Source organism: Microbispora sitophila (genome assembly GCF_014892245.1).
GTDB lineage: Bacteria > Actinomycetota > Actinomycetes > Streptosporangiales > Streptosporangiaceae > Microbispora > Microbispora siamensis.
This window is the reverse complement of the sequence record NZ_JADBGC010000025.1, coordinates 55,939-113,609: the sequence shown is the minus strand read 5'-3', so window position 1 is coordinate 113,609 and position 57,671 is coordinate 55,939. Positions and strand designations below refer to the sequence as shown.

At 71.3% G+C, this 57,671-nt stretch carries 50 protein-coding genes (2 of these 50 only partly in view); 19 read left to right on the top strand and 31 right to left on the bottom strand.

From position 1 onward, the window contains the following. Positions 1 to 14: the beginning of an ABC transporter substrate-binding protein gene (locus IL992_RS35815; protein WP_193207739.1), read on the bottom strand. Its footprint begins 1,057 nt before the window's first position; the window shows 14 of its 1,071 coding nt (coding positions 1-14); it begins with the start codon at positions 12 to 14; its stop codon lies beyond the left edge, outside the window. 182 nt (positions 15 to 196) lie between these two features. Continuing rightward, on the bottom strand, positions 197 to 2,746 hold the full coding sequence (locus IL992_RS35810) for a PA14 domain-containing protein (protein WP_319019041.1): 2,550 nt from the start codon (positions 2,744 to 2,746) through the stop codon (positions 197 to 199). A 339-nt stretch (positions 2,747 to 3,085) separates the two neighbouring features. On the opposite strand from IL992_RS35810, the gene IL992_RS35805 reads away from it, so the two are divergent. From IL992_RS35805 to IL992_RS35790, 4 genes are all read left to right on the top strand, one after another. Next, complete coding sequence (locus IL992_RS35805; RefSeq protein WP_221891346.1) at positions 3,086 to 3,886, top strand: DeoR/GlpR family DNA-binding transcription regulator; 801 nt, start codon at positions 3,086 to 3,088, stop codon at positions 3,884 to 3,886. Between the two features lie 66 nt (positions 3,887 to 3,952). Continuing rightward, positions 3,953 to 5,446, top strand: coding sequence for a sugar ABC transporter ATP-binding protein (locus tag IL992_RS35800; protein WP_319019040.1), 1,494 nt, complete (start codon positions 3,953 to 3,955; stop codon positions 5,444 to 5,446). 255 nt (positions 5,447 to 5,701) lie between these two features. Then, complete coding sequence (locus IL992_RS35795; RefSeq protein WP_226874389.1) at positions 5,702 to 5,992, top strand: effector-associated constant component EACC1; 291 nt, start codon at positions 5,702 to 5,704, stop codon at positions 5,990 to 5,992. 3 nt (positions 5,993 to 5,995) lie between these two features. Then, positions 5,996 to 7,870, top strand: a complete 1,875-nt coding sequence (locus IL992_RS35790; RefSeq protein ID WP_193207736.1) for a caspase family protein — start codon at positions 5,996 to 5,998, stop codon at positions 7,868 to 7,870. Between the two features lie 115 nt (positions 7,871 to 7,985). Here the strand turns inward: IL992_RS35790 and IL992_RS35785 are convergent, their stop codons facing one another. The 3 genes from IL992_RS35785 to IL992_RS35775 are packed head-to-tail and all read right to left on the bottom strand — an operon-like array spanning position 7,986 to position 11,129. Then, positions 7,986 to 9,143, bottom strand: coding sequence for a sulfotransferase family protein (locus tag IL992_RS35785; protein WP_193207735.1), 1,158 nt, complete (start codon positions 9,141 to 9,143; stop codon positions 7,986 to 7,988). A 19-nt stretch (positions 9,144 to 9,162) separates the two neighbouring features. Further along, on the bottom strand, positions 9,163 to 9,939 hold the full coding sequence (locus IL992_RS35780; protein WP_193207734.1) for an SDR family oxidoreductase: 777 nt from the start codon (positions 9,937 to 9,939) through the stop codon (positions 9,163 to 9,165). Next, a complete protein-coding gene (locus IL992_RS35775; protein ID WP_193207733.1) occupies positions 9,939 to 11,129 on the bottom strand; it encodes a hypothetical protein in 1,191 nt (396 codons plus the stop codon). The genes IL992_RS35780 and IL992_RS35775 overlap by 1 nt, the downstream gene beginning before the upstream one ends. 88 nt (positions 11,130 to 11,217) lie before the next feature. Between IL992_RS35775 and IL992_RS35770 the strand changes: the two genes are divergently transcribed. Beyond that, positions 11,218 to 12,165, top strand: a complete 948-nt coding sequence (locus tag IL992_RS35770) for an IclR family transcriptional regulator (protein ID WP_193207732.1) — start codon at positions 11,218 to 11,220, stop codon at positions 12,163 to 12,165. On the opposite strand, the gene IL992_RS35765 is transcribed toward IL992_RS35770, so the two are convergent. The 3 genes from IL992_RS35765 to IL992_RS35755 form a co-directional block, all read right to left on the bottom strand. Continuing rightward, complete coding sequence (locus IL992_RS35765; protein ID WP_193207731.1) at positions 12,137 to 12,610, bottom strand: nuclear transport factor 2 family protein; 474 nt, start codon at positions 12,608 to 12,610, stop codon at positions 12,137 to 12,139. The two genes, IL992_RS35770 and IL992_RS35765, sit on opposite strands and share 29 nt — an antisense overlap. 152 nt (positions 12,611 to 12,762) lie before the next feature. Beyond that, positions 12,763 to 13,638: a TIGR03619 family F420-dependent LLM class oxidoreductase gene (locus IL992_RS35760; RefSeq protein ID WP_193207730.1), complete on the bottom strand. Its 876-nt coding sequence runs from the start codon at positions 13,636 to 13,638 to the stop codon at positions 12,763 to 12,765. A 56-nt stretch (positions 13,639 to 13,694) separates the two neighbouring features. Next, positions 13,695 to 13,970 (bottom strand): hypothetical protein, encoded by a 276-nt coding sequence (locus IL992_RS35755; protein ID WP_193207729.1) that lies wholly within the window; start codon positions 13,968 to 13,970, stop codon positions 13,695 to 13,697. Positions 13,971 to 14,085: 115 nt separating this feature from the next. Here IL992_RS35755 and IL992_RS35750 point away from each other — a divergent pair, with 115 nt between their 5' ends. From IL992_RS35750 to IL992_RS35740, 3 genes are all read left to right on the top strand, one after another. Continuing rightward, positions 14,086 to 14,397, top strand: coding sequence for a PadR family transcriptional regulator (locus IL992_RS35750; protein WP_193207776.1), 312 nt, complete (start codon positions 14,086 to 14,088; stop codon positions 14,395 to 14,397). Beyond that, positions 14,394 to 14,924 carry a hypothetical protein gene (locus tag IL992_RS35745; RefSeq protein ID WP_193207728.1) on the top strand — a complete coding sequence of 177 codons (531 nt, stop codon included), beginning with the start codon at positions 14,394 to 14,396 and terminating at the stop codon, positions 14,922 to 14,924. Before IL992_RS35750 ends, IL992_RS35745 begins: the two co-directional genes overlap by 4 nt. A gap of 268 nt (positions 14,925 to 15,192) precedes the next feature. Then, complete coding sequence (locus IL992_RS35740; RefSeq protein WP_319019039.1) at positions 15,193 to 16,005, top strand: SAM-dependent methyltransferase; 813 nt, start codon at positions 15,193 to 15,195, stop codon at positions 16,003 to 16,005. 97 nt (positions 16,006 to 16,102) lie between these two features. On the opposite strand, the gene IL992_RS35735 is transcribed toward IL992_RS35740, so the two are convergent. Continuing rightward, a complete protein-coding gene (locus IL992_RS35735) occupies positions 16,103 to 17,320 on the bottom strand; it encodes an ROK family transcriptional regulator (RefSeq protein WP_193207726.1) in 1,218 nt (405 codons plus the stop codon). A gap of 154 nt (positions 17,321 to 17,474) precedes the next feature. Next, positions 17,475 to 18,557, bottom strand: a complete 1,083-nt coding sequence (locus tag IL992_RS35730; RefSeq protein ID WP_193207725.1) for a hypothetical protein — start codon at positions 18,555 to 18,557, stop codon at positions 17,475 to 17,477. A 445-nt stretch (positions 18,558 to 19,002) separates the two neighbouring features. On the opposite strand from IL992_RS35730, the gene IL992_RS35725 reads away from it, so the two are divergent. Further along, positions 19,003 to 19,305, top strand: a complete 303-nt coding sequence (locus IL992_RS35725; protein WP_193207724.1) for a hypothetical protein — start codon at positions 19,003 to 19,005, stop codon at positions 19,303 to 19,305. Positions 19,306 to 19,497: 192 nt separating this feature from the next. Here IL992_RS35725 and IL992_RS35720 read toward each other — a convergent pair whose 3' ends face one another. Continuing rightward, positions 19,498 to 19,830, bottom strand: a complete 333-nt coding sequence (locus IL992_RS35720) for a hypothetical protein (protein WP_193207723.1) — start codon at positions 19,828 to 19,830, stop codon at positions 19,498 to 19,500. A 317-nt stretch (positions 19,831 to 20,147) separates the two neighbouring features. Beyond that, on the bottom strand, positions 20,148 to 20,561 hold the full coding sequence (locus tag IL992_RS35715) for a YchJ family protein (RefSeq protein ID WP_319019038.1): 414 nt from the start codon (positions 20,559 to 20,561) through the stop codon (positions 20,148 to 20,150). A 482-nt stretch (positions 20,562 to 21,043) separates the two neighbouring features. On the opposite strand from IL992_RS35715, the gene IL992_RS35710 reads away from it, so the two are divergent. After that, positions 21,044 to 25,405 (top strand): carbohydrate binding domain-containing protein, encoded by a 4,362-nt coding sequence (locus IL992_RS35710; protein WP_193207722.1) that lies wholly within the window; start codon positions 21,044 to 21,046, stop codon positions 25,403 to 25,405. Between the two features lie 86 nt (positions 25,406 to 25,491). Here the strand turns inward: IL992_RS35710 and IL992_RS35705 are convergent, their stop codons facing one another. Beyond that, positions 25,492 to 26,499, bottom strand: coding sequence for a LacI family DNA-binding transcriptional regulator (locus IL992_RS35705; RefSeq protein WP_193207721.1), 1,008 nt, complete (start codon positions 26,497 to 26,499; stop codon positions 25,492 to 25,494). A gap of 168 nt (positions 26,500 to 26,667) precedes the next feature. Here IL992_RS35705 and IL992_RS35700 point away from each other — a divergent pair, with 168 nt between their 5' ends. The 4 genes from IL992_RS35700 to IL992_RS35685 are packed head-to-tail and all read left to right on the top strand — an operon-like array spanning position 26,668 to position 32,212. Next, positions 26,668 to 27,939 carry a sugar ABC transporter substrate-binding protein gene (locus IL992_RS35700; protein ID WP_193207720.1) on the top strand — a complete coding sequence of 424 codons (1,272 nt, stop codon included), beginning with the start codon at positions 26,668 to 26,670 and terminating at the stop codon, positions 27,937 to 27,939. Beyond that, positions 27,936 to 29,579: an ABC transporter permease subunit gene (locus tag IL992_RS35695; protein ID WP_193207719.1), complete on the top strand. Its 1,644-nt coding sequence runs from the start codon at positions 27,936 to 27,938 to the stop codon at positions 29,577 to 29,579. The genes IL992_RS35700 and IL992_RS35695 overlap by 4 nt, the downstream gene beginning before the upstream one ends. Continuing rightward, positions 29,579 to 30,412: a sugar ABC transporter permease gene (locus IL992_RS35690; protein WP_193207718.1), complete on the top strand. Its 834-nt coding sequence runs from the start codon at positions 29,579 to 29,581 to the stop codon at positions 30,410 to 30,412. Before IL992_RS35695 ends, IL992_RS35690 begins: the two co-directional genes overlap by 1 nt. Before the next feature lie 3 nt (positions 30,413 to 30,415). After that, positions 30,416 to 32,212: an alpha-amylase family glycosyl hydrolase gene (locus IL992_RS35685; RefSeq protein ID WP_193207717.1), complete on the top strand. Its 1,797-nt coding sequence runs from the start codon at positions 30,416 to 30,418 to the stop codon at positions 32,210 to 32,212. 170 nt (positions 32,213 to 32,382) lie between these two features. Here IL992_RS35685 and IL992_RS35680 read toward each other — a convergent pair whose 3' ends face one another. The 14 genes from IL992_RS35680 to IL992_RS35620 all read right to left on the bottom strand — a co-directional run bounded on the left by IL992_RS35680 (position 32,383) and on the right by IL992_RS35620 (position 47,676). Next, positions 32,383 to 32,865: a hypothetical protein gene (locus tag IL992_RS35680; protein WP_193207716.1), complete on the bottom strand. Its 483-nt coding sequence runs from the start codon at positions 32,863 to 32,865 to the stop codon at positions 32,383 to 32,385. Between the two features lie 318 nt (positions 32,866 to 33,183). Beyond that, complete coding sequence (locus tag IL992_RS35675) at positions 33,184 to 33,654, bottom strand: lamin tail domain-containing protein (protein ID WP_193207715.1); 471 nt, start codon at positions 33,652 to 33,654, stop codon at positions 33,184 to 33,186. Positions 33,655 to 33,778: 124 nt separating this feature from the next. Further along, complete coding sequence (locus tag IL992_RS35670; RefSeq protein WP_226874355.1) at positions 33,779 to 34,972, bottom strand: YVTN family beta-propeller repeat protein; 1,194 nt, start codon at positions 34,970 to 34,972, stop codon at positions 33,779 to 33,781. Positions 34,973 to 35,319: 347 nt separating this feature from the next. Beyond that, positions 35,320 to 39,027: an nSTAND1 domain-containing NTPase gene (locus IL992_RS35665; protein ID WP_193207714.1), complete on the bottom strand. Its 3,708-nt coding sequence runs from the start codon at positions 39,025 to 39,027 to the stop codon at positions 35,320 to 35,322. Positions 39,028 to 39,384: 357 nt separating this feature from the next. Then, entirely contained in the window at positions 39,385 to 39,702 is a 318-nt protein-coding gene (locus IL992_RS35660) for a hypothetical protein (RefSeq protein ID WP_193207713.1), read from the bottom strand. Between the two features lie 341 nt (positions 39,703 to 40,043). Beyond that, the gene (locus tag IL992_RS35655) at positions 40,044 to 40,436 is read right to left on the bottom strand and encodes a hypothetical protein (protein WP_193207712.1); all 393 of its coding nucleotides are present in this window, start codon (positions 40,434 to 40,436) and stop codon (positions 40,044 to 40,046) included. A gap of 421 nt (positions 40,437 to 40,857) precedes the next feature. Then, the gene (locus tag IL992_RS47955; protein ID WP_264295159.1) at positions 40,858 to 40,980 is read right to left on the bottom strand and encodes a hypothetical protein; all 123 of its coding nucleotides are present in this window, start codon (positions 40,978 to 40,980) and stop codon (positions 40,858 to 40,860) included. Positions 40,981 to 41,140: 160 nt separating this feature from the next. Continuing rightward, entirely contained in the window at positions 41,141 to 42,082 is a 942-nt protein-coding gene (locus IL992_RS35650; protein WP_193207711.1) for a ribokinase, read from the bottom strand. Positions 42,083 to 42,123: 41 nt separating this feature from the next. Beyond that, a complete protein-coding gene (locus tag IL992_RS35645; RefSeq protein WP_193207710.1) occupies positions 42,124 to 43,065 on the bottom strand; it encodes a nucleoside hydrolase in 942 nt (313 codons plus the stop codon). Position 43,066: 1 nt separating this feature from the next. Further along, entirely contained in the window at positions 43,067 to 43,816 is a 750-nt protein-coding gene (locus tag IL992_RS35640; RefSeq protein WP_079314840.1) for a glutamine amidotransferase, read from the bottom strand. A gap of 29 nt (positions 43,817 to 43,845) precedes the next feature. Beyond that, entirely contained in the window at positions 43,846 to 44,904 is a 1,059-nt protein-coding gene (locus tag IL992_RS35635) for a phosphotriesterase family protein (protein ID WP_193207709.1), read from the bottom strand. Beyond that, positions 44,901 to 45,902 (bottom strand): ABC transporter permease, encoded by a 1,002-nt coding sequence (locus tag IL992_RS35630; RefSeq protein WP_193207708.1) that lies wholly within the window; start codon positions 45,900 to 45,902, stop codon positions 44,901 to 44,903. The genes IL992_RS35635 and IL992_RS35630 overlap by 4 nt, the downstream gene beginning before the upstream one ends. Continuing rightward, positions 45,899 to 46,678: an ATP-binding cassette domain-containing protein gene (locus IL992_RS35625; RefSeq protein ID WP_226874354.1), complete on the bottom strand. Its 780-nt coding sequence runs from the start codon at positions 46,676 to 46,678 to the stop codon at positions 45,899 to 45,901. Before IL992_RS35625 ends, IL992_RS35630 begins: the two co-directional genes overlap by 4 nt. A 17-nt stretch (positions 46,679 to 46,695) precedes the next feature. Then, positions 46,696 to 47,676, bottom strand: coding sequence for a substrate-binding domain-containing protein (locus IL992_RS35620; protein WP_193207707.1), 981 nt, complete (start codon positions 47,674 to 47,676; stop codon positions 46,696 to 46,698). 206 nt (positions 47,677 to 47,882) lie between these two features. On the opposite strand from IL992_RS35620, the gene IL992_RS35615 reads away from it, so the two are divergent. The 5 genes from IL992_RS35615 (at position 47,883) to IL992_RS35595 (ending at position 54,463) form a co-directional block, all read left to right on the top strand. Continuing rightward, the gene (locus tag IL992_RS35615) at positions 47,883 to 48,899 is read left to right on the top strand and encodes a LacI family DNA-binding transcriptional regulator (RefSeq protein WP_193207706.1); all 1,017 of its coding nucleotides are present in this window, start codon (positions 47,883 to 47,885) and stop codon (positions 48,897 to 48,899) included. A gap of 18 nt (positions 48,900 to 48,917) precedes the next feature. After that, positions 48,918 to 50,006 (top strand): M20 family metallopeptidase, encoded by a 1,089-nt coding sequence (locus IL992_RS35610; protein WP_193207705.1) that lies wholly within the window; start codon positions 48,918 to 48,920, stop codon positions 50,004 to 50,006. Between the two features lie 99 nt (positions 50,007 to 50,105). Then, positions 50,106 to 51,287: a cytochrome P450 gene (locus IL992_RS35605; protein ID WP_226874375.1), complete on the top strand. Its 1,182-nt coding sequence runs from the start codon at positions 50,106 to 50,108 to the stop codon at positions 51,285 to 51,287. 507 nt (positions 51,288 to 51,794) lie between these two features. Further along, complete coding sequence (locus tag IL992_RS35600; RefSeq protein ID WP_193207704.1) at positions 51,795 to 52,919, top strand: cellulose-binding domain-containing protein; 1,125 nt, start codon at positions 51,795 to 51,797, stop codon at positions 52,917 to 52,919. A gap of 254 nt (positions 52,920 to 53,173) precedes the next feature. Then, the gene (locus tag IL992_RS35595; RefSeq protein WP_226874352.1) at positions 53,174 to 54,463 is read left to right on the top strand and encodes a cellulose-binding domain-containing protein; all 1,290 of its coding nucleotides are present in this window, start codon (positions 53,174 to 53,176) and stop codon (positions 54,461 to 54,463) included. A gap of 369 nt (positions 54,464 to 54,832) precedes the next feature. Here the strand turns inward: IL992_RS35595 and IL992_RS35590 are convergent, their stop codons facing one another. The 4 genes in view from IL992_RS35590 to IL992_RS35575 are tightly spaced (at most 24 nt apart) and all read right to left on the bottom strand, a layout consistent with a single transcriptional unit that may run on beyond the window. Next, positions 54,833 to 55,720, bottom strand: coding sequence for an N-acetylglucosamine kinase (locus tag IL992_RS35590; RefSeq protein WP_193207702.1), 888 nt, complete (start codon positions 55,718 to 55,720; stop codon positions 54,833 to 54,835). After that, a complete protein-coding gene (locus tag IL992_RS35585; RefSeq protein WP_193207701.1) occupies positions 55,717 to 56,718 on the bottom strand; it encodes an SIS domain-containing protein in 1,002 nt (333 codons plus the stop codon). The genes IL992_RS35590 and IL992_RS35585 overlap by 4 nt, the downstream gene beginning before the upstream one ends. Before the next feature lie 24 nt (positions 56,719 to 56,742). Then, positions 56,743 to 57,588, bottom strand: coding sequence for a carbohydrate ABC transporter permease (locus IL992_RS35580; protein WP_204049487.1), 846 nt, complete (start codon positions 57,586 to 57,588; stop codon positions 56,743 to 56,745). Then, positions 57,585 to 57,671, bottom strand: partial view of a carbohydrate ABC transporter permease gene (locus IL992_RS35575; RefSeq protein WP_319019037.1) — the final stretch only. Its footprint extends 819 nt past the window's final position; the window shows 87 of its 906 coding nt (coding positions 820-906); its start codon lies off the right edge, out of view — the gene reads right to left on this strand; its stop codon occupies positions 57,585 to 57,587. The genes IL992_RS35580 and IL992_RS35575 overlap by 4 nt, the downstream gene beginning before the upstream one ends.

The following is a 57,671-nucleotide window of genomic DNA, read 5'->3' as shown; positions in this document are numbered from 1 at the left end:
GGATAGGACTTCATGGTGATCCTTCTTCCGATCGGGGGGTACCGCGGCGCGTCCGGCGAACCGGAGGACGACGCGCCGCCGGTGGTGGGGGGTGGCGGCCCGGACGTGCCGTCCGGGCCGCGGCGGCGCCGAGCGGGTCGGCGGTCAGGCATGGCCGCGGGAGGCCTCACTCAGGCGCGGGCATCAAGAACAGGAATCACGCACAGGCCGGGAGGATCTCTCCGGTGAGCGCCGTGTTGGCGTCGTGGAGGCGCTTGACGTCCGGCTTGGTCACGGCCCTGTCGTAGGTCATCAGGCCGTTGATCTCGGTCTCCACGTCGGTCGTCTGGGTGTAGACGGCCGCGCTCAGGCCGTTGCAGGCGTGCAGCTTGCGCAGGGCTTCGTCCATCTCCAGGAAGCGCTTGGTCAGCGCCTCGCCGTCGGCCTCGACCGCGTAGCCCCAGCCGCCGCCGGTCCAGGTGTGGCCGACCACCGGAAGGGCGAGCCCGCCGTACTCGCCGAGCACCGACGCCCGGAAGAAGCCGGGCTTACCGGGGCTGCCGGGTCCGGGGTAGATGTGGTAGTCCATCACGTCGCCGTTGCCGCCGTCCTGGGCGCCGCAGCAGTTGATGCCGCTCATGTTGTCCACGAGCCGGGAGGGGTCCAGGCTCTTCACGTAGTCGGCGATCCTGGAGATGTCGTACTGGCCCCAGCTCTCGTTGAACGGCACCCACATCACGATCGACGGGCTGCTGCGGTGCTCGTCGACGATCTCCTTCAGCTCGCTCTCGAACTGCGTCTTGTCGGCCGCGCTCGCCGCGCCGAACATCGACGGCATGTCCTGCCAGACGAGCAGGCCGAGCTTGTCGGCGTACGCGTACCAGCGGTCCGGTTCCACCTTCATGTGCTTGCGCACCATGTTGAAGCCGAGCGCCTTGGTCTGCTCCAGGTCGTACCGCAGCGCCTCGTCGGTCGGCGCGGTGTAGATGCCGTCCGGCCAGTAGCCCTGGTCGAGCGGGCCGAACTGGAAGACCGGCTCGCCGTTGAGCAGGACCCGGGTCGTGCCGTTCACCCGGCCGACCGAGATGGAGCGCATGCCGAAGTAGCTCTCCACCTTGTCGCCGCCCTTGAGCTCGACCGTGAGGTCGTACAGGTACGGGTCCTCGGGCGTCCAGAGGTGGGGGTCCGGGATCGGCACCGCCAGTTCCTTGCCGGTCGGGCCGGAGACCTTGCCGATGACGCGCTTGCCGGCGCGGGCGGTGACGACGGCGGTGGCGTCGCCGCTCGCCCTGACCTTCACCCGCAGGGACTGCCCGAGCACCTCGGGGGTCGTGTCCACGGCCTCGATGTGGGTCTTGTCGACGGGCTCCATCCAGACCGTCTGCCAGATGCCGGAGGCGGGGGTGTACCAGATGCTGCCCGGGTTGAGCCGCTGCTTGCCGATGGGCTGGCGGCCGTTGTCGGTCGGGTCGGTCACGCCGACGACCAGCTCCTGCGGGCCCTTGCGGGTGAGCGCGTCGGTCACGTCCACGGTGATCCTGTCGTAGCCGCCCTTGTGGGTGCCGACCTGCTTGCCGTTGACGTAGACGACCGACTCGTAGTCCACGGCGTCGAGGTGGAGCAGGACGCGGTCCTTCTTCCAGGAGGCCGGCACCTCGAAGGTGCGGCGATACCACATGCGGTCCTCGTGGCGGCCGATGCCGGACAGGCTCGACTCCACGGGGTAGGGCACGACGATCCGCTCGCCGAGGTCGCGGCCGAAGGGCGGCGCCTCACCGTCCTTGGCGGCGGCGAACTGCCAGGTGCCGTTGAGGTTCTGCCAGCGGTCGCGGACGAGCTGCGGGCGGGGGTACTCGGGCAGCGGGTTGTTCGCGTCCACGTCGCCGGACCAGCGGGTCTTCAGCACGTACGTGGAGCCGTTGGACACCGGGACCCAGGTGAACGCCTCGATCGCGGTGCCGTCCGCCTTGGCGAGGCCGCCCTTGCCGTCGTAGGAGGCCCGGATGTCGGCGGCGAGACGGGGGATGGGGAAGCCGAGCTTCAGCTTGACCTTCGTGGTCCCGTCGAGGGCGGCCGACGCGACCTGCCACTTCGTGCCGGCCACCGTCAGGCCGAAGTGCTCGGCGGCGCCTGCGGGAAGCGCCGCGAGCGTGGTGTCGCCGAAGTCGAGGGTGGCGGTGTCGCCCGCCGCGTCGACGGCGGCGCTGTCGGGCCCCGGCGGGTCGAAGCCCTCGGGCAGGTAGAACGCCTCCGCCGGCACGGCCTGCTTGGGCTGGCTGGCGCTCTGCCAGCGCAGGTGGAGGTTGGCGCCGCCGAAGTGCTCGAAATACTCGACCTTGATGTCGTACTTCTGGCCGGCCTGCAGGGTGATCGGGGTGCCGGTCTGCTCCTTATCCCAGTCGTCCACCCAGTGGTCGATGACGAGCGTGTTGTTCACCCAGAGCCGGAAGCCGTTGTCCCCGATGATCGAGAAGGTGTACGCCTCGGAGTACGCGGGCTGGATGCGGCCCGTCCACCGCACGGTGACGTCGTCCTCCCGGCCGGTCAGTGAGGTGAAGACCGGGTTGAGGTCGGGCAGCTCGAGATCCGGGTCGATCACGGTGGCCTTGAGCTGGGCGAAGTCGAACTTCCCTGCCGCCGAGGACAGGTAGTAGTCGCCGCGCAGGCCGTGCCGCTCGGCGCCGGCGGCGGTCGCGGGGACCTGCCCCGCGACCTGCCAGACGGCGCCGAGAACGGCGGCCAGCAGTAAGAGGATGGGCTTTCTCACAGGGATCCTTTCCTGCGGGCAGGGCCGGGCGGACGCGCCGTACGGCGTGGCCGCGTCCGGCCGGCGCGGCGGTGCGCTTCGCGGCGCGCCGGCGACCACCTGCCATGACGTGGGGGGAGGGTCGAGATCGGGCCCGCGGACGCCGGGCACGCGGGGAACGCACCTTCCGAACGGGACCGATCAGATTCGGACAGGATCGAGTCGGTTATCGCCCTCAAATAAGCACCGCGAGCGGCATCCGGTCAAGGGATTGGATCAGATTCGTTCATTTCCGGTCAGCCCTGCGGGGGTTTGGCTGGTCGACTATGATCGGAACCGGTCACAGCGGAGGGTGGGGGCGTGGTCGACACGGACAGCGACGGGCGCCGGCCCGTGTTCGCGGCCGAGCGCCGCCAGCGCATTCTGGAGTTGGTGCGGGCCAACGGCGCCGTCTCGCTGCGCGAGCTCGCCCAGGCGGTGCAGTCGTCGGAGGTCACCGTTCGCCGCGACCTGCGCGCGCTGGAGTCGGAGGGCCTGCTCAACCGGCACCACGGCGGCGCCACCCTCCCCGGCGACCTGAACAGGGAGGCCAGCTACGTCCAGAAGGTGACGCTCTCCTCCGCGGAGAAGTCCGCCATCGCGGACCTGGCCGCGTCGCTGGTCGAGGACGGGGACGCGATCGTCATCGGCCCGGGGACCACCACCCAGGAGTTCGCCCGCAGGCTAAGCAGGCACACCGAGCTCGCCGTGGTCACCAACTCGCTGCTCGTCGCCCAGGCGCTCGCCAACTCCCCGCGCATCGAGGTGATGCTGACGGGCGGCACGCTGCGCGGGCCGATCCTGGCCCTCGTCGGCAGCGCGGCCGAGCGGTCACTCGCCGGGCTGCGCGTGCGCCGGGCCTTCATCTCCGGGAACGGGCTCACCGCCGACCGCGGCCTGTCGACCCCGAACATGCAGGTCGCCTGTGTCGACCAGGCCCTGGCCGCCGCAGCGGAGGAGGTCGTCGTGCTGGCCGACCACACCAAGATCGGCATCGACGCGATGGTGCAGACCGTGTCCGCCGAGCAGATCGACCATCTGGTCACCGACGACGCCGCCCCGCGTGACGTGCTCGACGAGCTGGGCGGCAAGGGCGTCCGCCTGCACGTTGCTCAGATTTGATCGAATGTGACGGCCCCGTTACGGGTTTGTTTCCTGCCGGGCTCACCATTCGAGGCGGAGGCAACCGTGCTGCAGGCCGCAGGTATTTGCAAGAGCTTTCAAGGCGCGCCCGCGCTCGACCACGTCACCCTGGCCCTGCGGGCCGGGGAGGTCCACGCGCTCGTCGGCGGCAACGGCGCGGGCAAGTCCACCCTGGTCAAGGTGCTCTCGGGGGTGTGCAGGCCGGACGCCGGCCGGTTGCGCCACCTCGGGGAGGAGATCTCCCTCTCCTCCCCCGCCGAGGCGGCCCGCCTCGGGATCGCCACGATCCACCAGGATGCCGGGCTCGTCCCCACGATGAGCATCGCCGCCAACCTGTTCCTCGGCCGGGAGCCGCGCGGGCGCTTCGGCCTGATCGACTTCGCGACCATGCACGCGCGGGCCGCCGAGCTGCTGTCCTCCTACGGCCTGCGCGCCGACCCGCGCCGACCGCTCGGCTCGCTCGGCGACGGCGCGCGTCAGCTCGTCGCCCTGGCCAGGGCCGCGTCCGCGGACGCGCGGCTGGTCGTGATGGACGAGCCCGCCTCCGCGCTGGAGCGCGACGAGCTGGACGTCCTGTTCGGCGCGATCGCCCGGCTTCGCGACGAGGGCCGGGCGGTGCTGTACGTCACCCACCGGCTCGACGAGCTCTACGAGATCTGCGACCGGGTGACCGTGCTGCGTGAGGGCCGGGTGGTGCACACGGGACCGCTCGCCGGCCTCGACCGCCGCAGGCTGGTCTCGCTCCTGCTCGGCCGGCCCTTCCACGCCGCGGGGGCGGACGCCGTCACCGGCGAGCCCGCCGGGCCGCCCGCTGACGAGCCCCTGCTCGAAGCCCGGGGGCTGACCCGCCGCCACGTGCTCCGCGACGTCTCCCTCGCCCTGCGTACGGGAGAGGTGGTCGGCCTCGGCGGGCTGCGGGGCGCGGGGCGCAGCGAGACCGCGAAGGCGATCGCGGGCGCGCTGCGCGTGGACGCGGGCCAGGTGACGATCGCGGGCGCGCCCGCGGGCAAATGGTCGATCAGGAACGCGATCCGCGCCGGAGTCGGGCTCGTGCCGGAGAACCGCCGGGTGGAGGGCATCGTGCCGACCCTGTCGGTCCGCGACAACATCGCGCTGGCCGCGCTCCCTCGCCTGTCCCGCGCGGGGATCGTCTCCGACGCGCACCTGGACCGGATCGTCGCCACGTTCATGCGGCGGCTGGGCATCCAGGCCGTCTCGCCCCGGCAGGCGGCCGGGGAGCTGTCCGGCGGCAACCAGCAGAAGGTGCTGCTGGCCCGCTGGCTGGCGATGCACCCGAAGGTGCTGCTGCTGGACGAGCCCAGCCGGGGCGTCGACATCGCGACCAAGCTGGCCATGCGGTCGCTCCTCGACGACCTGGCGGTGGACGGGCTGGCGATCCTGCTGATCTCCTCCGACGTGTCGGAGCTGGTGGAGAACTGCGACAGTGTGGTGGTCCTGCGGGACGGCGCGGTCGTCGGCGAGCTCGCCGGGCCCGAGGTCAGCGAGGACCGCATCATGGGAGCCCTCGCCGCCGGCTGACCCCCCGCCGCCGAAGCGGTGGCCGCCGAGTGTTGTGACGGGGCGTGCTGTAACGGCGCGTGTTGTAAGGGCATCGGGGGCGGCCGACGATAGCAGGGCGACACACGGGCTCCGGCCGCGCGGCGCGGGCGAGGGGGCGGGGATGAGCGGAAGTCCGGAGGCCGGCGGCGTGATCGGCATGCGCGTGGAGCTGTTGCCGGACGCGGACGTGGACGCCGACCTGCACGACCGCTCACCCGGAGGCTCCGCCGGGAGCTGAGCGAGGCCGGCGTCGAGTCGATCCGGACGGCGCCCGGCGTCCCGGCTCCCGAGGGGGCGAAAAGCCCCGACCCGGTCACCGTGGGCGCGCTCCTGGTGGCCTTCAGCGCCTCCGGCGGCGTGTTCACCTCGCTGGTCGGCGTGCTGCAGAACTGGCTCGACCGGCAGTCGGCGCGGCACCGGATCGTGGTCACCGTCGACGGCGACTCCCTCGAACTCGAACGGGCCACGGCCGCCGAGCGGCGCGAGCTGATCGGCGCCTTCATCCGGCGGCACTCGGGCGGATAGCGCATGGGCCGCCGGCTGGCGCTGCTGATCGCCACCTACCTGTACGACGATGCGGGTCTGCGTCGCCTGACGGCTCCGGCCCACGACGCCGAGACGCTCGCCGCCGTACTCCGGGATCCGGAGATCGGCGGCTTCGAGGTCACCACGCTGGTGAACGAGCCGAACCACCGGGTCGGAGAGGCCATCGCCGACCTGTACCGCGACCGGCGCGGCGACGACCTGACGTTGCTGTACTTCACGGGTCACGGCCTCAAGGACGACGACGGCCGGCTCTACCTGACCACGCGCGACACCCGGCGGGACAGTCTGATCTTCACCGCCATATCCGGCGAGCAGATCGACTACGCGATGGAGGCATGCGCGTCACGCCGGAAGGTCCTCATCCTCGACTGTTGTTACAGCGGGGCCTACCCGGCCGGACGGCTGGCCAAGGCCGGTGACGACGTGCACGCGCTGGACCAGTTCCGGGGGCGCGGCCGCACCGTCCTCACCGCCACCGACGCCACCCAGTACGCCTTCGAGGGCGACCGGGTGCACGGGGAGGCTCCGCGATCGGTGTTCACCCGCCACCTGGTGGAGGGGCTGCGCACCGGCCGGGCCGACCTGGACGGCGACGGCGACATCACGCTCGACGAACTGTACGGCTACGTCTACGACCGCGTCGTGGCCGAGATGCCGCAGCAACGGCCCAAGCGGCAGGACAACGTCGAAGGCCGCACCGTCATCGCCCGGAACGTGAACTGGTCGCTGCCTGCGCACATCGTCCACGCCCTCACGAGCCCCATGGCCGGGGACCGGCTGAACGCCGTGGACACGCTCGACCATCTCCACCGGATCGGCAACGACCTGGTCAGGGCCCGGGCGCGCGAGGCGCTCCTGCGGTTGGCCGACGACGACAGCCGCATGGTCTCCGCGGCCGCCACCGCCAGGCTGCGCGCCCTCGGCGCCGAACCGCCCGCATCACCGGAACCGCCCGAGCCCGCCGAACCGCCGGAGCGACCCGAAGCGGCCGAACCGGCCGGTGCGCGCGCCCTCGGCCCCGAACCGCCCGAACCGCCGGAACCGCCGGCACCATCAGAGTCGCCAGAAACGGAGACCGGAGCTCCCGCTGCGACGACGGCGGCGCTTGCGACGGCACCGGCCTCGTCGGGGGCGGACGCGCTCACCCCGCCGGAGGCCTCCGGGCCGCCGCCTGTGCCCCCTCGCGTCCCTGCCGCCGGAGAGCACGCGGCCGCGACCGGTCGTCAGACGGTTTCTCCGGCGGCCGAGAGACTCTCCGTACAGTCCCCGCCGCCGGGCGAGCCGTCCGGACCAGTGACGGCAGGCCGGCCGGCGCTCGCCGTCGCCGGATCCGCGGCGGCGGCCGTCCTGACCACGATGTTCGGCGTGGCCGCGCTGGTCGGCGCGATCACCTATGGGAACAGGAACTTCTCCCCCACGTACGACACGTCCATGAGCATCGCGGCGGGGAGCTGGTTCCTGTCGCTGGCGGCGCTCGCGGTCGCCTTCTGGGGATTCGTTCCGACAGGCACCGGCCTGGGCCGAGCCGACCCGAGCCGCGCCGACCCGAGCCGCGCCGACCCGAGCCTGGGTCGGCGACTGTCGTTCCTGCTCGGCGTCGCCGGGCCGCTCGTCGCCGCGGTCGCCGGGGCGCCCCTCGCGGCGCGTACCGGACTGTTCGGAGACGCCTGGATACTCCTGTTCCTCCTGCTCGGCGTTCCGCTCTTCGCCCTGACGGCCTGGCGGATCTCGATGTGGCCCACCTGGGCGGCGGCGACGGTGGGGACCCTGCCCGTGATCTGGCTGGTCGAGCTCCTCACCCGGGGCGCCCTGCTGGGCCTGCCGGAGCTGGGCCTTGTCTCGCCCAGCCCGAGCTGACGTCGGCGGGCGGGGCCGCCGCCCCGGCCCGCCAGGTCGAGCAGCGCGGCCGCGAGCAGCTTGTCCCGCACCCGGAACGAGGGCGCGCCCCTGGGCGTGGCGCTCGCCGGGACGATCACCGGCGCCCGGCGGGACAGCCGGCGAACCGCTCGTCGATCTCCCCGGCGCTCAGGCCGAAGTCGGACAGCGTGTACGTGTGGGCCGGCCGGCTCTCGCCCGTACGGCTGTCGTCGTACAGGCGGGCCATCGCCGCACGGGCGGCGGCGCCGAGCGGCAGCCCGAAGTGGGCGTAGACGGCCTCGACCGTGCCGAGCGGGTCGCGGACGAACTCGTCGTAGCGCACGTCGAAGAACCGCGCCGGGTCGTGCCGGGCGCGAGCGGCGTGGAAGCGGTCGAGGCCCCGGCTCCACAGGTCGAGCTGGTCCCGCCCGATCACCGCGCCTATGAAGGCCTCCGACCACCCGGCGGTCGCCTGCGCGGCGAGGCTGCACATCGACGCCATTGCGGTGACCGGGTCGCGATGGGTCTGGACGACCAGCGCGCCGGGGTAGACCTCCATGATCGCGTCCAGGGCGAACAGGTGACTGGGGTTCTTCAGCACCCACCGCCGGCCGGGGTCGCCCAGTCCGACGAGCTGGAGGATCCGCCGGTGCCGCCGGTAGGCGGGCGTCCAGTCCTGCGCCGCCAGCCAGGCCGAGTACGCGGGCAGGTGGGCCAGGCACTCGAAGGAGACCGATCGCATCGACTGCTGGAGCAGCCGCCAGCACTCCTCGACCATGTCCGCCGACATGTAGTGCACGCCCATGAACTCCGGATGGCGCACGTGGTGCCGCTCGTACGCGGCCTGCGCGGCCCGATACTCCGGGTCGCCCGCCCAGGTCTCGCGCGGCGGCCTCGGCCGGGGCGAGTCGGTCAGCCACAGCTCCAGCCCCTGGTTGGCGGGGTCGGCGGTCAGCAGCCGGTGCAGGGCGGTGGTGCCGGTGCGCGGCAGGCCGGTGACGAAGATCGGCCGCTCGACCGGCACGGCCGCGTGCTCCGGGTGCCGCCGCCACGCCTCCTCGCACCGCAGCCGGGCGGTCAGCGCGCCGCGCAGCATCGCGCGGGCCGCCCGGGCGCCCTGCGGGGTGAGCGCCGCGTCCCGGGCGTACGACTCGAGCAGCACGCCGAGGCCGTCGAGGTAAGGGTCGTCCCCGAAATCGGTCAGCCCGGTGGCGCCGCTCGCCCAGGCGTGCAGGTCCTCGATCGTCCCGACGCCGTCGCGTCCCGTGCTCATCCGATCGCCTCCGCACGTGTCAGTGGTGCCATTCGCCGCAGTTGACGTCGAGACACTGGCCGGTGATCGCCCGCGCGAGCGGGGACAGCAGGAACACCGCGGCGTCGGCGATCTCGTCGGGCTCGGGCAGCCTGCGCAGGTCGAGCGTGGCGGCGGTCTCGTCGTACACCTGCCGCGCGGGGACGCCGCGCCGCCGGGCCAGTGCCTCGAAGTAGCGCTTGAGGTTGTCCGCCCAGATGTAGCCGGGTGCCACGCTGTTGACCCGCACGCCGCGCGGCCCGAGCTCGGTGGCCAGGCTCTGGGCGAGGGCGAGCAGGCTCGCCTTGGCCATCTTGTAGACCCCGAAGGTGCGCCGCGAGTGCCGCAGCACCGCCGAGTTGATCATTACGACCGAGCCCGCCTGCTCGGCGAGCGCCGGCGCGAAGAGCTGGGTGAGCCGCAACGCGGCGAGCACGTTGGTCTCGAAGGCGGCGCGCACCGCGCCGAGGTCCACGTCGACGAGGTCCGTCATCGGCGGCATCGCGAAGGCGTTGTTGACCAGGCCGTCGACCCGGCCGCAGGTCTCCAGCGCCGTCGCGACCAGCCGCCGCCGCGACGCCTCGTCGGTGACGTCGGCCTGCACGGGCACGGCGCGGCGGCCGAGCCGCGCGACCTCCTCCGCCACCGCGGCGAGCCGCTCCTCGCCGCGGGCGGCCAGCACCACGTCGGCCCCGGCCGCCGCGCACCGCAGCGCCAGGCCGCGCCCCAGCCCCGGCCCGACCCCCGAGATCACGACGACCCGGTCCTTCAGCGGCATCAGCCCAGCATCCTTCGGGCGACGGCGGCCTGCCGGGCGGCGATCCGGGCCGCCCACTCCCCCGGGCTCACCCGCTGCCGGTCGTGGTAGGGCAGCCGGGACGGCAGGTCCTCGAACCGCATCACCTCCACCTCCGGGCCGTCCCCGGGTCCGAGTGGGCGGGTCAGCCGCTGCCAGCGGATCTGCAGGTAGCCGCGGCGGTGCCCGGTGCGTTCGAGCCAGTTGGCGAGCCCGGGGTCGCGCTCGCCGATCACGTAGCGGATCTTCCCGTCGGGGTCGTGGCGGGCCTGGTCGGCGGTGAGGCTGGTCTGGTGGTTGATGTAGTCCAGCGACACGTACCACATGCTGCCGAGCTGGAACCCCTGGTAGGGCGCGACGTCGCGGCCCGCCGCGGGCACGGTGACGACCATGACCTGGTCGTCGTCGAGGTCGTAGTGGCCGACGGACGAATACTGCGTCGCGAGGCCGCCGGGCGTGGGCCGTGGCTCGGTCATCGTGTTGACCGGCAGCGTGAGGTAGTGCCGCTCCGGGAACGCCAGGAACGTCCGCAGCCGCCCCAGCAGCATCTTCGCGGCCACCTCGTAGCGCCTGGCCATCCTGTCCACGGCCGGGGGCGGGGGCGCCGACCCGAGTGTGTCGGCGCGGTGGACGCGGATCTCGCCGGGCCGCTCGGCCTCCCAGTCGGAGAAGACCTCCCGCACGATCAGCATCGCCGCGCCCGTTCCCAGCGTGAAGCGGTTCGGGCCCGGCGTGGAGCGGGCCACCGTGCCGGGCGGGCCGAAGCGCAGCTCGTACGACCCGTCCGGGGAGATCTCGATGTCGCGGTCGTCGAAGGCGGTGAGGCTGCCGGGCGACCGCGCGGGCGAGTAGTCGCCGTCGAGCACCTGGAAGCTCAGGTCGGCCGTGGTGCCGCGGCGGCCGGTGACCACGTATTCCGCGTCGTCCCGGATGTAGGCGTGGAAGTAGAGCGTGTCGGGGTTGTCCAGGCCGAGCTTGGCGTACGGCCCTGTGGAGGCCGCGAAGAAGGGGAAGTCGCGGTCGTAGGCCCACGTCATGTGCAACGCCGCCTTGATGCCGCCCGCCAGGTAGTCGAGGCCCTCGGCCAGGTCCTGCTCGGACCGCACGTGGGGCGCGGAGCGGATGATCTCCTCGGCCTCGGCGATCGCCCGGGCGAACGGTTCCGTGGCCATCGGACTCCCTCGGGTTCACGGTACAAATATGTACCGAAGCGGTAGTCTTTCCCCACCGCGAGAGTAGAACTCGTTCTAGGGGTGGTCAATGGCAGTGACGCGGCGCTCTCCGCCCGCCCGGCGGGTGGTCGCCGTGCTCGACCATCTGGTCGCGGCGGGCGGGCGCGGGCTCGGCCTGTCCGCGCTCGCCCGCGAGCTGGGCATCAGCAAGCCCACGTGCCTGGGCATCCTCACCGAACTGGTCGCCGCCGGCTATCTCGTGCGCGACCCCGCCACACTGACGTACGGCCTCGGTCCCGCGCTGATCGCTGCGGGGAGGGCGGCGCGGCGCGGTTTCCTGGCCGGCGACGTGGCCCGGCGCCACCTGGAGCCGCTGGCCGAGCGGTATCACGCCACCTGCACCGCCTCGGCCGTCGTCGGCGACGAGATCATGGTGCTCGACGCGGTCGTCCCACCCGGCGATCCGCCGGTGAGGGTGGGCGAACGCTACCCGTTCGCGCCGCCCGTCGGGCTGATGTACGTGCTGTGGGGACCCGACCGGGAGCTGGAGCGCTGGCTGGCCAGGGAGCCGACGCTGCCGGTGCGGATGGACCGCGAGCACCTGCGCGCGGTCGTCGGGCAGTGCCGGGCGGCGGGGTATCTCGTGGAGAGCCTCACCCCGGCCGGGATGCGGCTGCACTCCCTCATGGCCGGGGTGGCGGCGTACGAGCTGCCGCGGGAGGTGCGCGCCCTGGTCGGCGAGATGGTGTCGAGCCTGGGCGAGCGCGTCTACCTCGGCGCGGACCTGAACCCGCGGAAGAGGCACCCCGTCAACCTCGTCGCCGCGCCCGCGTACGGCCCCGGCGGCGAACAGGAACTCGTTCTCACCCTGCACGTCGGCGCCTCCGTCACCGGCGCCGAGATCGCCCGGCGCGGCGCCGCCCTGGTGGCCGCGGCCGACGCCGTCACCGCGGAGCTCGGCGGCACGGTCCCGGACAGAACGGCGGCGCGTCCCGGCTCCGGTAAGGTCAGGACGCGGCCCAGCGGTTCGCGGTGAACCGCAGGCTGGGCAGGTCGTCGAGGGACACGGTGTACTCGTACGTCCGGCGGTAGCCGGTGCCGCTGATCCGCCAGCCCCCGTCGGAGCAGCGCCGGTAGGTGTCCTCGTAGTAGGCGGATCCGCGGATCATCAGGCGGTGGCGTGGGATGAGCACGGTGTCGTCGAGGCACCAGGTGCCCCTCGCGTCGTCGCCGTCGATCTCGATCTCGGGGTGACCGGCGAGGTGCGTCGTGATCACCTCCGGCCCCAGGCTCGCGCGCATGTAGCCGACGATGGCCTCGCGCCCGTCGAACCGCAGCGGGTCGCCGGCGACCGGATTGTCGTAGGCCGCCACGGCGTCGCCGGTCAGCGTGTCGGCGAAGTCGTCCCAGCGCTTGAGGTCCAGGCACCGCAGGTAGCGGTACTTGGTCTGGCGGATCTCCTCCAGGGCGATCAGATCCATGCGCCCCAGCATGCGCGAACCCGGGGCCGCTGACAAGAACGCGTTCTACCTACGCCTCGGCCGCCTCGAAGGGCCGGCCTCATGACGAGGGCGGACACCCGCTCGCGGTGACGGGCAGCCGCGCCGGTCCACTCTCCGGGAGATTCGGGAGGCTAACCGACCTTGGCGATCACCGCCTCGGCGAAGCGCTCCAGGTGCTCGATCTTCCGGCTGAGCGGCTCGGTGTCCGGCCCCTTCACGTACGGCCTGCGGAAGCCGACGATCACGTCGGTGACGCCCTTGTCGGCCAGCCGCTTCACGCCGTCCACGCGGTAGGCGTCGGGGGAGATCACGTGGATTTCGAAGGGCCGGTCGGCGGTGCCCTCCTCGGCGCGCAGCGCGGCGAGCCTGGCGAGCAGCGCGTCCAGTTCTGCGGGGTCTCCCCCGCCGTGCATCCAGCCGTCCCCGAGCCTGGCGGCTCGGCGCAGCGCCCCCTCGCTGTGCCCGCCGACCAGGATCGGGACCGGCTCGGCCGGGACCGGGGACATCTTGACCGGCGGCAGGTCGTAGAACTCACCGTGGTATTCGAAGTAGCCGCCGCGTGTCAGGCCGCGGACGATCTCGATGGCCTCGTCCATCCGCCTGCCCCGCCGCGCCCACGGCACGCCCGTCACGGTGTAGTCCTCCGGCCAGGGGCTCAGCCCGACGCCGAGGCCGAGGCGGCCGCCGGTGAGCCAGGCGACGGAGGCGGCCTGCTTGGCCACCAGCACCGGGGGACGCACCGTGAGCTTGAGGACGAACGGCGTGAACCGGATCGTCGACGTCACCGCCCCCATCGCCGCGATGAGGACGAACGTCTCGATGAAGCTCTTGTCCTCCAGGAACTCCCGGTCTCCGTCCGCGGTGTACGGATACCTCGCGTCCGACTCCCGGGGGTAGACCAGGGAGTCGGCCACGCTCATGCTCGCGTATCCCGCCGCCTCCGCGGCCCGGGCGAGCGGCAGGTAGTACGACGGGTCGGTCATGGCCTCGGCGTAGGTGAAACGCATACCCCGGAGCGTACGAGAACGCGTTCTATTTTTGAATGCCCCCGCTCGGCCTTTCCTCACCGTCCGGCGCGGCGGCGGACCAGCACGACGAAATCGGCCGCGGCGACGATCGCGAGCACGGTCGCGACGACGGCCGGCACGACCAGCCCGGCCGCGTACCCCGTGATGGCGATGAAGCCGCAGACGACCAGCCCGAAGGCGGCCAGCACCATCCGCAGGCCGCGGGCGCTGCGCGGCGGTTCGGGCGTCGGGGAGAACACCGACCAGAACCGGTCGCGCGGCGACGAGGAGCCGGGCGGAGGTCCGGTCCGCCCGTGCTGGCGCTTCTCCATTCCGTCACCTCCCTCCCATATCGAGCCCTACCCACTCGGGCCCGTACCAGGTGCGGTCCCGGCGGAAGCCCTGGACCATATATCGGCGCTCGATATATGGTCCCCCGTGACCAAGATGACGGAAGCGACGTACTTCATCCTCGCCGCGCTCCTACAGGCCCCTCTTCACGGCTACGGAATCATCAAACGCGCGGGTGAGCAGTCGGCCGGACGGGTGAAGATCGCCGTCGGCACCCTGTACGGGGCGCTCGACCGGCTCGTGGAGGCGGGCCTGGTGGCGGTCGACAGGGAAGAGGTCGTCGACGGCCGGCCGAGACGGTACTACCGGGTCACCGACGACGGCGTCGCCGCGGTCCGCGAGGAGGCCGTGAGGCTCCAGCAGGCCGCCAGGGTCGTCACGGCACAGATCGGGGTGGTGGGCGCATGAGCGCCGAGCACGCGCTCGAACGGCGCTACCGCCGCCTGCTCCGGGCCTACCCGAAGGTCTATCGAGAGTGGCACGGTGAGGAACTCATCGGCACCCTGATGGCGGCGTCCGGCCCTCATACGCGGCGTCCGCCGCTCCGGGAGGTGCTCGCTCTCATCTCCGGCGGTTTCGCCGCCCGTGCGCGGAACGCCAGGGCCAGGGGCGTGCCCTGGTGGGCGGACGGCCTGCAGCTGGGCGTGCTCGCCGTCGCGACGGCCACGTTCGCCATGAAGATCGAGATGCTGCCGCACCTCGTCCGGCCGATCTGGACCCTCGGCGCGATCGCGCTGCTGGTGGCGATCATCCGCGGATGGGCACGGGTCGCACTCGCCCTGTCGCTGATCGCGGCGCTCGAGTCCAGCCGCTTCCTGGTCTTCCACGGCGACGCGTTCACGATGGCCGGCTTCGGCCCCGCGTACGTCGAGGTGTCGAGCATGGCGCCCTTCTGGGTGATCGTCGCCGGCCTGACCGTACTCGCGGTGCGCTGACCTACCGTGCCGAGAACCTCTCCATGCACGGCAGGAAGGGCCTCGCGTACCGGGGCCTGCTCACCGTGCTCGTGATCTCGTCGTTCGTCGCGGCCAGGCGGACCACGGAGAAGGTCTGATCCCGCCGGCTCAGGAGGCCGTGGCCGGACACCGAGGGGACATCCGACATTGCCGATTGTCGGATCAGACGGTCAGAAGCGGCACTCCAGTCCCTAGGATGGTCGTCGTCCCATGCCGTGGACCGGACCCGAGCAGTGGAGGGCAGAGGGTGCACGAGGAGCAGGCTCCCGCGTGGGTGGTGGACCCCGGCACGCCGAGCGTGGCCCGGATGTACGACTACTACCTGGGCGGCAAGGACAACTTCGCGGCCGATCGCGAAGCCGCGGAGAAGATCATCTCGATCCTGCCCAACGCCCGCGAGGTCGCCCGGACCAACCGCGCCTTCCTCGTGCGGGCCGTACGGCACCTGGCACGTTCGGGAATCCGGCAGTTCCTCGACATCGGCACCGGGCTGCCGACGCAGGAGAACGTCCACCAGGTCGCGCAGGCCGAGGCGCCGGAGTCCCGGGTCGTCTACGTCGACAACGACCCGATCGTGCTCGCCCACGCACGCGCCCTGCTCGCCGACAACCCCCGGTCGATCGTGATCGACGGCGACATGCGGAAACCGGAGTCGATCCTCGGCCACCCCGGCGTCCGCACCCACCTCGACTTCACCCGGCCGGTCGCGTTGATCATGCTGGCCGTCCTCCACTTCGTGACCGACGACACGGAGGCGGCGCACGTCGTCGGCGCGTTCCGCGAGCCGCTCGTCCCGGGCAGCCACCTGGCGGTCTCCCACATCACCCAGGGCGACCTGGACGACGACACGGTCAGGCGGGGCCGGGACGTCTACACCGCGACCACCGCGGGCGGCATCGTGCCCCGCACCGCGGCCCAGGTCCTCGGCCTCCTCGACGGCCTCCACGTGCTGGAGCCCGGCGTCGTGCCGCTGCACCGGTGGCGGCCCGAGACCGTGGAGCCCGAATGGAACGGCGTGCCGGGAGGCGAGATCCTGGGCGGAGTCGGGCTCGTCACCTGAGCCATCGCACGGGAGACCTCACTCCTCCCCGCTCACGACCAGGATCAGGCCCCGGACGGACGCGTCGTCCTCCCGTGAACCCCGTGCCGGCGTGCGCTCAGAGCGCCAGCGCGCGCCTCCGGGGCGCCGCCCGGTGTGCCGTTCGACGCCGCATCTCCGCGAGCACCTCCAAGGGGCTGGCCAGGAGCCTGGAGAAGGCCAGCTCCGCGGCCCCGACCAGCGTGACGTCGTCGCCGAGCGCCGACACCCGGAGCCGCACCTGCTCGCGGGAGATCACCATGGCGTTCGCCTCGACCCTGCGCCCGACCTGCGCCGCCGAACCCGGGTACACGTCCCGCAGCATCCCTCCGAAGATCACCATGCCGGGGTTGAAGAGGTTGATGAGGTTCGCCACGCCGATGCCCAGCCAGTCGCCGATCCGGTGCAGCGCCTCCTCGGCCGCCGCGTCCCCGCGTCCGGCGGCCTCCACCACGGCGCGTACGCCCTCGCGGCCACTCAGCTCGCCCGAACGGCCCGCGGCGTCGATCAGGGCGTGCTCGCCGACCTCCGCCTCCAGGCAGCCACGCGAGCCGCACATGCAGGGCCGCCCGTCGTACGGGTTCACCATCATGTGCCCCAGCTCGCACCCGTAGCCGCCGTCGCCGCCGAGCAGCTTGCCGCCGACGATGATCCCGCCACCCACGCCGACGTCGCCGTGCAGGTAGATCAGGTTGTCGAAGCCGCGGCCCACACCGCGGTCGCGTTCGGCCAGCGCGCCCAGGTGGGCCTCGTTGCCCACGAGCACCGGCAGCCCCAGGCGGGAGCCGAGCTCGACGCCGAACGCCTGGTCCACCCACCCCACGTAGGGCCCGTAGCGCACCGTGCCGTCGTCGGGCCTGATCATGCCGCAGTAGGCCGCGCCGACCCCCACGCACACCGAGCCCGGCCGTGCGCCGCGCCGCAGCTCGCGGCCGAAGCCCGCGAGCACGCCGACGACGTCCTCCAGGTCCGCGCCCGCGCGGGGCCTGACCGCCTCGCGGCGGTCGAGGATCTCACCGCCCAGTCCCACCCGGGCCGCGACCAGACGGTCGACCCGGACGTCGAAGGCCAGCACGTGCGCCCGGTCGCGCTCCGGGCGCACCACCAGCGACGGCCGGCCCGCCCTGCCGGTGTCTCCGGGCAGCTCCTCGCTGACCAGGCCCGCCGCGGACAGCTCGGCGGTCAGCGCCATGATGGTGCTGCGGTTCAGGCCCATCCGGTCGGCCAGCTCCGAACGGGACAGCGCGCCGGACAGGTGCACGTGCCGCAGCAGATCGCCGAGGTTGCGCCGGCGCATCTCCTCTTGGGACCGACCGGCTTTCGACATGGTGCGCAAATCCTGACGACTCGGAGGAATTCCTCGTTGGCGGGCCGTGGACAGGAGGACTGGGCCGTGACCCCTTCCTCATCTTGAGATTACCAACCGAGGCGTCCGCGGCGGAGCCCAGCGTTCACGGCTGCGCCCGCTCGCTCTGACCCCCCGACATCGGGAGACGAAGCAACGAGCCCTTGAGCCCGGCCCAGCGCCGCATCTCCTCCGCCAGGGCGGCGGACGCGAGGTGCGGCACGAAAGGCTGCACGAGATGGATCTGGTTGCGCAGGCGGCGGGACAACCGCACGTCATCGGGGGTCAGGGGCCGCTCCGTGCACAGCCGCAGGGCGTTGGCGAAGGTGGTCGTCGCCGCCAGCCACCGTCCCACTGCGTCGTCCATCGTCGGCAGCCCGTCGGCGATGCCCAGCTCGCGCGCCTTCGCAAGCGCGATGATCAGGTTGACGGCCGCCTCGTCCGGGGCGTCGACTCCCCGCTGCGCCGCGTGCCGGTCGAGATCCATCCCGAGCCGCCGCCACCGTGCGTTCTCCGCGGGGGCTCCCCCGGTGCGGCGTGCGACCGTACCGCGGAGACAGGCCCACCAATCGGCGCGCTCACGTTCCCCTCCGGGTTCGCGCCTGTCCAGCCAGACGACCAGCTCGCGCTCCGGCAACGTCAGCAGGTGATCGGAGTAGCTCCTGAACGCCTGCTCACGTCCCTCCAAGGACCGCCACGAATACCGGCGTCCCGGCCCGAGCATCTTGAGCACGGTGCCCGATGGTTCATCCCACTCCTCCGGGTCGGTCACCGCGACGACCCCCATCCCCGATGTGGGCTCCCAGTAGTCGACGCAGCCCTCGTTGAAGGTGGGGCGCTCTTCCAGCGTGAACCCGCGGGCCTCCACGGCGGCGCGCAGTTCGCCGACGTAGAGCCGGGAGCGGAAACCGCCGTAGCGGCCGAGCAGGGCCGCCGGCATGTGTTCGCGGGTGAGGTCCGGGAGCCGGTGCGCCTGCGCGCCGAAGTAGACGACGCTCCAGTCGTCTCGGGGCCGATCCCGCGACCAGCCGAACTCGACCAGGCCGAAGTCGGAGATCATCCCCGACGGGGCCTCGAACGTGCAGTCGCGCCCGAGCACCTCCTCGACCTCGTCCCGGCGACTGGTGTGGTCGAGGCCGAGCACTGTGCCCGTGATCACTAAATCGGCGAAGAAGTCGAGATCGCTCACCGGGGCATTGTCCGGCAGGCCGGCGCGATACGCCGCCCGTGGTCACCCGGCCTGGCGCGTCCTGGCCACCGACGGCGGGCGAAGCAGCGTTCGGGCCCCGGCTCCGGCCGGGCTGCGGGGCCGGGGTCCGCATCGCCGCGGGCCGTACGGCCGTCGCCCGGCGGGTGAGGGCTACCGGTGGGGCGGTCCGGAGACGGGCGGCACCGGGCGGGGCGCGGGCGCCGGCCGTGGGACAGCGCGCCCGCGATTCGGCGCCGCCTGGAGGCCGGCCCCCCGCCGGCCCGGAGAGACCGCCGCATGCCGAGACGCCGCTCCCGCACGATTCGCCGCCCCCGCACGGGGCGCCGCTCCCGCGCGGGCCGCCGCTCTCGCCTTGGGCGACGCCTGCGGGGCCGGGGCCGGCACGGGCGAAGCGCCCGCGTAGGGCGTGCCGAGCGCCTGCGCGATGTCACACGCCCGGCTGCCCCTGCACATCGCGTTCTGGATGCCGGTCCCGCCGTTCGCGACGTTGATGGTGATCTGCTGCGTCCCGCGGTTGGTCGTGGGACTCGAGGCGGTGAGCCCGGGCTGGGCGTCCGTGCCGGGCCGCACGGCCCGGGGCCCGGACTCCTGGTGGCGTGGCGTCTCCCGCCCGTGCGCGCGCGTGGCCCCGGCGGCAGGGCCGGCGACGGCCAGCGCCGCCACGACCGACGCGCAGGCGAGGAGACCCAGGCCGATCTTCCTCGTGGCCGTCCCGCCGTACCACTGACACTTCATCGCGCGCTCCCGCCAGTCGCCGCCGCAATGCTCCGGGCGGCCCTTTTCGCCCAGGCCTTTTCAGGCTAGTGACCCACCGGTTTCCCGCGCCCGGCGCGCGCGGCGTCTTACGGCATCATTGCCATATCAGTCAGCGCGACCCCCGCATTCGCGGAATCGACGGCCCGCGCGCATTCGAACGCGATCACCAGCCATTGGCGTTGATGGGCATGTTCTGCCAGATCTTGCACTTCCTGGGGCCGGGACCGCAGAAGGCGCCCTGGGTGCTGATGCGCCCGCCATTCGTGATGCCGGTCTGCTGCTGGCCGATCATGAAGGTCGGGGCGAACACGCCATTGAGATTCTGGTTGAACTTGCCGTTGCCCGACTGGAACTGCCGCGCCGTGGCCGTCCCGCCCGCCGCCACCTGGCCCCCGCCACCGCCGTGGCCGGTGACGACCCTCATCGGAGCACGGCGCAGGGACTGCGCGCTCGCGCCGGCCTCCTGGACCGCGGCGCTCCACGCGACCGCGACCACGAGAGTGGCCAGCGTCAGGCGACGGGCCGTCAGAACCCGAAACGGTCGGGAGCAGGACGTGCAGCGGCGAGACATCGTGGAACGCACCTACCTACCAAGGCCATGCGGCAATGGGCTTTCGTCGCGGACATAAGCAACGTTGACCTCATACCCCACGCCATGGCCTCAGCCCCGCCCATGCCAAGCGCGGCATGGATGATGACGCATTTTTTGTCGCTATGCCTTCCGACCGAACATCACGCGTTTATGCCTTCAAATGCCACTATCGGCATAAATCCGGAATGACAAACATTTGCGCCGCGTCTGGCTTCGCGGGCTCAGCCGCCGATGGCGTCGAGATAGACCCAGGCGCCTTCGTGACGGACGAAGCGGCTCTGCTCACGCATCTCGCCGGGCTGTCCCCCATAGGCGTACCGGGCGCGGAAGGTGACGGTGCCGTCCGTGTGGATCGGGCTCCCGCCGGTGACCGCCTCGATCTCCAGCCCGGTCCACCGCATGCCCTGCTCGAACTCGACCCGGGCCGGACGGGTGGAGGGGTGCCAGGTCCGCAGCAGGTACGCCTCGTCCTCGACGGCGAACGCGGAGAAACGCGAGCGCATCAGCGCCTCGGCCGTCGGCGCGGCCTGTCCCGCGTGGAACCGGCCGCAGCAGTCGCCGTAGACGGCCGGCAGGCCACAGGGACAGGGCTCGCCGGCGCGCGGCGCACGGCGGGAACGAGAGGTACGGCTCACCCCGCGAGGCTATCGCTCCCGGCCGAGCGCTCGCTCCGCCGTCCCCAGTCCCTCGCACAGACCGCACGGGCGTCCCCCAAGGGCATTCCGGACTGTCCGAATCACACGAACACGCATTCCTTCCGGGACAACACCGAACAATATTTCTGAAACTTGCTGCAAGGTATTGCACGTCTCGAGTCCGGTGAGTAACTTCCAGGCAACACCTGGGAAACCTGACGGAGGCCCCGATGGTGTGCCCCTCTCCTCGCGGCGCGAGGGCGCCGCCCCGCCTCGTCCGTGTCCGGCTCCCGCGTGACGTCCGGCCCTCCGCCGGCTCCGGCCGTCGGTCCGCCCCTGTCCGCGACCGCCCGGAAAACCCTCTGCGAACCCGCAGCATTCGTACGCCTGCGAGCAGGCGTTCCACATGGAAGCGGGCCGGGTGTTGACGCCACCCGGCCCGCGTCACGGGATCCCGATCTCATGTCCAGGAGACCCGCTCTATGAGACTGTACAAAGCCATCGTCGTGGGCGCGCTGACCGCGGCCACGGCGACCGGCACCGCGGTGGCGCTGCCCGCGCTCACCGAAACCGCCGCCGGCGCCGCGGCCGGCCCCGGCGTGACCGCCAATCTGTGGAACTGGAACTGGAAGTCGGTGGCCAAGGAGTGCACCGAGGTCCTCGGCCCGGCCGGATACGGGTCGGTGCAGGTGTCCCCGCCCGCCGACTCGATGTCCAAGGGCGGCTCGGTGTGGTGGGACGTCTACCAGCCCGCTCGATACGTGCTGACGAGCAAGTTCGGCGACGAGACCGCCTTCAGGAACATGGTCGGCGCCTGTCACGCCGCGGGCGTGAAGGTCCAGGTTGACACGGTCATCAACCACATGACCGGGCAGGGCGCCACCAGCTACGGCGGCTACGGCTTCAGCAAGTACGACTACCCCGGCCTCTACTCCTCCTGGGACTTCCACTCCCCCACCTGCGGCATCAACGACGCCGACTACGGCAACGACGCCTGGCGGGTGCAGAACTGCGAGCTCGTGGGCCTGGCCGACCTCAACACCGGCTCCGACTACGTGCGCGACCAGATCGCCGCGTACATGAACAAGCTGACCGACCTGGGCGTGGACGGCTTCCGCATCGACGCGGCCAAGCACATCGGCCCCGGCGACCTCGCGGCGATCAAGTCGAGGCTCAAGGGCGCGCCGTACATCCACCAGGAGGTCATCTACGGCGCCAACGAGGCGGTCCAGCCGAGCCAGTACACCGGCGTCGGCGACGTGGACGAGTTCGTCTACGGTCGCAAGCTCAAGGAGCAGTTCACCGGCCAGATCAAGTGGCTGCAGAGCTTCGGCCAGAGCTGGGGCCTGTCGGTGGGCAGCGACAAGGCCATGGTGTTCGTCGACAACCACGACACCGAACGCAAGGACGCCTCCGCGGGCGACGCCACCCTCAACTACAAGTACGGCGCCACCTACAAGCTGGCCAATGTCTTCATGCTGGCCTGGCCGTACGGCAAGCCCAGCGTCTACTCCTCCTTCACCTGGAGCGACAAGGACGGCGGCCCGCCGTCGGCCAACGGCGGGTTCGTCACCGACACCGACTGCTCCAACGGCCGGTGGACCTGCTTCGACCGCGAGATGACCGGCATGGTCGGCTTCTACAACGTCGTCCAGGGCGCCTCGGTCGGCAACTGGACCGACAACGGCGGCAACCTGATCGCCTTCAGCCGCGGCGGCAAGGGCTGGGTGGCGATCAACAACGAGAACAGCAGCGTCACTCGCACCTTCACCACCGGTCTGCCCGCCGGGACGTACCCGAACGTGGCCGGCGGCGGCTCGGTGACGGTGAACTCCGGCGGGGCGGCGACGGTCACCGTCCCGGCCAAGAGCGCCGTCGCCATCCGCGCCGGCACGACGGCCTCGCCCTCACCCACGACGACGCTGACCGGCGACAAAACCGCCACCGTCTACTACAAGACGAGCTGGAGCACCGCCGACATCCACTACGGGATCAACGGCACCTGGACCACCGTCCCCGGCGTGGCCATGGACACCGCCTGCACCGGCTGGAAGAAGAAGACCGTCGACCTCGGCACGGCCACCAGCTTCCAGGTCACCTTCAACAACGGCTCGGGCACGTGGGACAACAACGGCGGCAAGAACTACACCATCGGCACCGGCACCACCACCGTCCAGAACGGGGTGGTGACCGCCGGCGCCACCGACCCCTGTGCGACGGCCTCGCCGTCCCCTTCCCCCTCACCTTCGGGCGGAGGCAAGGCGACCGTCTTCTACTACAAGAAGACCAGGGGCTGGAGCTCCGTGAAGATCCACTATCAGCCCGCCGGCGGCTCGTGGACGACGGTCCCGGGTGTCGACATGGACGAGGAGACCTGCGCCGACTGGGCGAAGAAGACGATCGACCTCGGCAGCGCGACCGGGCTGAAGGCCGCCTTCAACAACGGCTCGGGCACCTGGGACAACAACAACGGCGCCGACTACGCCATCGGCACCGGCACCACCACGGTCAAGGACGGTGTCGTACGCGCCAACGCCCCGGAGCCCTGCGCGCCCGAGCCGACGGACACGACCGCGCCCAGCGTGCCAACGGGCCTGGCCGCGACCGCCTCGGGCACGACCGTCTCGCTCACCTGGACGGCGTCGACCGACAACGTGGGCGTCAGCGGTTACGAGATCAGCCGGGCCAAGGGTGAGGAGACCCCCGTCGTCCGCTCGGCCTCCGGCACGTCCCACAAGGAGTCCGGGCTGGACGCCAAGACGACCTACGCCTACAAGGTGCGGGCGCTTGACGCCGCGGGCAACAGATCCGCCTACACCGACACCGTCTCGGTCACGACCGGCGACGGGCCGCCACCGGCCACCCAGGGCACCCCGCTCGGCGGCGATCCGCGCAAGGACTCCATCTACTTCGTCATGACCGCGCGGTTCTACGACGGCGACACCTCCAACGACAGGGGCGGAAGCCAGAACGTCCGCTCCGGCAACGCGGCGAACAACGACCCGATGTTCCGCGGCGACTTCAAGGGCCTCATCGAGAAGCTCGACTACATCAAGGCCCTCGGCTTCTCCGCGATCTGGATCACCCCGGTCGTGCTCAACCGGTCCGACTACGACTACCACGGCTACCACGGCTGGGACTTCTACCGGGTGGACACCCGCCTGGAGACGCCCGGACACACCTACCAGGACCTGATCAACAAGGCGCACGCCAAGGGCCTGAAGATCTACCAGGACGTCGTCTACAACCACAGCTCGCGCTGGGGCGCCAAGGGACTGTTCGTCCCCACGGTGTACGGCGTGCGCGACGAGCAGTGGAAGTGGATGTACAGCGCCAAGGAGCCGGGCCGCGAGTACGACCCGATGGCCGAGCACCAGGGCGACGACCCCGGCATGACGGCCGCGCAGAACCAGATGGCCAAGGGCCGGCCGTACAACGGCGACCTGTGGTCGACCGAGGAGCCGGCGGGCAACACCTGCCGCGACTGGGGGCAGCCGACCGGCTCTCGCAGCCCCGAGGGATACACCATCTACAACTGCCAGTGGCCGAGCCCGACCTCCGGGATGTTCCCGGCGAAGTACTACCACCAGTGCTGGATCGGCAACTGGGAGGGCGAGGACTCGCGCAGCTGCTGGCTGCACGAGGACCTGGCCGACTTCGACACCGAGAACGCCGAGGTGCAGAAGTACCTCATCGACGCCTACAACCGGTTCATCGACATGGGCGTCGACGGCTTCCGCGTCGACACGGCCATCCACATCCCCCGCGTCACCTGGAACCGCCGCTTCCTTCCGGCGATCTACGACCACGTCAAGGAGAAGTTCGGCGAGGACAAGGCCAGGGACTTCTACGTCTTCGGCGAGGTCGCCGCGTTCGTCAACGACAAGTGGAACCGCGGCTCGGTCAACCACTCCGCGCAGTTCTACACCTGGAAGGAGCGCAAGGACTACAGCGCCGACGACGAGAAGGCCGCGATCGAGCAGTACGACTACGAGGAGCAGCTCGGCACGGGCAACCAGCCCACCAGCACCAACGCGTTCCTGAACGGCAACACCTACCACGCGCCCGACCACTCGAAGTTCTCCGGCATGAACATCATCGACATGCGCATGCACATGAACTTCTCCGACGCGCGCAACGCCTACAACAACGGCAAGGACTCCGACGACAGCGTCAACGACGCCACCTACAACGCCGTCTACGTCGACTCCCATGACTACGGGCCCAACAAGTCGGGCTACCGATACAGCGGCGGCACCGACGCGTGGGCGGAGAACATGAGCCTGATGTGGACCTTCCGCGGCATCCCCACCCTCTACTACGGATCGGAGATCGAGTTCCAGAAGGGCAAGCAGATCGACTGCGGGCCCACCTGTCCGCTCGCCACCACCGGCCGCGCCTACTACGGCGACAAGATCGAGGGCACCGTCACCGCCGGTGATTACGGCGTGGTCTCCGGCGCGTCCGGCCCGGTCGCGACGACGCTGAGCCAGCCGCTGGTCAGGCACCTGCAGCGGCTCAACCAGATCCGCGGGGCGATCCCGGCGCTCCAGATGGGGCAGTACTCCACCGAGGGCGTGAGCGGCGAGATCGCCTACAAGCGCCGCTACACCAGCGGATCCACCGACAGCTTCGTCCTGGTGACCGTCTCCTCCGGCGCCACTTTCACCGGCATCCCCAACGGGACGTACGTGGACGCGGTCACCGGAGACAGGAAGACCGTCACCAACCAGACCCTGTCGATCGACCTGAACCGCAAGGGCGACATGCGCGCCTACGTGCTCGACCTGCCCGGCAACCCGGCACCGGGCAAGATCGGCACCGACGGGCCGTACCTCAAGTAGGCAGTCCTCGGGAAGCGCCGGGGCGGGGAGCGCGGAGCTCTCCGCCCCGGCGCGCGACGCTCGGTGAACGACAGGAGGCGCCCTCGCTACGGACGGCAGGGCCCGGTGGAGTCGCGGATGACCAGCTCGGGGTCGAAGAGACGCTCGCCGCCGCCGTCGCCGCGTCCCTTGACCTGGTCGGCCAGCGCCCGCGCGGCGGCCGCGCCGATGGCGAGCACCGGCTGGCGCACCGTCGTGAGGGCGGGGTCGGTGAACGACATCAGCAGCGAGTCGTCGGCCCCCACGACAGAGACGTCCTCCGGGACGCGCAGGCCCCGGCGGCGGGCCGCCCGGATCGCGCCGAGGGCCATCAGGTCGCTGCCGCACACCAGCGCGGTCGCGCCCCTTTCGAGCAAGCGGGCCGCGGCGGACTGGCCGCCCGCGACGTCGAAGGAGGCCAGCTCGACCAGGTCGGCGGCGCCGGGCCCGGTGAGCCGCCGCACGGCGAGGCGGAAGCCCGCCAGCCGCCGCTGCACGGTGGAGTAGCGCTCCGGCCCGCTCAGGAACCCGATGCGGCGGTGCCCCAGCCCCGCCAGGTGCTGTACGGCGAGCCGCGCGGCCAGGGCGTCGTCGGACGACAGGGACGGCACACCGAGACCGGGCACCCGCCCGTTGACCAGCACGAAGGGCACCCGCTGCCGGGCCAGGTCGTCGTAGCGGGAGCGGTCGATCCTGGTGTCGGCGTGCAGGCCGGAGACGAAGACGATGCCGGAGACCTTGCGGTCGAGCAGCATGCCGACGTATTCGTCCTCCCCCGAACCCTCCGGGGTCATCGTGCCGAGCATGGCCGTGAACCCGTGCCTGGCGAGGTTGGTCTCGATGACCTCGGCGTACAGGGGGAAGATCGGATTCTGCAGCTCGGGAACGATGAGCCCGACGAGCCCGAAGCTGCGCGGGCGCATGGTGCTCGGCCGCTCGTAGCCGAGCGCCTCTATCGCCGCCATGACGGCCGTGCGGGCTCGCACGCTGACCCCCGGGCGCTCGTTGAGCACCCGCGAGACCGTCGCCTTGCTCACTCCCGCCTGCCTGGCGATCTCGTCGAGCCGTGCTGCCATCGTCGCTGTTTCCGATCAGTCGCTGGAACGCCGCAAGGCATCTTGAAACAAAGCAGCAATTTTCTGCAACGTCTTCCAGGTGCGGAAACCCGCTGTTAACTTCGGGCCACGCCGCGCGGTTACCCCCCTGTCTTTCGGGCTACGGCCCCTCTCACCTGGAGCGATCCTGTGCGCAGATCTTTTCTCGCGCTGGCCGCCTGCCTCACGCTGACGGCCTGCGGCGGCGGCACCGCGGGCGGCGAGACGTCCGGAAACGCGTCACCGGCAGGGCAGGCCGCCTCGTCGGCCACTCTCACCATCTGGGCCGACCAGAAGCGGTCGGACACCCTCAAGCCCTTCGCCGAGGCGTTCGCCAAGGAGAACGGGATCAATGCCGAGGTCGTCGTGGTCGCGCAGAACCAGCAGCAGACCTTCGTCACCGCCTCCCAGGCGGGCAAGGGCCCGGACGTCCTCGTCGGCGCGCACGACTGGATCGGCAACCTGGTCCAGAACGGGCTCATCGACCCGATCCAGATGACCGCGGACCAGCTGTCCGGCTACGTGGACGTGGCCCGCAAGGCCGTGACCTACGACGGCCAGGTCTACGGTGTGCCGTACGCCGTGGAGAACCTGGCGCTCTACCGCAACACCGACCTGGCCCCCGAGGCTCCCAAGACGTTCGACGAGCTCGTCGCCACCGGACGCAAGCTGAAGGAAGACGGCAAGGTCAAGGAGATCGTGGGCTACCCGGTCAGCCAGCAGAACGGGCAGTCGGGCGACACCTACCACATGTACCCGCTCTACACCTCCGGCGGCGGCCACCTGTTCGGCGCCAAGCCCAACGGCGACCCCGACCCGGGCGACCTCGGCGTCGGCACCCCGGCCTCGGTCGCCGTGTTCGAGAAGATCGCCGCGCTGGGCGAGAAGGGCGCGGGCGCGCTGAAGCGCTCGTTCACCTCCGACAACTCGGCCGCCATGTTCGCCGAGGGCAAGACCGCCTTCATGGTGTCCGGGCCCTGGCGGCTCGCCGAGGTCCGTACGGCCGGGATGAAGTACGACGTCACGCCCGTGCCCCCGTTCAAGGGCGGCGGCCCGGCCCGCAGCTTCGTGGGCGTCCAGTCCTTCTTCGTGGCCAGCAAGGGCAGGAACAAGGCCCTGGCGCAGGAGTTCGTGACCAACACGCTCGCCTCCGACGAGGTCGCCAAGGCGCTGTTCGACGCCGAGCCGCGCATGCCCGCGCTCAAGACCGCGCTGGAGTATGCCGCAGCGAAGGACCCCGACGTCGCCAAGTTCGAGGCCGCGGCCAAGGACGGCGTCCCGCTGCCCGCGATCCCGCAGATGGTCGCGGTGTGGCAGCCGTTCAACGCGCTGATCCACTCCGTCGTCAAGGGCGACCCGGTCGAGCCGGCGGTCAAGGCGGCGGGCAAGGCCATCGCCGAGCAGCTCGGGCAGGCGGGATGACCGTGACGCACGGCTCGGGGCTCCGGTCCGGCCGGCGCGGCTCCGCCCCCGGCTCCGGCGGCGCCGCCTCCGGGGGCGGAGGCGCCAGGCCCGGGGCCCGGCGGAACCCGGCCCGAAGGCGCGCCGCCGGGCCAGGCTCCGCGGCCGCGACGCTGGGCCGGGTGCTGGCCCTCGGCCTGATCATCGGCGTGGCGCTGTGGGCCGCCGCACCGCTGGTCTCCGTGGAGAACTGGATCGGCGTCGGGATCGTCGCGGTGGTGACCGCGGCGGCCCTGTACGTCTACCTGTCACCGCGCCGGCTTCCCGCCAAGTATCTGCTGCCCACGACACTGCTGCTGCTCGCGTTCCAGGTGTTTCCGGTCCTGTACACGATGTCGCTGGCGCTGACCAACGTCGGCGACGGGCACCTCGGCACCAAGCAGGAGGCGATCGCCGCGATCGAGGCGTCGTCCGTACACCGGGAGGCCGGGTCGGCCGAATACCGGCTGACGGTGGCGGAGAAGGGCGGCGCGCTCGTCTTCCTGCTGGCCGACCCGGCCAGGCGCAGGGCGTACGCCGGGACCGGGGACGGGCTGCGCGAGATCGGCGGCGCGACCCTCGGCCCCGGAGGGCGCGTCACGGCGGCGGAGGGCTACACGGTCCTGACGCCGGCCCAGGCCGCCGCCCGCGGGGACGAGGTCGCCTCCCTCGCCGTGCCGGTGGACGGCGGGGCGATCCGCGCCCAGGGCCTGACCCGCGCGTACGAGGGCAGGGCGACGCTCGCCTACACCGCGGGCTGCGACTGTGTGAAGGGCGAGGGACGCACCTGGCGGGCCGACGACGAGCACGGCAGGTTCCTCGCCTCGGACGGCACCGCGCTGCCCCAGGGCTGGAAGGTCGGCGTCGGCTGGTCCAACCTGACCGCCGCGGCGACCAACCCGAAGATCAACACGCACTTCCTCGGCGTGTTCGCGTGGAACCTCTTCTACGCCGTCGCGGTCGTCGGGCTGACCGCCGCGCTCGGGGTGGCCGCGGCCCTCGTGCTGCATCACCCCCGCATGCGCGGGGTCCGGATCTACCGCACCCTGATCGTGCTGCCCTACGCGATGCCCGCCTTCGCGATGCTGCTGGTCTGGCGGGACATGTTCAACACCGACTTCGGTCTCATCAACCGGATGCTCGGCCTCGACGTGGACTGGCTCGGCACTCCGCTCACCGCGCGGGCGTCGGTGCTGCTCGTGCAGCTGTGGCTGGGCTTCCCGTACATGTTCCTGGTGGCCACCGGCGCGCTGCAGACGATCCCGGCCGAATACCTGGAGGCGGCGCAGGTGGACGGGGCGAGCGCCTGGCAGCGGTTCCGCAAGGTCACCCTGCCGCTCCTGCTCCTCGCGCTCGCGCCGCTGCTGGTGTCGTCCTTCGCGTTCAACTTCAACAACTTCAACGGCGTGTTCCTGGTGACCGCCGGCGGCCCGTTCCCTTCGGACAACCCGGCGGTCGGGGCGACCGACCTGCTCATCACGTACACGTTCCGGCTCGCCTTCGGCCAGCAGGGCGCGCAGTACGGCCTGGCCTCCGCGATCTCCATCTACGTCTACCTGATCGTCGCCGTGATCTCGGTCATCGGGTTCCGGCGTACCCGGGCCTTCAAGGAGGTGAGCTGATGCGCGGCATCGCCGCGCGGCACGTCGCCGCGATCGCCGTCACGGCCTTCGCCGTGCTGCCCATCGTTTTCGTGGTCTCCGCCGCGCTCGATCCGATCGGGACGCTGAACTCGGCCACCCTCATCCCGCGCGGGGCGGGGTTCGGCAACGCCGAGAGGCTGTTCGCCACCACGCCCTTCTGGACGTGGTATCGCAACTCGGTGGTCGTCTCCGGACTGACCGCCGCCCTGTCCGTCGCGGTCTCGTCGCTGGCGGCGTACGCCTTCAGCAGGTTCCGCTTCGCCGGCCGGCGGGCGGGGCTGGTGAGCCTTCTCGTCATCCAGGCGTTCCCGCAGTTCCTGGCCATCGTGCCGCTGTACGTGATCTTCAGCGCGATCGGCGACAACTGGCCGGAGTTGGGGCTCAACAGCGTCTGGGGCGTGGTCCTGCTCTACATCGGCGGACAGGTCGGCGTGAACACCTGGCTCATCAAGGGCTTCTTCGACTCGATCCCGAAGGAGTTGGACGACGCCATGCTCATCGACGGGTGCAGCCACACCCAGGCGTTCCGCCGGGTGGTGCTGCCCCTGGCGGCCCCGGTGCTGGCGATCAGCGGCCTGCTGGTCTTCATCGCCACCATCAACGAGTTCCTCATCGCGAGCGTCTTCCTGACCGGGGACGACGCGCGCACCCTGGCCGTCGGCCTGTTCGGCCTGCTGGGCGACCAGCGCAACGCCAACTTCGGCATGTTCGCCGTCGGCACCCTGCTCACCGCGATACCGACGGTCGCCGTCTTCCAGTTCCTCCAGCGTTACATCGTCCACGGGCTCACCGCGGGCGCAGTGAAGGGATGACAGTTGCTCGATCGGGGATTCCACCACGACGGCTCCGCCGACCACGTGAGCACGCTCGCGCCCGAGCCCGGCGAGACCGTGACCGTTTTCCTCCGCACCCCCAAGGACCACCGGACAGGGGTCCACGTGCGGTCGACGCCGGACGGCGAGCCGCACTTCACCGAGGCGGTGGTCGACCGGGAGACACCGGACGAGATCTGGTGGCGGGCCGACGTGACCGTGCGCAACCCGGTGACCCGCTACCGCTTCCTGCTGACCGGCGATGGCGGCTACCGCTGGCTCAACGCCGCCGGTCTGCACGACCGCGACGTTCCCGACTCCGCCGACTTCCGCCTGCTCTCGTACGCGCCCCCGCCGGTTTGGGCGGCCGACTCGATGGTGTACGAGATCTTCCCCGACCGCTTCGCCCGTTCCGGGGCGGACCGGACGTACCCGGCGTGGGCGGTGCCGGCGGGCTGGGACGACCCGGTCACCGGCGCGGGCCCGGACACGAGCGTCCAGGTCTTCGGCGGCGACCTGGACGGCGTGACGGCGCGACTCGACCACGTCACCGGCCTCGGGATGAACACCCTCTATCTGACGCCGGTCTTCCCCGCGCCGTCCAACCACCGCTACAACGCGTCCTCGTTCACCGAGGTCGATCCGCTGCTGGGCGGCGACGCCGCCTACCGGACGCTGGTCGACGAGGCGCACCGGCGCGGCATCCGGATCCTCGGCGACCTCACGACGAACCACTGCGGCTCCACCCACCCCTGGTTCGTCGCGGCGGCGCGGGACAAGGACGCCGCGGAGCGGGAGATGTTCCACTTCGGCGACGACGCCCTCGGCTACGAGGCGTGGATGGGCGTGGCCTCCCTGCCGAAGCTGAACTGGACCGGCGAGCGCCTGCGCCGCCTGATGGCCGGCGACGCCGACTCCGTCGTCCGCAGGTGGCTGCGCTTCGGGCTGGACGGGTGGCGGATCGACGTCGCCAACATGACCGGGCGGCTGCGGGAGACCGACCTCACCCGGGAGGTCGCGGCGCTGATCAGGCGGGCCGCGGCGGAGGAGGACCCGGAGGCGCTGCTCGTCGCCGAGCACGCGCACGACGCGTCGGGCGACCTGGACGGCGACGGCTGGCACGGCACGATGAACTACGCCGGTTTCACCCGGCCGGTGTGGTCCTGGCTGCGCGGGCCGGATGTCGGCCTGCCGTTCCTCGGCGTGCCCGCGCCCATCCCGCGGCTCGGGGCGGACCGGATCGTGCGGACGATGCGCGCCTTCGCCGCCCGCACGTCCTGGCGCTCCCTCGTCCACTCGTGGTCGATCCTCAGCTCGCACGACACGGCCCGCATCCGTACGGTGTGCGGAGGGGACGAGGCGCTCGTGGAGGTCGCCGCCGGTCTGATGTTCACCCTGCCGGGCGCCCCGATGGTCCTCGCCGGGGACGAGCTCGGGCTGGAGGGCGCCTGGGGCGAGGACGGCCGCCGTCCCATGCCCTGGGACCGGCCGGATCGGTGGCGGACCGCGACCCTGGACGCCTACCGGCGACTCGCGGCGCTGCGCCGCGACGAGCCCGCCCTGCGACACGGCGGGCTGCGCTGGCTGCACGCCTCCGCCGACGCGCTGGCCTTCGTCCGGGAACGGGCGGGGGAACGGCTGCTCGTGCTCGCCGCCCGCGCGGCCCACGAGCCCGTACGGCTGCCGCTCGGGACGGCCGGAACGCCGATGTACGGCGGGGCCGGGATCGTCCCCGGGCCGGACGGCACGGTCGTCCTGCCCGCCGACGGCCCCGCCTTCCACGTGTGGCGACTCGGATAGGAATCGACGCCCGTCGGCCGCTCGGCTCGGCGCCGAAACGGCGACGAGGTCTCCGGCAGCGGCGGTCCTTCGTGGAGCCGCCTGCCGGAGACCTCGCCGTTCAGCCATTCGCGCCGCCGGCGACGCGGGCCTCAGCCGCTACCGCCCGCTGCCGGGGCGGAGTGCCGTGCTCAGTTGTAGGGGTTGTCGTAGGTGCCGGTGCTCTTGGTGCGGGTCTGGTACTGGCCGTTGCTGCCGAACCACCCGCCGGTCACGTCGAAGCGGACGTTGCGGACGGTGCTGCCGAAGTTCACCTCGCCGCTGTACAGGAATGCTTGCTGGCACCCGGCATAGGACGTGGTGCCGGTCTGGGTCGGCCAGGACGAGCTCGTGCCGTTGACGTTGATCAGGAAGTAGGGCGCGGGGTAGGCGTGCTGCCAGCACAGCCGCAGCGAGTAGCGGTACTTCGTGTTGCCGTCGTCGAACGCCACCGTGCCGTCCAGGAGGGCCAGCTGCGTCGCGTTGCCGTCGTTGCTCACCAACTGCAGGTAGACCGGCTGGTCCGCGCCGTACGCCGCGTGCGCGGGGCTGAGCGGCAGGAGCGCGGCGGCCATCGCCGCGATGGCGGCGGCGATCGACGTCGACAGGCGACGTCCTCGCGAGCGTGCGGTCAATTCACACCTCATCCGTTGCAGGAGTGCCGAGTGCCCGGAGGTTATTGCCACACTCGCGAACCGATCCAGTGCGGCGATCGAGGGTCTCGATCCGGTCGGGCGTTAAACGACGCGCCCCGGGGACCTTCGGAACAGCGGTTCGCCACAACCAGGACAGAGAGGACGGCGAAGCCGGTCTAAATCCCGACGTGACCGCTGAATGTTTCATCCCGCCCGAGCCCCTGCCGCGTTGACCTGTCCGCCTCCTCGTCTAGATGACGGACGGAACCGGCCCCCGGCGGCTACCTCTCCGGGGGCCGGTCACAGGTCCGGTCGCGGTCAGCAGATCTTGTAGTCCTGCCGCGACGAGTTGTACGCGCAGGAGTCGACCAGCGCGCCGGAGGCGTTCCGCAGGTACGCCTTGTCCTTGGTCTGGTTCCAGATGTACGCGAACGTTCCCCCGCTCCTGCCCCAGTAGAGGGTGGTGGAGGTGTCCTTCCCCCGGCCGGTCCGCAGGGTGACCGTCTTCCCGGCTCCGAGAGTGAACGCGCCGAACGTGTAGACGTGGTCCGATCGCTTCGTGTCGTCGCGGACGGTCCAGCCCTTGAGGCTGACGGCCTTCTTCGTCGTGTTCTTGATCTGCACGTACTCGCCGTTCAGGCTGCTGTTCGCGCCGAAGTCCGGCGAGCCGGGCGAGTCGTAGTAGATCTTGGTGATTCGTACGGCCGGGCCCGCCGCGTAGGCGGGCTGGGACGCGTCGACCACGCCGGCGGCCACCGCTGCGGCTGCCAGCAGGGATCGGGTACGCACAGGGATGCTCCTGGAACGGGGGGACGTGATCGGTATCGATCATATTGATGACCTTTGATACCGATTCGCCATTCCCGTATCGGTTCGGCATCCGATAGGGCGTCCTGCGAAAGAGATCAGTGCGTCACCGGAAGATGCCGGTGTGGCCGAGTGAGTAGCGGCCCGGCTGCGGATACACACACAGCCCGTGCGGCCCCGCGCCGACGGGTATGGTGCGGACGACCCTGCCGTCCCGGGTGTCGAAGACGTAGACGACGCCGTGGTAGCGGCCGCTGAGCCACAGCTTCGTGCCGTCGGCCGACACGCCGCCCATGTCGGGTGAGCCGCCGCCGGGGATCCGCCAGACGTCCACCACCTTCCGCTTCCGGAACGACACGACCGACACCGATCCCTCGCCCCGGTTGGACACGTACAGACGGCGCGAGTCACGGCTGACGTAGAGGCCGTGCGCGCCCCGGCCGGTCGGCATGAACCGCATGACCTTGTACGTCGCCGCGTCCACCAGCCACACCCCGTGCCGCTCCATGTCGGCGACGTAGAAGACGGTGCCGTCGGGCGACAGCTTCACGTCCTGCGGCATGCTCATGTGGCCCAGGTGGATGTGCCGGATCACGCTCGGCGTACGCCAGTCGAGCACGACCAGGTCACCGCTGAACTCGCAGCTCGCGAGGAACACGGAGCCGTCGGCGGTGAAGTCGCCGTGGTTGATGCCCCGGCAGGGCAGCGACAGCGAGCGCAGCAGCTTCATGCTGTGCGGGTCGCGCAGGTCGAGCTGGTTGTTCCGCTCCGCCATCACCAGCGCGTACTTGCCGTCGGGCGAGAAGTACAGGTTGTACGGGTCCTCCACCGGCACCGGGCGGCCGGGCTTGCCGGTGCGGGGGTCGATGGGGGTCAGGGAGTTGCCCTGGTTGTTGTTCACCCACAGCGTCTTGAGGTCCCAGGACGGCACGACGTGCTGGGGCAGCGCCCCGACCGTGAAGTGCCGCACGATCCGGTACGTCTCCGGGTCGATGACGTCGACGGTGCCGCTCTCGCTGTTGGGCACGTACACGAGAGAGCGGAAGCCCCTGACGACGGGGCTGAGCATCCCCGGCCGGTCGGCCGCGTAGATGTCGACCTGATCCCGGCCCTTCGCCTCGACCGGCGCGGACGGCGCCGGCGAAACGGACGCCGGTGGGGCGCTCGCGACCCGCGACCGCACGGCCCCCGGTGACTCGGCACGCGGCGCGGGCGGCTTCGCCGCACAGCCGGCAAGGGCGAATCCTCCGAGGATCATCAGCACCACGGTCACAGCACCGGTCCCACGCGCTCGTCTCACGCCTGCCCCTTCGTCGCGCCGGGCTGTGCCCGGCCGGCCCTCGTACGATCACGACGACCGGCCGCGTACGCGCGCGGGAGCGGCGCGAGCGGCGGGTCGGCGAGACGCTAACGCCCGCCGGGTGCGGCCCGAGAGCGGCTTTACCTGCTTTTTCACGGCCGGTGCTCCGCACTCGACGCCTTGTCGTCCCGGGACCTACGTTCGGGGCACGGCGGACCGGCGAGGAGATGATTCGTAATGGACGACCACGGCCGCCTCTGCGGCGCAGTCGCGCAGAGCGGCATCAGCGGCCTCGATGTCTCCATCCGGCGGTCGTCGTGCGGCCCACGTGCCCGGGAGGATCAAATTCACCCGCCGCGTACGGCACAGGTGTCCATGTACGGCAGTTCCGGGATGTGGATACGCCACTGGGCAGGGGACAGAGCGCCGTTTTCGGCGCAGATCGCTTCGGCGGCCACGTCCGGGTCGACCGTGATCTCCAGCAGCCTGCCGTCGGGATAGGAGACGAGCAGCGCGGTTCGGTTGAACGCCACGATGGGAACGAGGTCGGAAGTGAGTTCGATGCCGGAACCGAGCTGCCGGTGCCCGCGCCACTCCCACAGACCGATGTCGTCGTCGGAGACGGACGCGAACATGCCGCCGGGCGGGTAGGGCACGAGAGCCGTCACGGACGAGGCGTGCGCGATCCGCGGCGGGGCCAGCCGCTCGCGCAACCCGGCTTTCCAGAAGGTCACCCGGCCGGAGGCGTCACCGGTCACGGCCGCGTTCTCCGCGAAGAGCACCTCCCCCTGGGCGCGCGGGTCGGTCTCCCATGCCGACGCCTTCCCCGTGACGGGGTCCATGAGCACCCCGCCGGCTTCGAGCGGTCGGCGCGGGTCGGTGGATCCTTCCAGGGCCAGCCGCCCATCGGGCAGGAAGCCCACGTTCGAGATTTCCATCCGGATGGTCCTGCGCCATGTCCGGGTGGCCACGTCCCACAGTTCGAGTTCCGCGGCGCCGTCCCGGCCTCCCGGCCAGTGGGGGGTGAGTGCGATGGTCCGTCCGTCGGGAGAGAAGACCAGGGTGTGCACCCCCCTCGCCGCCCGCGCCCTCATTTCGAAGGCGCCGATGCGGGCGTTCTTCGCGACGTCCCACAACGTCACCACTTTCGAGATCGGGTGTGCGAGGGCCACCGTACGCCCGTCCGGGCTGAAAACCGGCTCATACCCCCCCGGCTCCAGACTAGCGTTCTCGGGAGGATCGTCCGCCATGGCGGCGCCGAGACGTTTCCTGGTGGCGACGTCCCAGATCCAGACCTTCCAGCCGTCCCGCTTGCCGGTCGCCACCGCGATCAAACGGCCGTCCGGGCTGAACCGCCGTTCCTCCGTCCCCGGAGCGAGCGTGCCGGGCGCGGTGTGGGCGGACAGGTCGTAGGTCTGCACCGTCCCGAACCGGTCCGCCACCCGCAGGAGGCGCCCGTCGCGGGAGAGCCCGTAAAGCAGGCCGGGGCCCGTGGGCGGAGGCGACACGCTCACCCAGCGCATGCGATCGCGCACACTCCACAGGCTCACCTTCCCATCCATGTGCGCGGCGAGGAAACGGCCGTCGACGCTGAACTCCAGCCACTCGGCGGGGAAATCCAGGGGCCGCCCTGAGGCCTTGCCGGTCGCGAGGTCGAACAGCACCACGCCCTTCTCGTCGGTGGCCAGGGCGAGCAGCCGGCCGTCCGGACTGAACACGCCGGTGCTCGCGCGGGCCGGCAACCAGGGTGCGTCGACACGTCTGCCCCGGACGAGATCCCACAGCTGGACACGGCGGGCGGATCGCGATGAACCGGCGGGGTCCGGGGAGCCGGGCGTCATTTCGGCGCTCAGGTCACGGGCCTGCCGGGGGATGACCAGAGCGAGCCGGTCATCCGGGCTGATGTGGACGACCTCCTCCGACAGCACCCGGACGCGCCTCTCGACGTCCCAGGTCTCCGTGGTGTTCTCCCACGCGGCGGTGATGAAACGGCCACTGGGACTGAACTTGAGTGTGTCGGGCGAGAAGGACTCAGGCTCGGGGATGAGTGGTGAACCGCTCCGCGCCGGGCTGTGGACCTGCCACAGCCATACTCCGGACACGTCTGCCACCGCCATGGTTCGCGAGTCGGGGCTGAAGGCGAGCCCCGTGACCTGGCTCTCCCAGCGCACGGCCGCGATCTGCTTCTTCCCCGCGACATCATGGATCCGCAGGACGCCCCGCTCGCCTGTCCTGTCCGCGGTGTAGGACGCCAGCCGGGCGCCGTCCGAGCTGAGCGCGTTCAGCGACCCTTGCGTTCCGTACGGGTCGGTGAACGAGTCGGACATCGGGCTCGACATCGAGTCGAGCAGTTTCCCCTTGGCCTCCGATACGCGGGAGATCCGCCAGGCCGCGAGGCTCAGCCGGCGGGCCAGGACGGGATCGTCCGGACGCGAGGCGGCGGCACGTTGCGCCACCAGTCGGGCCGTCGTCTCCTCCAGGCGCCGCTCGGCGAGGCCGGCCTGCCGTACGGCGCCGATCGAGGCGGCGACGGCGACGACCAGCAGCGCGGCGAGAGCCGCGGCGACACCGGCGCGCAGGCGGGAGGCACGACGGGCGCGGGCGGCGCCGGCCAAGAGGAAGTCGCGCTCCAGGGGCGTGAGATCGTCTCGGTGTTCGTCGGCGAACAGGTTCTCCGCGACGGTCAGGCGCGCGCCCCGGTACAGCGCGCCGGCATCACGGGCGTGCTCGGCCCAGACCGCGGCGGCCTGGGTCAGCTGCCGATGTGCGCGCAGGCGATCGCGGCCCTCGTCGACCCAGCCGCGCAGCCGGGGCCAGGACCCGATGAGTGCCTCATGCGTGAGCTCCACGGCGTCCTGGTGAAGCGTCAGCAGGCGGGCCCCGGCCAGCAACTCGATGACGAGCCCCGTGTCGGGGTCGCCCAGGGGATCCAGCTCGGCGCGGGAAACCGGACGGCGGGTGTCCTCGGTCAGCTCGCCGGGGTTGATCAGCCTGAGCAGCACGCGCCGCGCGCTCCTGGCCTGGGCCGGAGAGAGGCGGGCGTAGAGCTCCTCCGCGGTGTGACTGATGGCCCCCTGCACCCTGCCGGCGCTCTCGTAGGCCTCGAGCGTCAGCGTCTTGCCCCGGCGGCGCCGCCAGGTCTCCCGCAACGCGTGCGACATCAGCGGCAGCGCCCCGGGCTCGTCGGCGACGTCCGCGACGATCGCGGCCGTCAACGCGCGTTCGACCACGAGGCCTTCGGCCATGGCCGGCCGTACGATCGCCTCTCGCAGTTCGTCCCTGGTCATCGCGCCGACCAGCAGACCGGCCTCGCGCAGGGATTCGGCGAGTTCGCGATGCTCCGCGCAGCGCCCGTAGAAATCCGCCCGGACGGCCGCGACCACCCGGAGCGCGCTCTCCGGACGTCGTGAGCTCAGCAGCAGGTCCAGGAACTCCGCACGCTCACGCCGGTCGTGACAGAGGGAGAACACCTCCTCGAACTGATCCACCACTACGAGCGATTCCCCGGACTCGCGCGGAAGCAGCCGGTCGGCATGGCGCATGGGGTGGTCGCCCGGGGTGATGACGGATATCTCGGGCGGCGGCCCTGGCGGCGACGCCCGCAGGGCGGGCACCACCCCTGCCCGCAGCAGGGACGATTTGCCACTGCCCGACGGCCCGAAAACCGCCGCGAAGCGATGCCGTTCCAGCAGGTCGAGCACCATGCGGACAAGCCGTTCGCGTCCGAAGAAACGGGCGGCGTCCCGCACGTCGTAGGAGGCCAGTCCCGGGTACGGAGCCTCGGCCTCGTCGTCTTCCCTCATCTCACGCGCCAGTTCCGCGGCCACGTCCCGCCAGCGGGTCTCCCATTCCGCCAGGTCGCCGCCGCACGCTTCCACGTAGGCGAGGACGACCGGCAGCGAGGCCAGGCGTTCGCCGGCCGCCGCCTGCGACAGGGTGGTGACCGAATAGCCCACGCGTTTCGCCATGGCGCGATAGGTGATCCCACCGGCCTCCTGGCGCAGTTTCCGTAGTGCGTGGGCGAAGCCCTGAACAGGTCCCTCCGCAGGGTCCACCGGTCTTTCTCTACGACCCACTGTTCAGGCGCTCCACTCGCTGGACGACGAAGATCGCTCAAGGAATGAAACTACCTATGTCAAGAAACTTCCACAAACGCAGTCCGCGACAGCCGGGAGGTCCCGTTCTCAGCACGGCCGCCCGAGGGGACCTGGCACGGCGGAGACCGCGTCTCCGGCGGCGACCAGGGGACGCCCACCGGGCGACGGCGGCCCGGGGACACCCGCCGCCGCCCGGCAGGGACCGCGGGACCACGTGAACACCGTGGTCCCGCGCTCTTCGTTCGTGACCGCCTCCTCGCGCGCTGTGTCCCCGGCACGTCACGAGCGGTCCGAGCCGTCGCCGGAGCGTCGGAGCTACATCTTGACGCAGGCGGTGCCCACCCGCTCCCACCTGCCGTTGACGCTGCCGCCCTGCCACCAGGAACCACACACCTTGCGACCCGAGGGGAAGCTCCTCTTCACGGTGCCGCCGACCGAGGCCCGCAGGTAGGAACACCCCGGGTGGTTGCGGCTGCGCTTCTGGTAGAGGATCCTGCCCCGGCCGTCGTACACGGTCACGGTGCCCCTGTAGTCGCAGATCTGGCCGGCATTGCCCCTGTTGACCCAGGCCTCCTTGATGTACTTGCCACTCCTCTTGACGTTGACACAGACGTAGGATTTCGCCCCGGTCATGTGGCATCCGTCCTGGCGGCGGGCCGCCGCTGCCCTCTCGCCCTGGACGTCCAGGGCCGCCGAGGAGCCCACTGCAACCGATGCCGCCCCCGTTGAGGCCGTAGGCGCCGCATGAGCCGGCGCGGCAGTGGACAGAGTGATGACGGCGGCGCTCATGGCCAGGGCCAGCCCCAGGTTTTCTGACTTGCGCATGCTTGTTGCCACTCCTCTCGTCTCGCCGGCCGCAGGCCGCCGCCGGCATGATCGCCTCGGACGCGAGTGGAAGGGGTGAAGCTCCCACCGCCGCCCGCTGGACTACGAGACCCAGATCTATGTGGCGCGTGATTGTTCGGCAGCCCTGTTCAGAGGCCCAAACAAAAAATCGCTACCGGGGGCTTCTGCGGTGTGCGACCGACGGCCGGGCCGTGCCCGGGTTGCGGTGGCCGCCGCCGGTACGTCTCCACGGTGAGGCAGATGTCGAAGTCCGAGTGGCTGAGGATGATCAGGTGTCCCGGCCCGGCGGCCACCAGGCCGTTCTTCTGTGCCTCCCGCAGCAGGTCGTCCTCCCCCGGCGGCTGCGCCGTCGATTCGTCGTACTCGTAGGCCTCCAGCACGCCGTAGTCGGTCCAGGTGCGGTCGCGGGCCACCCGCACGGGCGTGATCCGGGGCCGGTGCCGTGACGCGTCGCAGACCCGCTGGTTCCTCGCCTCCTCGGCCCGGAAGGCGGCATCCTCGGCGTCCAGCCTCGCCTGCACGTCGGCGGCGGCGCGGGGCAGATGGGCGCGATGAGGTAGGCGTCCTCCACGCGGCCCCGATACGCACGGCATCCCGCGCCATCGCCATACCGGCCGTACCCCTCCGGAAGCGGCGGGAGGCGGCCAGCCGGCGGATCCGGTGACGGGGAGCCAGGACGGCCGCCAGCACGCACAGCGCGGCCAGCGTGGGCGCGATGTCGGTGTTCAGGAAGAACATCGGATCATCGGCCACGCTCCACATCCCGAGACAGTCTCGGTCGATGGCCACGTCCACCGCGAAAGCGAGCGGGGCGGTGCCGTAGACGAGCAGCACGAGCGCCGCCTGGACCCGCGCGACGACCGTGCCGACGCGTGGGCGCCGGACCCGTACACAGATCCAGTGAGCGAGGAACGCGACGACGACGCCGGGCAGACCGGCGTATCAGAGCAGAGGCACCCAGTCGAAGACCGTCCACCGTGCCGCGCCCGCCCCCATTGCGGCCTCCCAGCCCGGGCAGAAGGCGTAGGCGGCGTCGATCCCAAAGTAGAGGGCCCCCTTCTGCAAGGAGAGGACGTACGCGGCCCCGGCCAGCGCCGCCGTCAGAGCGGCGGCCCACCACCAACGCGATCTCCGCAGACGCGGTTTCCACGAGACGGGGCGACACGGTAGCGGCGCCCACCGACAGCGGACACCTGCCGCCGCCGGCTCTCGAGACCGGGGCGCCTCAGCGGGCGGCTCCCTCGGCCACGGCGTCGAGCAGTTCGTCCACCGCCTTGCGGTCGGGCAGCGAGGGGCTGGCGCCGGGCAGCGTGGTCGCCAGGGCTCCTGCGGCCATCCCGCGCCGGATGGCCGTGGCGGTGTCGAGGCCCGCCGCGAGGGCCGCGCCCAGGGAGCCGGTGAAGGCGTCGCCCGCGGCGGTGGTGTCCACGGGGGTGACGGGGTAGGCGGGGAAGTGCCGGGTGCGCTCGGGGGTGACCGACAGGGCGCCGGCCGATCCGAGCGTGATGAGCGCGTGCCCCACGCCGCGGTCGAGGAACCAGGCGGCGGCCTGCTCGGCGGACGCGACGTCGACGACCTCCACTCCGGTCAGCGCGGCGGCCTCGCTCTCGTTGGGGGTGACGACGGCGACGTGCGGCCAGACCCGCTCGGGCAGCGGCTGCGCGGGCGCGGGGTCGAGCACCACGGTCAGGCCGGCCCGCGCACCGGCCTCGGCCGCGTGGCAGGCGACCTCGGCGGGGATCTCGAGCTGGAGGAGGAGCACGCTCGCCCTGTCGCGCACGGCCCGGATGCTCTCGTCCACCATCTCGGCGCTGAGGTCGGCGTTGGCGAGAGGGGTCATGACGATGTCGTTCTCGCCCGACGCGTCCACCCTGATGTGCGCGACGCCCGTACGGTTGCCGACGGAGCGTACCTCCGTCAGCGCCACGCCGTGGGAGCGCAGCGCCGACGAGACGATCTCGCCGAACGGATCCGTGCCGACGCAGCCGACCAGCCAGGTGGGCGCTCCCGCGCGGGCGGCGGCGACCGCCTGGTTCGCGCCCTTCCCCCCGAGGACCAAGGTGACGTCGTCGCCGAGCACGGTCTCTCCCCGGCGCGGGAGGCGGCGGGTGAAGGCGGTGACATCCGCGGAGATGCTCCCGACGACGACGACACCTTTCGGTTCCATGACGTTCCTCCTGTTTCAGGCTGTTGGTGCTACGGCGACGCTCAGGAGGCCCGGCCGAGCGTCTCGATCGCGCCGATCATGAGATCCCAGAACCGGTCGCGGTCCAGCCCGATCCCGACGTTCGCGTTGGGCTTCCAGTCCATGCGACGGTGCAGGTCGGCCACGGTCGCTCCCCGGGTGTGCCGGCCGTCCAGCTCGATCCGCAGGCCCACCCGCTCATACGTCAGGACCTCGGGATCGATCAGGTACGCCACCGTGATCGGGTCGTGCAGCGGCGGCGCGGGGAACCCCCACGTCTCGTGGTAGGTGGACCCGAAGAACGTGAGCAGTTCCACGCAGACGCGGGCGAGCGGGGTGCCGAGCGCCTCGATCCTGGCGAGCACGTCGGCGGTCACCAGCGCCTGGTGGCTGACGTTGAGCCCGACCCACGTCGTCCGCACGCCGCTGCCGAGCACCTCCGCCGCCGCCTCCGGATCGGCGTACACGTTGAACTCCGCGTACGGCGTGTGGTTGCCGCGATCCGTGGAGCCACCCATGATCACGACTTCCCTGATCCGCTCGCGGTCCTCCGGGTGACGGCGGAGCAGCGTGGCGATGTTCGTCAGCGGGCCGATGGCCACCACGGTCACCGGCTCGGCGGCGGCCGCCAGCGTGTCGTGGATGAGGTCCACACCGTGGCGGGGGTCGAGCGGGACGCTCGGCTCCCCGAACGCCGGGCCGTCCAGGCCGCTCTCCCCGTGCACGTAGTCGCCGATCTCCAGCGGCGCCGCGAGCGGGCGGTCGCAGCCGGCGGCGACCGGCACATCGGTGACGCCGGCCAGGCTCAGCATCCGCCGCGCGTTGAGCGCGGTCTTCTCCACCGTCTGGTTCCCCGCGACCGTCGCGACCGCGCGCAGGTCGATCGCCGGATGGGCCACCGCGAGCAGGATGGCCATGGCGTCGTCGTGCCCGGGGTCGCAGTCGAGGATCACCGGGATCGGCATGTCAGATCTCCTTCGCGAGCCAGCGGACCGCCCGCGTGAACAGGGTGCGGTAGCCGTCCCAGGAGACGAACTCGTCCGGGCACCAGTGCGGCGCGATGTCGGAGGCCCAGGCGAGCGTGCGGCCCGCCCCTGCCTGCCGTACGGCGAGCAGGGGGTCGCCGCCGACGGTCGCGAGCAGCGTCGCGTCCTCGGGCAGTGCGAACCGGTTGTAACCGAGCAGGTCGGGCCACTGGGCGGGAAGTCCGGCCACGATGGGGTGCGCGTCGTCGGCGAGCAGGCCGGGCACGCCCTGCGGGGTCTCGACGCGGTCGTCGTAACGGGAGATCCGGGCGGGGAGCACCCGTTCGACCGCCGTGCCGGCGAAGGCGGCCTTCGCCTCGAAGCCCTGGAAGCTCAGGTAGCCGCCGGCCATGGCGAGGCCGCCGCCCTGCTCCACCCAGTCGGCCAGCAGGTCGATCCGGTTGACCGTCTTCTCGCTGGCCAGCCAGGTGGCCGGGTGCAGCAGGATGCTGTTGGCCCCGATGTCGGAGAGCACGATCACGTCGTAGGCGGCCAGCGCCTCGGGCGTGCCGGGGAACAACGCGGGCACGTCGTGCGCGGGCAGGTGGTCGACCTCGATGCCGTCGGCCACCAGAACGTCCCGCAGCGGATCGATTCCGGTGTGGTAGGTGGTCGTGGTGAACGCGTCGAAGCCCTTGTAGTGGGTCGACTGGCTCACCCACGATTCGCCGGCGACCAGCACGCGGGTCATGGAAATCGTCTCCTTCTGTTTGTGTGTGATCAGTGGCCGCGCGCGGCGGCGAGGAAGAGTTCGCGCGGGTTGTCCGCGAGCAGCCGGGTGGTGTCGTCGGCGGTCAGCCCGTGCCGGTGCAGGCGCGGGACGAAACGGGTGAGGATGTGGGCGTAGCCGGTGCCGCCGTAGCGGACGAGCATGGTCTTCAGGAACACGTCCTGGGAGAGCAGCACCCGGGGCCCGAGCCCGGCGCGGACCAGCCACGCCACCGCGGCGGCGTTCTCCTCGTCGCACGGGGACTGGCCCTCGCCCGGGTAGAGGTAGTCCATGCCGCACATGTCGTAGCCGAGGTAGGCGCCGCGCAGTGCGAGGGACACCTGGTAGTCGCGGTCCGCCCCGCTGGGGTTGAGGTGCGAGAGCACGGTGCCGGCGAGCAGGCCGCCCTCCTCGGCGATGACGTCGAGCACACGGTGGCCGTGCCGCACCCAGCCGGGGAGGTGGACCGAGAGCGGCACGCCGGTGCGGGCCTGCGCCCGGGCCGCGCCGCGCAGCACCTTCTCCTCCTCGGCGGTGAAGTCCGGCGAGACGCCGATCTCGCCGATCACGCCGGCGCGGACTCCGTCCACACCCTCGGTCAGGTCGCGCTCGATCTCGTCGGCGACGTCCGCCGCGGTCATCGAGCGGACCCGGGCCGGATGGGTCTTCTCCAGGTAGAAACCGCAGCCCATGACGACGTTCAGCCCGGTGGCGCGGGCGATCGCGACCAGCTCGGCGGGCGCCCGCCCGATCCCCTCGGGGGTCACCTCGAGCAGCGTGCGCCCGCCGCGCTCGGCGAACCTGCGCACCTCCTCGATCGCGGTCCCCGTGTCGTCCAGCGACACGTTGTCCCGGGAGAGGTACGGGTCGTGGCGGAGCCTGCCGAGGAACTCCATCCGCACGGGGTCGCGGGCGATCAGCTCGCCCTCGGCGTCGCCCTCGGGCGCGGGGTGCCAGGCGCGGGCGCCGTCGTTGCGCAGGTGCTCGTGGCAGAGCGTGATCCCGAGGTCGTCGGGGGACACCGGGCCGAGCACGGTCGTCACGGCCGGAGGCCGGGCTGCGGACGTCATTTCCGGATCGCTCCGAACTTCGCCCACACCTTGCTGTTGGCGAAGATGGCCAGCAGCAGGATGCCGCCCTGGACGATCTGCACGTAGAACGGCGAGACGTGCAGCAGCACCAGGCCGTTGGCGATCACGCCGAGCGTGAGCGCGCCGAGGATCGTGCCGAGCATGCTCGCCCGGCCGCCGAAGAGGCTGGTGCCGCCGAGCACGACGGCCGTGATGACCTCCAGTTCGAAGCCGCTGCCGGCGTTGGACGAGCCGGAGCTGAGGCGGGTGGCGATCAGCACGCCCGCGACCGCGGCCGCCAGGCCGGTGAGCACGTAGACGGTCAGCCCGACCTTCCGCGTGTTCACACCGGTGCGGCGCAGCGACTCGCCGTTGGAGCCGAGGCCGATGACGTAGCGGCCGAACGGCGTCCGGGTGAGGACGAGCCAGCCGACGAGCGCGACGATCACGGCGAGGATGGCGGGGACGGGCACCCCGGCGATGCGGCCCTGGCCGATCTGGACGATCCAGAGGTCGCCGTCGATGGGGGTCGAGTAGCCCTCGGTGGCGCGCAGCGCCGTACCCCGCATGATCGACAGCATCGCGAGCGTGACGATGAACGGCGGGATGTTCTGGTAGGAGGAGAACCATCCGTTCACGAACCCGATCAGCGCGCCGAGCGCGAGGATCGCGACCAGGGCGAGGGTGGGGTTCCACCCGTGCTGCAGCACGATCGCGAGCAGCGACCCGGACAGCGCGACCGTGGAGCCGACCGACAGGTCGATGCCGGAGGTGCTGATCACGAAGGTCATCGCGGTCGCGACGACCAGCGTGGGGGCGATCTGCCGCAACAGGTTGAGCAGGTTGCCCGTCGTGGCGAACCGGTCGGCGGAGAACGCGAAGAAGATCAGTAGGACCACCAGCACGACCGCGATCGCGATCGTCTGCGCGTGCCGGCCGATGTGGGCGTTGGCCCGGGCCGACCTGGTGGTGACGACCCGCTGGCTGGTGACGGTCACCGTCGCCTCCCCTCCTTCTCTCCCTCGTCGTGGGCGACGATCTCGGACACGAGCCGTTCGAGGCTCGTGTTCTGGGCGTCCAGGTCGGCCCTGAGCGTGCCCTCGTACATGACGCACAGCCGGTCGCAGACCCGGAAAAGGTCCTGCAGACGGTGCGTGATGAGGATCACCGAGACGCCCTGGGACGAGACCGTCTTGATCAGTTCGAGGACGGTCTCGACCTCGGCGACGGCGAGCGCCGCCGTCGGCTCGTCGAGGATGAGCAGCTTGGGCCCGAAGGTCACCGCCCGGGCGATGGCGACCGCCTGCCGCTGGCCGCCGGACAGCCCTCCGACGGGGATGTCCGTCAGCGGGATCCGGATGTTCAGGGCGTCAAGGTGGCGACGGGCGTCCGCGTGCATCTTGCGGACGTCCAGCATCATCCCGCCGGCCTTGCGCGGCTCCCTGCCGAGGAACAGGTTCCCGGCCACGTCGATGTCGTCGCAGAGCGCGAGGTCCTGGTAGACCATCTCGATGCCCAGCTCGCGGGCGTCCCTGGGGTTGGCGAAGGCGACCGGCCGGCCGTCGAAGACGATCTCGCCGGAGTCCGGCACGACGGCGCCGGCCAGCACCTTCATCAGGGTGGACTTGCCGGCCGCGTTGTCGCCGACGAGCCCCACCACCTCTCCCGGGCCGACGCGCAGCGTCACGCCGCGCAGCGCGTCGACCATTCCGTAGCGCTTGCGGATGTCGCGCATGACCACTCGATCAACGCGACCCGCCTCTTGGTCCGTCATGCGAGTCCCTTCGCCGCTCACTTGAACGTTGCGCGGTACGGGTCGACGTTGTCCTTGGTCACGATCGTCACGGGCACGTCGATCTTCTTCTTCGCCTGGGCGCCGCCGACCAGGGCCTTGGCCTCCTTGACGGCCTCGTAGCCCTCGGTCTTCGGGTCCTGCTGGACCACCCCGGCGACGAACCCCTCGTCGATGCCGTTGATGGCCTCCTTGGTCAGGTCCCAGCCGAAGACCTTGACCCGGTCGGCCGCGTTCTGCGACTTCACCGCGGCGACCGTGCCGAGCAGGGCCGGCTCACCCGTGGCGTACACGATGTTCATGTCGGAGCGGGAGGTGAGCAGGTTCTCCGCGGCCGTCATCGCGGCCTCCTGCTTGTTCTGCCCGTCGACGGTCTGCACGATCTTGGCGCCCGCGCCCTCGACGGTCTTGTTGAAGTCGTCCTTGCGGATGTTCTGGATGAAGGAGTTCAGCGCGCCCACGACGCCGATCTTCGGCGCGGTCAGGCCCTGCGCCTTGGCCCACTTGTTGACGAAGTCGCCCGCCTGCTGTGCCGCCGCGGCGTTGTCCACGCCCACCTGGGTGTCCACGGCGGGCGAGTCGACGATCGCGTCCACGGCGACGACCTTCAGCCCGGCGTCCTTGGCGATCTTCACGGCGGGCTTGATGCCCTCGACGTCGATGGCGACCACGATGACCGCGTCGAACTGCTGCTGGACGAAGTTGTCGATGGCCTCGTTCTGCTTGGCCGGGTCGTCGTTGGCGTTGAAGATCGTGAGATCGACGTTCGCCTCCTTCGCCGCCTGCTGGGCGCCGGCGTTCATCTCGTTAAAGAAGATCGCCTGCTGGTTGATCTGGACGAGCCCGACCCGCGGCCGGTCTCCGCCGGAGCCCCCGGAAGAGCCGGAGTCGTCGGAACCGCCACAGGCCGCCGCCAGCAGGCCGGTGGCCAGGATCGTCGTCGCCGCTGTCAGGCGGATGAGCCTCGTGGATCGCGCCATGAGAGATGAGCCTTTCGGGGGGGCCGGGAAGGAGTGAGATCGATTGGGTAATCGATTACCCGAGTTTCGGGCATGCTAGTGGGACCAAAAAAGCACCGTCAAGGGTGCTTTTTCCTCACAGAACCTCTATCGTTCCGTGTGATCCTGGCGTCACAAAGGTCGACAAGGTCGATCGTTGGCAAAGATCAAGGGAAATCGATTACACGATGGGCGTGACGATTCACGACGTGGCACGAGCGGCCGGCGTCTCCGTGGCCTCGGCCTCCCGTGCCCTCTCGGGGCGGCGCAAGGTCACGCCCGAGATCGCCGAGCGGGTGGCGCGCGCCGCGGCCGAACTCGGTTACCAGCCGAACGCGGTCGCCAAGGCGCTGCGCGACCAGACCACCGGCACCATCGGCATGGTCGTCCCGGGCATCGGCAACCCGTTCTTCACCACGATCGTCGAGGCCGTGGAGCGCGAGCTGCAGAACTCCGGCACCGACCTGCTGCTGTGCGCGTCCCAGTACAGTCCGCAGGTCGAGGCCCGGAGGCTGGAGACCCTGCTGGCCCGGCGCGTGGACGGCCTGATCATCAGCCCGTGCGACATCGAGGCCAGCGTCCCCGCGGTGCTGGACGCGGCCCGCCGGGTGCCGCTGGTGCAGGTCGACCGCTACATCGAGGGCGGCGGGGCCGACTGGGTGGGCGTGGACGACGAGGCCGGGCTGGCCCTCGCGGTCGAGCACGTGATCGCGGGCGGGGCCCGCTCGGTGGTCTTCGCGGGGAGCCGCCTGGAGAGTTCCTCCGCCCGGTTGCGGCTCAGCGGGTTCGAACGCACCGCCGCGCGGGCCGGCGTGGAGGTCCTGCCGCCGCTGCTGGGCGAGTTCACCCTCGAATGGGGCGTCGAGGCCGGGCGCAGGCTGCTCGACGCCGGCCGGCTGCCGGACGCGGTCGTCTGCGCGAACGACGAGATCGCGGTGGGCCTGGTGCGGTCGCTGCGGTTCGGCGGAGCGCGCGTCCCCGAGGACGTGGCCGTGGTGGGGTTCGACGACGTGGGACACGCGACGATGTGCGACCCGCCGCTCAGCACGGTTCGTCAGCCGGTGGAGGAGATGGCGGCGGAGGCCGTACGCCTGCTCGGCCAGGTCAAGGCCGGCGACCCCCGGCCCGCGCAGCGCATCGCCATCGCGCCCCGGCTCGTCGTACGGCAGACCAGCCGGCCGGTGGCGGCCGGCATCGCAGAGTAAGTGACGGAAGGAGGCCGCGTGAACGAGGCGGTCGAGCTGGCACGCGAGCTGATCAGGATCGACTCGGTGGGCGGGGGCGAGGCGGCGGTGGCCGGCCCGCTCGCGAGACGGCTGTCGGACGCCGGTTTCGCGGTGCGCGCGCACGAGCACGCGCCCGGCCGTACCGGGCTGGTCGCCCGCTGGGGGACGGGCGAGCCGGTGACGCTGACCGGGCACCTCGACACGGTGCCGCTGGGCACGCAGGCGTGGCGGCACGCGCCGCACGGCGCGGAGATCGACGGCGACCGCCTGTACGGGCGTGGTTCGAGCGACATGAAGGCCGGCGTCGCCGCGCTGGTGATCGCCGCTGAGCGGCACGTGCGCCGCACCGGGCCGAAGGCCGCCCTGGAGATGGTCTTCACCGTGGGCGAGGAGACCGGCTGCGAGGGCGCGGCCGGCATGGTGGCCGAGGGTCTGGTGGGCAGGTCGCGCGCCCTGCTCGTGGCCGAGCCGACCGCCAACCGGGTGCTGCTCGGGCACAAGGGCGCGCTCTGGCTGGAGGCGACGACGCGAGGCACGACGGCGCACGGCTCGATGCCCCATCTGGGCGACAACGCGATCTACAAGCTCGCCCGCGTGATCGGCGCCGTCGAGACGTTCGACACCGGGGTGCCGGACCACCCCTGGCTCGGCCCCTCCACGGTGAACGTGGGAACCGTGCACGGCGGGATCAACGTGAACTCCGTGCCCGATCTGGCCGCCGCGACCATCGACCTGCGCACCGTCGCCGGCCAGGACCACGGACGACTCCGCGAGCGGTTGCAGGCCGCGCTCGGTGACGAGGCGGCCCTCGACGTGCTCGTGGACCTGCCCGCGATCTGGACGGACCCGGACGACCCCTTCGTACGGGCCCTGGTCGAGGCGGGGGCGGGTGCGCCCGGCGATCGCCCGGCGGCCAGCTACTTCACCGACGCCTCGATCCTCGCCGCCGCCTGTGGCGGGGCGCCCACGGTCATCTGCGGCCCGGGCGAGCCCGAGCAGGCGCACGTCACCGACGAGTACTGCCTGGTCCACCGGATCGAGGAGGCCGTCGAGATCTACGCCGCCGCCCTCGGGCGCTTCGCTTGATCACGTAACGGCCGCACGGCGGGCACCGGACGGTTATCGTCGGATTGTGGCAAGGCGATCATCAGACCGCCGGTGACCCGAGGAGGTCGCGTGCGCGACATGTCCCCGCCCCTGCACATGCGACGGGACGGATTCCATCCCGTCCCGGAGCTCTCCGCGCTGCGGAACGACGAGGGGGTCGCCCGGATCCGCACCGTGTTCGGCACCGACGCCTGGCTGGTCACCAGGTTCGAGGACGTCCGTACGGTGCTGAGCCATCCCGAGCTGTACAGCAACGCCCTCGTGCCTCCGCTCCGGCCGCCCGGCGCACCGCCGCCCAGTGCGGAGGAGGTCGCCGAGATGCGCGCCGGCAACCTGCTCGGCTCCGACCCGCCCGAGCACACCCGGCTGCGCCGGATGCTCACGCCGCAGTTCACCGTCCGCCGGATGCGCAGGCTGGAGCCCAGAGTCCAGCAGATCGTCGACGACCATCTGGACGCCATGGAGCGCGGCGGGCCGCCCGCCGACCTGGTGACGGACTTCGCCCTCCCGGTTCCCTCCCTGGTGATCTGCGAACTGCTGGGCGTGCCGTACGCCGACCGGGCCGGCTTCCACGACACGTCCAAGCGGATCCTGGACGTGTCCCTGTCTCCGGACGAACGCGCGGCCGCTGCGTCGGAGGCCCGGGCGTACATCGCAGGCCTGATCAAGACGATCCGGAACGATCCCGGTGAGGATCTGCTCGGGATGCTCGTACGCGAGCACGGCGACGAGTTGAGCGACGCCGAACTCGCCGGCATCGGCAGCCTGCTGCTGCTCGCCGGACACGAGACCACGGCCAACATGCTGTCTTTGGGCACGCTCGCCCTGCTGCGGCACCCCGGCCAGCTCACGCTGCTGCGTGACGAGCCGGACCGCGTGGACGCCGCCGTCGAGGAACTGCTGCGGTGGCTGAGCATCGTGCATTCCGGAACAGTCAAGATGACGACGACCGAGGTCCGGCTGGGCGATCGGACCATCGGCCCCGGCGAGACCGTCATCTGCTCCCTGCCCGCCGCCAACCGCGACCCGGGGCTCGCCCCGAACCCGGACGACCTGGACATCCGCCGGGATGTCATCGGCCACGTCGCATTCGGACACGGCATCCATCACTGTCTCGGCGCTCCCCTGGCCCGCATGGAGATGCGGATCGCGTTCCCCGCCCTGCTGCGCCGGTTCCCCGGTCTGCGACCGGCGGGCGAGCCCCTGTTCCGCTCCTCCACCGTCGTACACGGCCTGACCACGATGCCGGTCGCCTGGTAGGCGTCCCGCTCACCGCCGAGCACCCGGCCCTCCCGCGTTCGACGCCGAGGGCCGGCTCTCGCTCGTAACGGTCGCGACCGCGAACAACGAACTCGTCCGCCGTCCGGATTCGAGACCTCGCCGCCGGATCCGGCCGGCGGCCGATCACTTCACCGACGCCTCGGTCCTCGCCGCCGCCTGTAGATCTACACCGCCGCCCCGGCCGGGCTCGTCCCCTGACACGCGGTCGCTTGTATTAGATATTTACAGCACCGAAAACTTTTCGGGCCTGTGGAAATGTCGGGCACCCTTGTCTGAAACTTTCCAGGCGCGGGCCGCGTTCTTCCACGTTCCCCGCGGATTTCGGTGCGACTCATTGACAGAGCCGATCGCATTCATCACCGTACGCGGTTGTTAGCGTTCACAAGTTCGTGGCTCGCGCCCCCGGGAGCGCATTCATGGTTGTTTCCGGGCGGTCGCGGTCAACCGCGAAGTCGTGAACAACGGCGTCCGCAATGGAGGCATCGGATGCATCAACGGCGATTACGCGCAGTCCTGACTCCCCTGGCCCTGGCCGCCTGCCTGGCCGGCGCCGCCGCGGGGACCACGGTCGCGGCACACGCCGCCTCGGCCGCATGCCAGGTCACCTACACCGTCGCTTCGCAGTGGAACGGCGGCTTCAGCGCCAACGTCGCGATCACGAACCTCGGTGATCCGGTCTCGGGCTGGACCCTGCGCTGGACCTTCGGCGCGGGGCAGACCGTCGGGCAGGCGTGGAACGCGAACGTGACACAGAGCGGCAGTGCCGTGACCGCCGCCAACGTGAGCTGGAACGGCTCCCTGGCGACGGGCGCGAGCACCTCCTTCGGATTCAACGGCAGCTGGAACAACACCAGCAACCCGGTGCCGGCCGGGTTCACGCTCAACGGCGTCGCCTGCACGGGCGGGACGACCGCCTCCCCCAGCGTGAGCCCGTCCGCGTCGCCGTCCACGTCGCCCTCGCCATCGGCGTCACCGTCCAGGTCACCGTCGCCGTCGCCGTCCGCGTCGCCCTCGGCGACCACTCCCCCGGCGCGGACGGTGCGGGTCTTCTGGCTCGAGCCCTCCGACGTGGCGTACGACCAGCGATACCCGGACGGCATGGCCAAGGTCCTCCAGGAGGCGCAGCGCTTCTTCAAGCAGGAGCTGGGCAAGACGTTCACGCTGAACAGCCCGGTCGCCGAGGTCGTCAACGGCGACCAGCCGCGCAGCTGGTACGAGAACACCCCCAAGTGCGGTGACAAGTACTGGTGGGCGGTGTGCAACATGCAGGAGGAACTACGCCGCAAGTTCGGCCTCGGCGCGCCCGACAGCCGGTGGATCAACGTCGGCGAGGTCAGCGCCGAGGGCGACGGCGCGGGTGGCGGCGGCGGCAACGGCTGGGTGATCCTCAGCGGCCACGACGCCGACGGCGCGGCCGGCCTCAACGGCCCGATGAACCGGTGGTACGGCGGCATGGTGCACGAACTGGGCCACGCGTTCGGCCTCCCCGACGCCACGTCCACCGACGGAACGTGCATGTCGGCGTCCCTCTACGACTACCCGAACTGTCACTTCAGTCAGGCGCAGAAGAACGCCATCCTCAACGGCCCGTACGGAAGCTTCCTCTCCTGAGGCTCCTTAGGCTCCCGAGGACCGTCGCGGGCGGCGCGATCCGGCGGTCGCGCCGCCCGCGACGCCGTTCGATTAGCGGCACCCGCCGCGTTTCCTTTCGGGAGGCCGAAACAAAATCCGGCCCCTGTGGAAAATGAAATTTACAGCACGGGTTCCGTGTTTCGCCCGACTGCTATGGTCGCTTCCTTTCCATAAATCCCGTGCGATGCCTATTGTTGCGTGCCCCTTTCCCCTCGACCAAAAAGGACATGGTGATGCGACCGACTCGGCTCTTCCTGGGGATGGTGTCCGTCCTCGTCCTGGGCACCACGCTGGCGTTGGGAACGGCGACCCCCGCCGGGGCCGCCGTCGCCTGCACGGTGACGTACAGCACCAACGACTGGGCGGCCGGCTCCGGCGGGGGCGGATTCACCGCCTCCGTCACCATCCAGAACCTGGGCGACCCGGTGAACGGCTGGACGCTCGGCTTCACCTTCCCGAGCGGCGGGCAGAAGGTGACCGAGGGCTGGTCGGCGACCTGGTCGCAGACCGGGCAGAACGTCACGGCCAAGAGCTTGGACTGGAACGCCGCTCTGGCCAAGGGCTCGTCGGTGAGCCTCGGCTTCAACGGCACGTGGTCGGGGACGAACCCGAAGCCGTCGGCGTTCACCCTCAACGGCGCGGCCTGCACCGGCGTCGCGCAGTCCCCCACCCCCAGCGGCACGCCCAGCCCGTCCGTCACGCCGAGCCGCACCCCCTCGCCGTCCCCGTCCCCCACGCCGACCCGGTCGCCCAGCCCGTCGCCCACGCCGAGTCCGGGCGGGAACGCCTGGAACCCTCCGGCCAACCTCGTCACCCCGCTCAACGAGGTGTGGCGGCACGAGGAGACGACGTACACCGACCTGTACGGGTTCAAGAACTACATCTGGGACCAGATCATGGCGGGCCGCGGGAGCATCAACTACTGCGTCCGGTGGGACTCCTCCGCGACCGTGTCGGCCTCCCTGCGCGACCGCATCCAGGCCAGCCTCGCCCGCTCGTTCAACAAGTGGATCGACCAGCTCGAAGGCTGGAACGGCTGGCCGTACCCGGACGTGAACGTGAAGGTCGTCGGCTGGGCCGTACGGGACCGGAACCAGCTGCAGTGGATCGACAACTCGGTCGACGTCTACGTGGGTGACATCAACGAGGGCGCGCCGCAGTGCAGCCCGCCCTGCGGCCGGTTCTTCCACCAGAACGGCGACTACTCCGGCTGCCCGGGCGGCGCGGCGCACCACTACGACATGTCCCTGTGGCTCACCGCGGGCATGACCGGCGGCGCGGGCGGCGACTGGGGCCAGCGGATCGGCAGCGAGTATTACGTGGGCGCGCTCGACAGCGAGAACATCCACATCCTCCTGCACGAGATAGGCCACGGATTCGGGCTCGACGACTTCTACGACTGGACGCCGACCGGCGTGTGCTGCTTCATCATGAACGCCGGCTCCGCGACGCAGATCACGGAGTTCGACAAGTGGATGCTGCGCGACTGGTGGCGCCACCTCAAGAGCCGCTACGGCTACTAGAAGGCCCTGAAGATCTTGTGCTGGTCGCTGTCCAGCCGCGCGAAGACGAACGCCGGTAACCGGTAAAGCGTCACGCCGGCCCGCCGACGTCGCGGGCGATCCAGCCGGGGTGTCGAAGCGTACGGGAGCGGCACCACCAGCGCCGACAGATGGGCCTCCCAAGCTTTCGGGCTCGGCGGCACCGATCTGCTTCCCGCACTGCTCACGCAACTCGTCGAAGATGCCCTCACCTTGCATCACCTCGTGGATGATCCGTGCTTCTGCCCTGGTGGCCCCGGTCCGAGGTATCCGGACCGGGGCCGCTTGCTGTAACCAGAACAGGCATCGCCCCGAACGCGTCACCGCCGCCGGGGTCAGGGCAAGGCCCGGTCAGGCCTGCGGAGTGGCGAGGAGCTCCCGGGCCAGCCGCACCGCGCCGTCGACCGGGTCTGCGTCGAGCAGCATGAGGGGGAGATCCGGGTGGCTCTTGCCCAGCGCGTCGGCCAGGGCGGTGAACAGTCGGGGTTGCGTGGTGAGCACCCCACCCGCCGCGACCACCGCCGTGGCCGACGCCCCACGGGCGATCAGCGTCTCGACCAGCTTCGCCAGCGCCCGTCCCCCCTCCTCGATGACCTGCAGCGCGACGCCCGACCCCTCCTGCGCCGCACGGAAGACGACGGGAGCGTGACGGCCCCACTCCTCCGCGCTGGGCGAGCGGGTCAGCGCGTGCGACAGCCCCGGCACCTCGTCGGTCTGGAAGGCCGCGAGCAGGCCCCCCGCCAGCTCGTCCGGTGGGAGGCCCGCGTCGTGCCGCAGGCAGGTGGCCCGCACCGCCTCGCGTACGAGCCCGGCGGCCGATCCCTCGTCGCCGAGCGCCCATCCCCAGCCCCCGGCGAGGAGGGGCTCGCCGTCGGGACCCGTGCCCGCGGCGACCGACCCCGTTCCGGCGATCACGCCGATCGCCCCCGGGACGCCGGCCGCGTACGGCAGGAGGTGGGCGTCGTTGACCACCCGCACCGGGACCGTGAGCCTCGCGCTCAGCAGGCCGCGCAACCTCCGGCACAGGGACGCGCTGTCACACCCGTGCGCGCCCACGCCCAGGGCGTCGAACGGCACCCCCCACGCGCGCAGGTCCGACACCAGCCATTCAGCCAGGTCGTCCATGTCCGAGCCCAGCTCGCTGGCCACGACGCGGTCCGCGACGAGGCCCTCCTCCCCGGCCGCACGCCAGTGGGTCTTCGTCCCGCCCACGTCGACACCGACGGCGATGCGGCTCATGCGGTCTCCGCGGCGAGGGTGTCCACCTTCGTGTCGTCCATCGAGAACAGGAACTCACCCACCGGAACGTTCCGCGCGGCGGCCACCTTGACGACGAGCCGCTGGAGCACGGCGTTCTCGACGATCGCGCGAGCCACCGGGGCGAGCCGCGGGATCTCCACGTGCGGGACCGGCGCCGCGCAGGGGCCCACGTAGAGAACCCGGTGGCCGGCCTCGGCCAGTTGCAGGGCCAGCGCCGCCTCGCGCTCGTCCCCGACGACGATGTGCGCGGTGCGGCCGGCCGACTCCATCGGCCCGTGGAGATACTGCCGGGTCTCGTACGCCGTGGCGGGAAGCCGGCAGGCCTCGCGCAGCATCAGGGCGCCCTCCTCGGCGGCGGTCAGCGACGCCCCCGCTCCGACGACGTCGGCGGCGACGCTCTCCGCGACGCCCTCGACGAGGGCGTCCACGGTGTCATCGGCCCGCCCGGCGGTCTCGTCCAGGTGGTCCGACAGCGACTGCCACACGTCGGCCGGCCCGCCGAGCGCCCACGTGTCGGCCAGCATCCCGAGGGCGGCGAGCGTGACGGTGAAGCCGGAGGTGGACACCTTGGAATCGGGGACCGTCCCGCAGCTCAGCACGGTGCCCGCCAGTTCGGCCAGCGGGGACGCGGCGATGTTGACCACGGCCAGCCGCCGCGCCGCCTCCACCTCCCGCAGGGCGTCGATCGTCTCCGCGCTGCGTCCCGACTGGGACACCCCCGCCACCAGGTCGACGTCGGCGGCCGGGATGGACGCCGGGATCTCCCCGTATCCGGCCCTGCTCGCCCAGATGCCGTACGCGCGCAGTTGGTGCACGCAGGCCGCGAGCGCGGCGTGGCTGGCGCCCATGGCCACGAACAGCGGGCGGCGCGGCGCGGGCCAGGAACCCGTGAGCTGCTCGCGCAGGGTGCGCACCGCGGAGGCCAGCGCCTCGGGCTGCCGGTCGAGCGCGTCGGACATGGAGATGTCGTGGGACATCGAACCTTCTCTCAAAACCGAGGGTTACTTGACGGCACCCGCGGCCAGCCCGCGGGTGATGTGCTTCTGGAAGATCAGCGCGATGAGCACCGGCGGCACGGCGGCGAGCAGGCCGCCCGCGGCCATCAGGCCGAAGTCGAGGCTGTAGCGGCCGGTGAACTCGGCCAGCGCCACGGGAACCGTCTTCGACGCCGGGGACGAGGTGAAGATGAGCGCGTAGAAGAACTCGTCCCACGCCATGAGGAACGCCAGGAGTCCGGCGGAGATGAGGCCCGGACGCGCCACCGGCAGCACCACCCGGATCAGCGCGCCGACCCGGCCGCACCCGTCGATGCGGGCGGCCTCCTCGAGTTCGGCCGGCAGGGCGCGGAAGTAGCCGGACAGCAGCCACAGGACGAAGGGCGTGGTGAAGGAGCAGTAGACCACGACGAGCGAGGTCCGCGTGTCGAGCAGGCCGAGCGCGGCGCCGGTCATGTACATGGGCACCACGAGGGCCAGCGGCGGCATCATGTACGTCAACATGAAGACGAACAGCACCAGCCTGCGCCCGGGGAACCGCAGCCGCGCGAACGCGTAGGCGCCGAGCACGCCGGTCACCAGGCTCACCGCGACGCTGCACCCGGCGACGACCAGCGAGTTGACCAGGGCCACCCGGAAGTCGCCGGCGACCCCGCCGGCCGCCTGCGTGAAGATCGCCGCGTAGCGGTCCAGCGTTGGCGAGTCCGGCCACAGGTCGGGCGGCTTGCCGAGCAGGCCGGCCTGCGGGGACACGCTGGCGAGCAGCAGCAGGGCGAACGGCCCGAGGACGACGACGGCCAGCAGCGCGCCGCACAGGTACATCGCGGGGCGGTAGAAGCGAGAGGGTCTCACGCCGTTCCCCCCGAGTCGGTACGGAGCATGCGCAGATACACCAGCGACAGCACGAAGATGAACAGCACGGTGAGGTAGGCGGC

What these genes read in the sequence shown, in the direction of transcription:
- IL992_RS35690 (WP_193207718.1), top strand. Translation starts at nt 29,579, where the DNA reads ATGCGCGGCATCGCCGCGCGGCACGTCGCCGCGATCGCCGTCACGGCC.
- IL992_RS35695 (WP_193207719.1), top strand. Translation starts at nt 27,936, where the DNA reads ATGACCGTGACGCACGGCTCGGGGCTCCGGTCCGGCCGGCGCGGCTCC.
- IL992_RS35625 (WP_226874354.1), bottom strand. Translation starts at nt 46,678, where the DNA reads ATGACGGACCAAGAGGCGGGTCGCGTTGATCGAGTGGTCATGCGCGAC.
- IL992_RS35745 (WP_193207728.1), top strand. Translation starts at nt 14,394, where the DNA reads ATGAGCGCCGAGCACGCGCTCGAACGGCGCTACCGCCGCCTGCTCCGG.
- IL992_RS35645 (WP_193207710.1), bottom strand. Translation starts at nt 43,065, where the DNA reads ATGCCGATCCCGGTGATCCTCGACTGCGACCCCGGGCACGACGACGCC.
- IL992_RS35620 (WP_193207707.1), bottom strand. Translation starts at nt 47,676, where the DNA reads ATGGCGCGATCCACGAGGCTCATCCGCCTGACAGCGGCGACGACGATC.
- IL992_RS35735 (WP_193207726.1), bottom strand. Translation starts at nt 17,320, where the DNA reads ATGCGCCGGCGCAACCTCGGCGATCTGCTGCGGCACGTGCACCTGTCC.
- IL992_RS35785 (WP_193207735.1), bottom strand. Translation starts at nt 9,143, where the DNA reads ATGAGCACGGGACGCGACGGCGTCGGGACGATCGAGGACCTGCACGCC.
- IL992_RS35635 (WP_193207709.1), bottom strand. Translation starts at nt 44,904, where the DNA reads ATGACGTCCGCAGCCCGGCCTCCGGCCGTGACGACCGTGCTCGGCCCG.
- IL992_RS35590 (WP_193207702.1), bottom strand. Translation starts at nt 55,720, where the DNA reads ATGAGCCGCATCGCCGTCGGTGTCGACGTGGGCGGGACGAAGACCCAC.
- IL992_RS35790 (WP_193207736.1), top strand. Translation starts at nt 5,996, where the DNA reads ATGGGCCGCCGGCTGGCGCTGCTGATCGCCACCTACCTGTACGACGAT.
- IL992_RS35750 (WP_193207776.1), top strand. Translation starts at nt 14,086, where the DNA reads ATGACGGAAGCGACGTACTTCATCCTCGCCGCGCTCCTACAGGCCCCT.
- IL992_RS35705 (WP_193207721.1), bottom strand. Translation starts at nt 26,499, where the DNA reads ATGGCAGCACGGCTCGACGAGATCGCCAGGCAGGCGGGAGTGAGCAAG.
- IL992_RS35585 (WP_193207701.1), bottom strand. Translation starts at nt 56,718, where the DNA reads ATGTCCCACGACATCTCCATGTCCGACGCGCTCGACCGGCAGCCCGAG.
- IL992_RS35595 (WP_226874352.1), top strand. Translation starts at nt 53,174, where the DNA reads ATGCGACCGACTCGGCTCTTCCTGGGGATGGTGTCCGTCCTCGTCCTG.
- IL992_RS35615 (WP_193207706.1), top strand. Translation starts at nt 47,883, where the DNA reads ATGGGCGTGACGATTCACGACGTGGCACGAGCGGCCGGCGTCTCCGTG.
- IL992_RS35710 (WP_193207722.1), top strand. Translation starts at nt 21,044, where the DNA reads ATGAGACTGTACAAAGCCATCGTCGTGGGCGCGCTGACCGCGGCCACG.
- IL992_RS35755 (WP_193207729.1), bottom strand. Translation starts at nt 13,970, where the DNA reads ATGGAGAAGCGCCAGCACGGGCGGACCGGACCTCCGCCCGGCTCCTCG.
- IL992_RS35725 (WP_193207724.1), top strand. Translation starts at nt 19,003, where the DNA reads ATGTCACACGCCCGGCTGCCCCTGCACATCGCGTTCTGGATGCCGGTC.
- IL992_RS35600 (WP_193207704.1), top strand. Translation starts at nt 51,795, where the DNA reads ATGCATCAACGGCGATTACGCGCAGTCCTGACTCCCCTGGCCCTGGCC.
- IL992_RS35650 (WP_193207711.1), bottom strand. Translation starts at nt 42,082, where the DNA reads ATGGAACCGAAAGGTGTCGTCGTCGTCGGGAGCATCTCCGCGGATGTC.
- IL992_RS35760 (WP_193207730.1), bottom strand. Translation starts at nt 13,638, where the DNA reads ATGCGTTTCACCTACGCCGAGGCCATGACCGACCCGTCGTACTACCTG.
- IL992_RS35770 (WP_193207732.1), top strand. Translation starts at nt 11,218, where the DNA reads ATGGCAGTGACGCGGCGCTCTCCGCCCGCCCGGCGGGTGGTCGCCGTG.
- IL992_RS35605 (WP_226874375.1), top strand. Translation starts at nt 50,106, where the DNA reads ATGTCCCCGCCCCTGCACATGCGACGGGACGGATTCCATCCCGTCCCG.
- IL992_RS35775 (WP_193207733.1), bottom strand. Translation starts at nt 11,129, where the DNA reads ATGGCCACGGAACCGTTCGCCCGGGCGATCGCCGAGGCCGAGGAGATC.
- IL992_RS35660 (WP_193207713.1), bottom strand. Translation starts at nt 39,702, where the DNA reads ATGACCGGGGCGAAATCCTACGTCTGTGTCAACGTCAAGAGGAGTGGC.
- IL992_RS35640 (WP_079314840.1), bottom strand. Translation starts at nt 43,816, where the DNA reads ATGACCCGCGTGCTGGTCGCCGGCGAATCGTGGGTGAGCCAGTCGACC.
- IL992_RS35780 (WP_193207734.1), bottom strand. Translation starts at nt 9,939, where the DNA reads ATGCCGCTGAAGGACCGGGTCGTCGTGATCTCGGGGGTCGGGCCGGGG.
- IL992_RS35765 (WP_193207731.1), bottom strand. Translation starts at nt 12,610, where the DNA reads ATGGATCTGATCGCCCTGGAGGAGATCCGCCAGACCAAGTACCGCTAC.